The sequence below is a fragment of the Lelliottia jeotgali genome (genome assembly GCF_977070485.1).
Genome location: NZ_CDRVFO010000006.1, coordinates 112,070 through 167,508, shown reverse-complemented (window position 1 = coordinate 167,508; position 55,439 = coordinate 112,070). Strand labels below are relative to the sequence as shown.

Below are 55,439 nucleotides of genomic sequence, written 5' to 3'. Positions count from 1 at the left end.
TTGAACATCAGGAACAACAAGGTCATGACCAGCAGCAAGGCGACTGGAACAACGATCTGCAGGCGTTTGGCAGCCGACTGCAGCTGCTCGAACTGGCCCCCCCAAGTCGTCCAGTAGCCCGCAGGAATTTGCACCTTCTTGTCCAGCGATGCGGTCGCCTCCTCAACGAAGGACCCCAGATCGCGGCCTCGAACGTTGGCGCTGACGATAACCAGACGTTTGCCGTTCTCGCGGCTGATTTGGTTCGGGCCCAGTTGCAGGTCCAGATTGGCGACCTGGGACAGCGGGATGAAGCCGATCTGATTGGCACCCTGTGCCGCATTGGCAGGTACCGGGATCAGCAAGCTGGACATACCCGCTACGTCGGTGCGAACGGTCTCTGGTAGGCGTACTACCATGTCGAACCGACGGTCGCCCTCATACAGCGTGCCGGCCTGACGGCCACCCACGGCGATAGCGATCGAGTTCTGAACATCCGCGATGTTCAGGCCGTAGCGTGCTGCTTTTTCGCGGTCAATGTTGATGGTCAGCACCGGCAGGCCGGATGTCTGCTCAACTTTCACTTCCGATGAGCCCGGGACCGCTTTGAGCGCTGCCGCGATCTTGTTGGCGGTGTTGTTGAGCACGTCCATGTCATCGCCGAAGACTTTCACAGCGACGTCACTACGCACGCCCGAAATCAGCTCGTTGAAACGCAGTTGGATTGGCTGCGACAACTCGTAGTTGCTTCCTGGAACACCCGCTGCGGCCTTCTGCACTTCAGCAATCAGCTCATCACGAGGCTTCTTCGGGTTAGGCCACTGATCCTGAGGCTTGAGCATGATGTAGGCGTCAGAGGCGTTCGGCGGCATCGGGTCAGATGCAATTTCTGCGGTACCCGAGCGTGCGAACATCCGCTCAACTTCAGGCACCTGCGCAATCACCGCTTTCTCCAGACGCTGCTGCATCTCGACAGATTGAGTGAGGCTCGTTCCAGGCACACGCATGGCCTGCATCGCAAAGTCACCCTCACTGAGGCTTGGGATGAACTCGCTACCCATACGACTTGCCAGCAAACCACTGAGCACGACCAAGGCTACTGCGGCCGAGAAAGCGATGTTCCGATGTCCCAGCACCCATTGCAGAACCGGTTCATAGCGCAGTCGAGCTGTGCGCATGACCACGCCTTCCTCTTCCTTCACCTTGCCAGTGACGAACATGGCAATAGCTGCAGGAACAAAGGTAACGGACAGGACCATTGCACCCAGCAGCGCCATCACAACGGTGAAGGCCATCGGGTGGAACATTTTGCCTTCGACGCCGGTGAGGGCGAAGATCGGCAGGTACACCACCATGATGATCAGCTGACCGAAGATCAGCGGCCGGCGAGCTTCTCGCGCCGCGGCAAAGACCTCGTGGAAGCGTTCGGTTTTGGTGAGCATGCGGCCATGCTTATGTTGCGCATGAGCCAGTCGACGGATCGCGTTTTCTACAATAACCACGGCACCGTCGACGATGATGCCGAAGTCGAGTGCCCCCAAACTCATTAAGTTGGCACTGACCTTGTTGTTGAACATGCCTGTGAAGGTGAACAGCATGGACAGCGGAATCACCATCGCGGTGATCAGAGCCGCACGGATGTTGCCGAGGAACAGGAACAGAATGGCGATAACCAGGATCGCGCCTTCCACCAGGTTCTTCTTCACCGTCGCGATGGCTTTTTCAACCAGGTTGGTACGGTCGTAAACAGTCACAGCCACCACGCCCTTTGGCAGGGTGCGGTTGATGTCCGCCAATTTGGCGGCGACAGCTTGAGATACGGTGCGGCTGTTTTCACCAATCAGCATGAACACGGTACCGAGCACGACTTCGCGGCCGTTCTCAGTAGCAGCACCTGTACGGAGCTCTTTACCGATGCTGACGTCAGCAACGCTGCTGATGCGAATCGGTGCACCATCCACACTGGTGATCACGATGTTGGCGATGTCTTCGATATTGCCTACCTGACCCGGTGCACGGATGAGCAACTGTTCACCATTACGCTCGATGTAGCCGGCACCGACGTTGGCGTTGTTACTTTCCAACGCTGCGACCAGGTCATTGAGTGTCAGCTTGTAGGTAGCCAGGCGCTTTGGATCCGGCGCAACCAGGAACTGCTTGGCATAACCGCCGATGGTATTGATCTCGGCCACACCCGGGACGTTACGCAGCTGAGGCTTGATGATCCAGTCCTGGATCACGCGCAGGTCGGTCGGGGTGTACGGCGTACCGTCCTCTTTGACCGCGCCATCTTCGGCTTCAACAGTCCACAGGAAGATCTCGCCGAGGCCGGTAGATACCGGACCCATGACGGCCTCTACACCTTCTGGCAGCTGTTCCTTCGCAACCTGCAGCCGCTCGTTGATCAACTGGCGGGCAAAGAAGATGTCAGTGCCATCCTTGAAGATCACGGTGACCTGAGACAGGCCAGAGCGAGACAGGGAACGGGTCTGCTGAAGGCCCGGGAGACCGGCCATGGCCGTTTCAACTGGAAACGTGATCCGTTGTTCGGTTTCCAAGGGCGAGTAACCAGGCGCTGCAGTGTTGATCTGCACCTGGACGTTGGTGATATCGGGTACCGCATCGATGGGCAGCTTTTGATAGCTGTAGATACCGATACCCGCCATGATCAGAACGGCGATCATTACTACGATGCGCTGCTCGATGGCGAATCTGATGATACGTTCAAACATGAGAAATCATCCTGTCAGTTCGCATCAGTGACCGTGTTCGGCAGAAGCTTTGCCGAGCTCGGACTTGAGTGTGAAGCTGCCACTGGTTGCTACCTGGGCGCCGGCTTCAATACCGTCGATGATTTCCACGTACCCATTGTCGCGGCGACCCAGTTTTACCGGGCGGGTGTCAAAGCCATCTGGGGTGCGTACGAATACCGAAGGTTTGTCTTCAACGGTCTGCACAGCGTGCTCAGGGACCGCTACGGCAACTCGATCGGTCTGGGAGGTGACCGCAATGTTTACGAACAGGCCTGGACGCCAGGCGCCGTTGGGGTTGGTCAAGGTGACGCGGACAGTAGCTGCACGGTTTTGCTCGCCCAGCAGGCTGCCGACATAACCCACCTTCCCTTCGACCTCGACGTTCATGTCAGGCGAAGAGACTTTCACTGCACGGCCAGTCGTGACCTTGCCCAGATCTGTCGGCGGAACTGCGAAGGTCGCCCAGACCTGATTCAGGTCGGAAAGGATGAAGGCGTTGGTCGCCTCGCTGACGACTTCGCCGACGGTCAGGTGTTTCTCCACTACCACGGCGTCGAAGGGAGCGCGGAGCTCGTAACGATTACCGCCAACAGAGTTAACCGAGGCACCGATTGCGCCGACCTTCTGCTTGGCGTTGGCCAAGGAGATATCCGCCTCTTGCAGCGCTTGGCGTGCTTGGAGGTAGTCTTGCTCTGCGGAGATCTTGTCCTGCCACAGTTGCTTCTCACGCTCGAAGGTGACACGCGCCAGTTCGACGCGACGCTGTGCGGCCTGTTGTTCGCTGCGCAGGTCAGAGATCTGCTGGCTGGCGATTACCGCCAGGACTTGCCCTTTCTTGACCGTCTCGCCCAAGTTGGCCTGGACAGCCTCAACAACGCCAGGAACACGAGGAACCACGTGGGCAGTACGATCTTCGTCGAAGCGAATTTCGCCCGGGAAGCTCACGACGGTACCGAGGTCACGAGGCGCTGCAGCTTCCAAGGCAACACCGGCGGCCTTGATCTGTTCAGCGCTGAGCGTCAGCTTGCCCTCTTCTTCACCGCCCTCTTCGCTATGACCTTCTTCACCATGGCCCTCATCACCTTCCTCTTTGGCGGCAGATGCGGCTTTCTTTTCGTCGCCATGGCCATCGTTAGCGCCATGCTCAGCGGTACTGGCGGCTTGCTGTCCGGAACTATTGTTCCAGGCAAGGCTGCCAAATCCGAGGGCTGCCACAGCGGCTACCGCGAGGGCGATCTTGCGTTTGTTATCCATTGCTACTCCTGCTGATCGTAGGCACCGGCTTGTTCAAGGCTGTGTGCCGAAGAAAATGTTTGGCCCGTTCAGCGAGCGCCGGCAGTTGAGCCGACTTCGCCATAAACCCTTTCCACCTGCGCACGCGCATTGGTCGCCGCTGCCAACGATTCGAGGTATTGGCCACGAGCGACGATCAAGGTGCGCTGGGCATCCAGCACTTCGATGAAGCCAAATTTGCCCATCTCGAAGCCGCGGGTTGCGGTCTCTACGGCTTGTTGGGCTGATGGCAGAATGGTCTTGTCGTAGGACTCGACCTCCTGCATGGCGGTGGACCACTGGTTCAACGCGGTTTGGGTTTCGGTGCGCAGACGCAGCTCCACAGCATTGCGCTGGTCTCGGGCCTGATCTGCACGACGAGAAGCGGAAAGAATGTTGCCTTGGTTACGATCGAACAGCGGCAACGGCATAGACAGGCCCACAGTGTTGACCCGCTCGCGCACAGAGCGGTCGTACTGGCTACCTACGCTGACAGTAAGGTTCGGGATACGCTGAGCTTTCTCTGATCCGAGCGAGGCGTCGCTCTTGTCGATCTGAACCACGGCCTGACGCATTTCTGCTGTTTGGTCGAGCTTAGCCAGCAGATCTTCAGTGCGAGGTGGCAAGCCCGGGGAGAGGGTTGGCGATTCGAGTCGATCAAACACGGTGACTGAGCTCCCGGTAATTTGAGCGAGCTGTTGGTAAGCGGTCGCTTTTTCCGTTTCTGCACGTCGAACTTGCAGCTGGGCTTCGGCCAGTTGCACTTGAGCGCGGGTCGCCTCCACTGGGGACGACTTACCTGCGCGAACACGGCCATCGACGATGCGAAGACCGCGCTCAGTCAGTTCGAGAGATTGCTTGGCCAGGTCGAGACCTGTCTGGGCCCGCAACGCGGCGTAAAAGGCTTGGACGACATCTGCACGCAGGCCGTTAACGCGACGGTCTAACTCAAGCTGTGCGGCGGTCTGCCCGTATGTGGCGACGTCAACACGAGCCCCCCGCTTACCGCCCAGCTCAAGGGTCTGGCTGAGAGAGACAGTCGTCTGGCTGGTGTTACGACGGGTGTCTTCCACGTCATACGAGATTGTGGGGTTGGGGATAAGCCCGGCCTGCTTGCGAGCACCATCAGCGATCCCAATTTCTTGCCTGGCCGCGGCCAGGTCTGGGTTGGCATCCATGGCCGTCGAAAGCGCCTGGGGCAAGCTGATGCTTTGGGCAAGGGCTGCAGGCGCCATCAACCCAGAGATGACTGCACAGAGTGCAGCGATCTTCCAGGGCGAGACGGGGGTCTTGGGTAAGACATTGCGGTTATACCGGGGCACTTTGATGGTCCTCGTGCACAAACTTCGATAAAGCTTGGCGAGAACGCCGAAACAGCTGCCAAGCCCCACTTGATTAGGTGATGGCACTCTAATGAGCGGTAGCTATCAGAGGGGTGGCTAGAAAATTACAATTTCGTAAGAAAGCTTTGTAATGCCCGTAAATACTGGGAAACCCAACCCGACACGATGATTTCGATACAAGCAACAGAGATGGCAAACACGCGGTGCGAAGGTGCCGAATAACAGGTAGATGACGAAATTGTAATTGTCCTATCACCTTCCCGTTATCTTCGGCCTGCAAATATGAGCTCGCGCTACGCTAGGCGCGCCGCCGGGTCAGAACAACTAACGACACCCGCGCCGGTAAACATAATAAAAACTGCCGTGAATCAAAGGAGCATCGGATGAAAATCAAAGTACCACTGTATTTGGCGGCAGTTTCTGCGCTGTCTGGAAGCTATGCTATTTCGGCACAAGCTGAAGACAAGCCAGAAGGCTTCATTGAAGGCAGCAGCCTTACAGTGTTGAACCGTAACTTCTACTTCAACCGTGATAACCGCGACAGCACCGCCCCCACTTACAACAGTGGCAAGGGCAATACGAACGGCTACTCCGAAGCCTGGGCGCACGCGATCATCAGCAAATTCAACTCCGGGTTTACCCAAGGTACCGTTGGCTTTGGCGTTGATGCCTTTGCCATGATCGGCCTCAAGCTCGACACCGGTGATGGGCGCAACGGCGGCCGTAGCTCCTTCGACGTGCTGCCCGTTGATAACAAGGGTGAAGCTCGCGACGAATACACCAAGGTCGGCGGCGCAGCCAAAGTCCGCTTGTTCGATACCATCGTGAAAGTGGGTGATGTCTTCCCATCGACCCCGGTCGTCGCATCGGGTGACTCTCGCCTGCTGCCAGAGAGTTTCCGCGGTGTGACCGTTGAGAACACCAGCATCCAGGGCCTTACCCTCCAGGGTGGTCGTCTGCATGCGATGAGCCAGCCGGTCTCAAGCAACCTGAACGACAACTTCGTGACGTTCTACGGCGGCCCGGTCAACTCGCCATGGATCGGTTACGGTGGCGGTGACTACTCGATCAACGACAACTGGACTGTGAGCGTCTACGCCAGCCAGCTGAAAGACGTCTGGAATCAGTACTACGCCGGCACAAGCGTGGTTTACCCGCTGAGCGACGATCTGGCGCTGATCGGTGGCTTCAACTACTACAAAGCCGTAGATGAAGGTAAGAAGCGCCTGGGTGAATTCGACAACAACATCTGGAGTGCCAAGGTCGGTGTGCGTTACGGTGCCCACACCCTGGCCCTGTCGCATCAGCGCAACAACGGCGACGACGATTTCGACTACCTGCGTCAGTCGGACTCGATTTTCGTCGACAACTCCATCCAGTACAGCGACTTCAACTCGCCGAAAGAGCGTTCCTGGATGCTGCGCTATGACCTGAACTTCACCAGCTACGGCATTCCAGGCCTGACGTTCATGACGCGCTACGCCAGAGGCTCGGGTGCGGATTACTCGAACGCTAACCAGTTCTACATGCGCACTGATGACAACGGCAACCCGCTCGACAATCAGAAGCGTTGGGAGCGTGACGTCGAAGTCAAATACGTTGTCCAAACCGGTCCAGCAAAAGATCTGTCCTTCCGGTTGCGCCAGGCAACCACACGTGCCACTGCATTCGAATCGGATCTGGATGAAACCCGTGTGATCATTGAGTACCCGCTTTCGATTCTGTAATTCGCTAACTGGACCAGTTATTCATTAACTGGTCCTATTAGTAAAACGAGCATTACGAATTCACCTTGAGTGGCTTAAGTGCTCCTTTGGTAAAAGGTGGATATTTGGCGCCCATTGGGCGCCTTTTTTTTACCTAAAATTCAAGCAAGCGTTCGATTGTACGCATTGCATGCCGGTGAAGTTCATGACTACACCAATGACCAGCTTCCTCGATGTGAGCGACCTCGCCGTCATCTGAGCGGAACGAAGCCAGCACAAAAAAGAAAATAACCCAATACTTCATAAGGTCAAATCACCTGCTGGAGAGAGGGCCCGCAACTGTCAAACCCAAACCGCGACAAGATATACCGCCAGACTATCAACTGTATTACCTAGAAATTACAAATCCGTCATTTGAGCCCCGGCACGCTCATTTTGATTTACCATCCCTTTCAATAATGCCGGCGCGCGTGCGCGGTTAACTGCTCAGTGATATCGAGACAAAATCCCATGCGAATTCTGGTAATTGAGGATGAAGTAAAAACTGCGGAGTATGTGCGTCAAGGTCTGACGGAATGTGGCTATGTCGTAGATTGCGTCCACACCGGGTCAGATGGATTATTCTTGGCTAAGCAGCACGAATATGAGCTGATTATCCTGGATATAAATCTGCCAGAGATGGACGGTTGGCAGGTCCTTGAGTTGTTGCGTCGTAAAAACTGCCCTTCCCGTATCATGATGCTGACGGCGAGAAGCCGGCTGGCGGATAAGGTCCGGGGGCTGGAGAACGGAGCAGATGACTACCTGATCAAGCCATTTGAGTTCCCTGAGCTGCTGGCCCGGGTTCGCGCCTTGATGCGCAGGTCAGATCACCCTGCATCCGTAGAGGTCATTCGCGTCGCTGACCTGGAGCTTGATCAGAGCCGGCACAGGGCATTCAGGGACGGTCAGCGCATTGACCTGACCACGAAAGAATTCGCGTTACTGCATTACCTGATGCGTAATACCGGTGTGGTGCTGAGCCGCACCCAAATTATTTCGCAGGTTTGGGATATGAATTTTGACTGCGACACAAACGTTGTAGAGGTGTCGATTCGAAGACTCAGAGCCAAGATAGATGACCCTTTCGAGACCAAACTGATACATACGCTTCGGGGCGTAGGGTATGTGCTTGAAAAACGATAGTTGCCAAGCTCTCTAGTACCGAAAATCCGCTACATGCTCCCGTCGCTTGCGAACTTGAGGTTTCTGTTTACGATCCGCGGCGCTGATTCCTCACTCAACAAATGAGGTAGGCTGTACATGAGGTATAGCATTGATTATCAGCAGGTTTCGCAAGGACAATCCGATGCCAGCATTGATGCCTGTCCAGCTGACATTGTCTTCAACAGCGACCATGGCCTAGCTCTTATCCCGTGCGTTGGCGATGTTATCAACCTCCCCTCTACGGCGGTCAAAGAAGGGGTTTGCGGCATCGTTAGATCAAGGATTTTCAATTATCTCAGAGGTCCTGAAGAGCTGTACTGTCACGTCAATATTCTCGTTGAGGAGGCGGACATCAATTTCGAAAGTCTCATCTCGGAATACATGCGCAATCAGTCACGTGCTCGCTCGCCTTCTTCATAAAGTCGAAGGCGGGCCAGTCCATTAATGGTTGTGTATGGGTGAGGGTTCAGCAGAGCGAGCGCCTACTGAGCACCAGAGATGAATAGTCACAGCCTAGTGGTTTAACGCGGTACTGCTGGTGTACGCAGGGCCGGACTCATTGTTTTTTGAATGGCGCATTGCAGCACATAGAAATATAAAACCCCGGAAGCAAATACGATTGCGGACAGATAAGCAAACTCAGAGTCTAAAACCCCGGAAACCATATACAATTTAATCGTGATAGAACCCATAATAATTCCGGTACAGTACATGACGCCTGTGAACTGATTGCCCAAAAAACTCAGTATGCCGCTGAAGGCATTGTTCGCACTCAACAGCATTGCTTTCAGTATCGTCCAGCCGAGAACTGGCAGAAAAGCCTTGATCATGAAGGCGAATAACATCGACGATGCAAACAGTTTTATCGGGGTTTCTGCCCACGGCTTGATGGTGCCGTCTACTTCAACGCCGGTATACAAGATGATATTCAGAATAATCGCCATAAGGGTGCATATGCCGAGGCGTATCATTTCCCGCTTAAGCGGGGCCATCATTATCACTGCGTGAATCTTGTTTCCAAAGTATCGTTTTAGTCCTTGGATCGACATTTTTCTTCCTATGCTCTCGGGTATGACGCTGTTGTAGCGTTGTATGACGGTCATGCTTTTACCCGAAGAGAGGTGACGCTTCAACGGTCCTGAATTGCGCAGGGGATCTCATGTCCTTCCCCTGGCTGGGTAGCTTGCTGAGAAATTCTCATCTACCTGCGTGGCAACGATGCGGCCACCCCGCCGCCGTCAGAGCTCTGGAGGACTGGCTGCTGTCAGCAACTCATCGAGTGACGGAACCTTAGCGTTTGCACTGAGGACGAGTGTTCTGGATCGGAGTATGGATACATCAAAGAAAGATTCGCACTCGACTCTTCCGTTTACTTCTCTCCAGTGGGTGACTTCTGGTATCAACTCATTAGGCACCGGGTATAGTGCCATAGGGTTATGGAATACCTCCACTTCAGCAGACCACGGCTCGTAGCCATATTGCGGCCAGAGCTGACCGTAGTCGCTGGACGCTACATCCAACAGAAATGGGATACCTCGTGATGCTCCCGGAGAACGGTCGAAAAACTCACCAAACCGCAAGTATCGGTACCCGTCTAGATGAGCTCCACCTGAGATCGGCACTCGGCTGAGCTTTGGCACTGTGCAGGCATTGGTGAAAATGACCGCTGAAAGATGGGCATTTTCCATTAGCGTAAATAGGCCGTTGGGGCGCCCTGATAGCAGAGATGTCTCTTCCTCCACAGTTATCAGGTGCGTACCACGATGCGCAGATGAGTGAACTGCAAAGCCATAGAGATAGCTGATGAGCGACTCCCTGCTCCACAGCATTGAACTGGGCGCATGGAAATCGGCTAAGGCCAGAATGAGCGGCTTACCCTCCACGTGCGGTAGGGATTCGTAACGCTTGTCCAATTTGTTTTGGATGGTCCTCGCAAACCTTTCTGCAGCCGCTCCTAAGAAACGCTCATGTCGGTCAGCGGGTGGGGGGACCGGCGAGGCGCCAAAATGCTCATACCGCTCTTCCGGGTTGGCTGTCACTGCTTCAACCCAGGCCTCATCTCCCAGCCTATTCTCGATGTGAAAATCGGGTGATTCTTTAGGCTGGGTGACCAAGAGTCCCTGTTCACGAAAAATCGCTAATAGGTGGGCTTCCCAGAGGCGGGTGTGAAAATTCTCAGTCTGGCAATCGGGAACCCAATTTCTGTCTGGGGATGGCAGTGCGAGATACAGTTGATTCAGCGCCCACGCCCCAATACGGCGGCTTGGATCAAATAGTGATTTGAACACCACGCTTGGTGTGCGCTTACCCATTCTGCTTAGAGGAGCACGTCGTCGTTCACCTGAAGGGAGTGGAAGCGGATGGGCTTGGGTATAGAGAAAATGGCTGATTGAGGCGCGGGCTTCGGACTCGCCAGTGGTGCACTCACCATGGCTGAGGAGCACCCACACGCTATCGACACGACGCCGCAAGGTGACAATTCCGAAGCTGCCGGAATTGATATTTCGGGTTAGAGCGGCACAAGAAATTCCGTCCTCACTAAGCCATGCCCCTACTGGCGGGCTGTCCCCAAACCCCAACCCTCGTGGAAGCGACAAAGCGATTAGATCGAACATCGGCGCAGCAATTTCTTTCATTCGCTGATCTCGGCAGTCGTCAAAATGCATTCCATCAATGCCTCGGAGCGTGCCCGCCGGCGATGGCATCGGTGGAGGTACCTATTGAAGAAGGGGGCTTTGCTCCACCAGGACGTCTCGGTTGGTGAAGATGGTCTCAATGGTTGCAGCCTCGGCAGCCACATGAGTCTTTCGCGTGATCTCTTCAAGGGCCAGTTCGAGCCGGTTGTCTTGGAAATACTCGTACAGCTTTTCAGAGCTCTCGGATATCTCCTCCCCACCATTTTTTGCGAACAAGATGTGGATGATCGCTGCGAGTGGGAGGGAGATGTCGAGATCCTTCTCTTCTGCATCTGACTCCGAGTTCAAACCGTCGAAATACCTCTCCAGATGATTCTGGAGCTCCTCAAGCCAGAACTGAGATAGGTTGCTAGGTAGGGAGCTTTCAGGCCCGGTCAGAAGGACTTCATCTCTGAATAGAGCCAGCAGATTGGGGTTTGCCATGGAGGACCTCACGATTAGATTTGAGAGCAACTGGTCAGCATAGTCCACCTCAAGATGACCACCTCCTTGACGCCCATCCTGGTGCTCCTGAGCATCAGACGAGTGAATCGCCCCGAAACCTGTAGATACAAAATGACCGCTTCTCGCCGTTAGCTGCCTTTCTTGAAGGACAGCTTTGGGTCGATAGCGGCCTTCGTGGAGGTTGGTGTCTACGGGGTCGGTTTAGTCATTCTGAATCTCCGGTTTCACCTCCGTGAGGCCGGCCATCGTCATGCATCAGATCTTGATTGACACGCGTGCCGCTTTGGATAGCCTTGCAATTGAGGGCTGCAACTGCGCATTTGTCGGGCCTGGGTACCAGCATGAGCCCCCGCAATTTTGGCAGCAGAGGAAGCTGGTTCCTCTGAAGTAGTGACGGCGGGCATTGCCAGTCGGATTCTGAACCCAAGGTCGCCAGACTAGGAGCTAAAGGATCGCTGCGACTACTCCTCATCCCTTACCGAAAAGTCACGCGTCGGTCGTAAACGGCCCTTTCCAGGCCAATCAACTTTTGTGATTGGTGAGTAGGGATTTCTCGGCTTTTCTGTGAAAAGCACCCCTTCATTTCACAAAAAAAATGGCGAAGATTCCAATTTCACGGGGTCTGGCCTATCACCTATTTTGTGAACCTACACAGGTTGTTCTTACCAAAAAGCCCGCGCAAGCGGGCTTTTTGTTGGCGGCTGGTTTTATACGGCTTTAGTAACCGCTGAGGATGTTTACGATCACCCCGGAAGCAATGGTCACCAGCACGTAGTCGCCGTTGACGTACAACCAACGGTGGTCGCGGGGCGGCGGCGAGAGGTGCCGGGCGCGCCAGTCGGTCACCCAGTAACGGTCATTGCGATAGTGCGGGTCTACCACGTGGCCACGCTTCCATTGCTGGTGAGGTACCGGCATCCCCGGTTGTGGACGGAAGTTTGGATTACGGTAGGACTGAGCCTGGCCGTTGCCGGGTTTGCCATGTTGTTGCGGGTGGCCTGGCTGCTTGCTCTGCTGCGGATGACCTTGGCCCTGATGCGAGCGGTCGCCATCGTGCCCTTGGGGCGGGCCGGGTTGGGCGAAGCTGGCCAGTGGTACGCTAAGCATCAACGTAGCGCAGAGCACGGAGAGGGTTTTTTTCATCGTATGTCGATCCTTTGCATGTACACGTCCGGCGGGTTTCAATGAGACGCCGATTACGGTTAATGCTTCAGACCGTGATTCGAGATGAGTAATCCCTGGCAAGAGGTAAAGGTCCGGTAAAGAATCACCAAGCCCTAAGCCGGATTCAGCCCTAGCGCTTTCAAGCGCCGATATAGCGTACGTTCACTCATGCCTAAGTGGCGCGCCAGTTCGCTACGCGGGCCCTGAAACTGTTGCAGCGCTTGTGCCAGATCACTCAGGTCGCTGCGAGCGCGCGCCTTGTTCGTACCGGTTGCGATTTGCGGGCCTACATCTTCCGGCAGATGCTCAGGCCGTATCAGCCCATCATCGGCAAACAGCCGCGCCCTTTCGAGGATGTTCCGCAGCTCGCGGATATTGCCCGGGAACGTATGCAGGGCCAATTGTTGAAGCGCAGCGTCAGTAAGGCTCGCGGCAGGTTTGCCTGCCATGCGCTGCAGAAGGCTCTGCGCCAGCAGCGGCAGATCCTCTACGCGTTCGCGTAAGGCGGGCAGGCGGATAGGAAAGCCACTGATGCGGTAATACAGGTCTTCCCGGAACGTGCCCTCTGCAACCATCTGCTTGAGCGGTTTGTGTGTTGCAGACACCAGGCGGAAGTCCGCATGCACGGTGCGCAGGCTGCCAACCGGGCGGAAGCTGCCGGATTCGATCAGGCGCAGCAATTTGACCTGCATCGCCAGTGGCACCTCACCAATCTCGTCGAGGAAGAGCGTGCCGCCGTGGGCCGCTTCTGCCAGGCCGATCTTGCGCTGGTTGGCGCCGGTAAAGGCTCCTTTCTCATAGCCGAACAATTCACTCTCGAACAGTGACTCGGTCAAGCCGGTGCAGTCGACCACCACCAAAGGGCCATTCGCCCGCGGGCTACCCATATGGATCGCCCGGGCGAAAAGCTCCTTGCCTGTACCGGATTCACCCTGGAGCAATACCGGGATCTGTGCGGGTGCCGCACGTTGCAGGCTGGCCAATGCCGTTTTGAATGCTGGCGCCCGGCCGACCAGGCCCTGTTGCTGAGGTTGGGCCGAGGCTAGTGTGACCGTTGTCAGGCGTTCTACGAAGGCGACCACCCTGCCCTGCTCATCGAGGATCGGCCGTAGTTCCACATCCACATGCTCAGGCCCGCGCGGGGTGTGATGAATGTGCAGTACCCGTTCCGGCAGTTTGCTGCCCCAGGCCTTGCGCATGGGGCAGTGCTCCCCGGCCTGGTCGCAAGGCACGGCGTAGTGATGGGAAACCCGGTGGCACTTCTCACCCAGCGGCGCACGGTCATCACGGCCAAACTGCCGACGATAGGCGGCATTGGCTGCGAGGATGTTGTAGTCGGTGTCCAGCACGATGGTGGGCAACGCATCGTGTTCGAGGTAGGAAACCAGAGCTAGGATGAGGGGATGGGATTCAGGCATGACGGCACCGATTGGATAAGCCGTTGAGGGTAACAAGGACTGCCAAACACTGCCATTGGCTGACAGTCGACTGCCAGGGCAGCTGACAAACCGGCCTGCCTTGCGCCATCAGGGGTCGATTTTACTGGCTTTGGCACGGGTTAAACCTCTGGCATGCATCTTGATAAACCACCCGTCACTGCCTACGCCTCTAAAAGGCGGGGTGGATTATTTGGAGAATGTGATGATCATCGGCAACAACCTTCAGGTGGAAGCCTTTTTCGACGACGCAACCTCGACTATCAGCTACCTGGTGCTGGACCGTGAGACCAACCAGTGTGCGTTGATCGACAGCGTACTCGACTATGACCCCAAGTCAGGCCGCACCTGCACCGAGTCTGCAGACCGTCTGATTGATCGGGTACAGAGCCTGGGCGCCAAGGTGCAGTGGATTCTGGAAACCCACGTACACGCCGACCACCTTTCAGCCGCAGCGTATCTCAAGGAAAAGCTCGGTGGCCACACCGCCATTGGCGCCGAGATAACCAAGGTACAGAAAGTCTTCGGCGACTTGTTCAACGTCGAGCCGGGCTTCGCCCGTGACGGCAGCCAGTTCGATGTGTTGCTCATGGACGAAGAAGGTTTCCGCATAGGTAACCTGCATGCCCGCTCGCTGCACACGCCGGGGCATACCCCTGCTTGCATGAGTTACCTGGTAGAGGATGCAGGGGAAAAAGCGCTGTTCGTGGGCGACACCCTGTTCATGCCTGACTACGGTACCGCGCGCTGTGACTTCCCAGGCGCTGATGCTCGCACCTTGTACCAATCGATCCGCCGCCTGCTGGCCTTCCCTGACCAGACTCAGCTGTTCATGTGCCATGACTACCTGCCGGGCGGGCGTGACATGCGTTACGTCACCACCGTGGCCGAGCAGCGCGCCAGCAACATTCATGTCCACCAGGGCATCGATGAGGACAGCTTTGTCGCCATGCGTGAGGCTCGTGACAAGACCCTCGAGATGCCCGTCCTGATCCTGCCTTCGGTGCAGGTCAACATGCGCAGTGGCCATTTTCCGCAGCCGGAATCCAACGGCGTGAGCTACCTGAAGATCCCGTTGAACAAGCTCTGACCGCCCTACCTCATCATTAGAATTCCCAGGATTTACGCCATGCCTGCCTTGTTGTCCCCTGCTAATTCCGACCACCACAAGGTGGTCATCGTCGGTGCCGGCGCTGCCGGCATCGCCACTGCTGCCAGCCTCATCAGCCGCGACCCGTCACTGGATATCGCGGTGGTCGACCCTGCCGACGTTCATTACTACCAGCCCGGCTGGACCATGGTCGGTGCGGGTGTGTTCAACGCACCGAGCACAGCGCGCACCATGGCCTCGACCATTCCTCGTGGCGTGCGCTGGATCAAGGCACGCGTGCAAGGGTTCGACCCGCTGGGCCAGCTGGTCATGCTCGAAGATGGTCGCACCATCAGCTATGAACAGCTGGTGGTCTGCCCCGGCCTCAAGCTCGATTGGGCTGCCATTGACGGGCTCAGTGATACCCTGGGGCGCAACGGCGTTACATCCAACTACCGCTATGACCTGGCACCTTACACTTGGGAGCTTGTGCAGAACCTCAAGCAAGGCCGCGCCCTGTTCACTCAGCCACCCATGCCGATAAAGTGCGCCGGTGCGCCGCAGAAGGCGCTGTACCTGTCCTGCGACCATTGGCTGCGTCAGGGGCGGCTGGGCGACATCAAAGCCTGCTTCTTCAATGCCGGCGCTGTGCTGTTCGGTGTGCCCGATTACGTACCGGCCCTGATGGCCTACATCGACAAGTACGGTGTGGACCTCAATTACAACCATCGTCTGGCTGCAGTAGATGGCCCCAACAAGCGCGCCACTTTTCTCCGCACCTTTGCCGATGGCAGCACTGAAACACATACTGAAGCCTTCGACATGCTGCACGTGGTGCCGCCACAGGTTGCCCCCGACTTCATTCGTCAAAGCCCATTGGCCGATGCTGCTGGCTGGGTCGATGTCGACCCGCATACGCTGCGTCATCGTCAGTTTGCCAACGTCCATGCCCTGGGCGATGTCGCCAGCACCAGCAACGCCAAGACCGCAGCCGCCGCGCGCAAGCAGGCGCCGGTGGTTGCCAACAACGTGCTGGTGGCGCTGGGCAGGCTGGCTAACCTTGCCCAGTACGATGGTTACGGCTCCTGCCCGCTGACGGTCGAGCGCGGCAAGATCGTGCTTGCCGAGTTCACCTATGGCGGCAAGGTCGCGCCGAGCTTCCCGCGCTGGTTGCTGGATGGCCGCCAGCCGACGCGCCTCGCTTGGCTGCTCAAGGCGCGAGTGCTGCCGCCGCTTTACTGGCAAGGCATGCTAAAGGGGCGGGAGTGGCTGGCACGGCCGCAACCGCTGGCGGCCGAGGCATCACGGTGATCGAACATCAACTGCTCGGTGCCGGCCTGGGCGCGATCATTGGCGCAGTGCTGGCGCTGACTGGCGCGGGGGGCGGCATCCTGGCGGTGCCGCTGCTGGTGTTTGGTCTTGGTCTGTCGATGGTCGAAGCTGCGCCGATTGGCCTTCTTGCTGTAGGTCTTGCCGCTGCCGTGGGGGCGGTCCTCGGCTTGCGGCAAGGGCTGGTGCGTTATCGCGCCGCGCTGTTCATCGCCCTGATCGGCATCGCTGCAGCACCGTTCGGGCTGATGCTCGCCCATCGTCTGCCCGACACGCCCCTGGCCCTGGTGTTCGCCGGCGTGCTGGTTTACGCCTGCCTGCGCATGTGGCGCAAGGCTGCCAGTGAGCTGCGTGGCGAGACCAACGAAGCCCACCGTTTCATCGAGCCTTGTGTGCTCAACCCGTTGCAGGGCCGTTTGCGCTGGACACTGCCCTGCGCGCGGGCGCTGGCCATGACCGGAGCACTCTCCGGATTGTTGTCCGGCTTGTTGGGCGTGGGGGGTGGCTTCGTGATCATCCCTGCCTTGAACCGCTACACCAACCTGCGTATGAAGAGCATCGTTTCGACCTCGTTGGCGGTGATCGCTCTGGTGTCTACAGGTAGCGTGGTCAGTGCCAGCCTGGCCGGTGTGATGCACTGGCAGGTGGGCGCACCTTTTGCCGTTGGTGCTGTGCTTGGCCTGCTGCTGGCGCGGCCGCTGGCGGCCCGGCTGGCCGGGCCTCGCCTGCAGCAGCTGTTCTCGGTGGCCGGCTTCGGGGCTGCCCTGCTGCTGGCCGGCAAGGCGCTACTCGGCTAGCAGCTCGGCCTGTTCCTGCGCGCACAGCGCCAGCAGGTAGTCCCAGACCACCCGCAGGCGTACCGACTTGTGCAATTCACGACGGGTGCATATCCAGTAGCTGCGCTGGATGGTTTCGCTGGGCAGTACGCGCACCAGTGTCGGGTCGTGGCGAGCCATGTAGTTGGGCAGCACGGCGATACCCAGGCCGGCGCGCGCAGCGGTTTGCTGGGCGATCACGCTGGTGCTGCGAAAGGCCACATTGGGCGCCCGGCAGAAGCTGTTTAGAAACAGCAGCTCCTGGCTGAACAACAGGTCGTCGACGTAGCCGATCCAGCTGTGCCGGGCCAGATCTTCACGGTTGCGTAAAGGTGGCGCGCGGTCCAGGTAAGCCTGGCTGGCATACAGGGCCAGGCGGTAGTCAGTGAGTTTGCGGGTTATCAGCAGGTCGGCACTGGGACGCTCCAGGTGAATGCTGATTTCCGCCTCGCGGTTGAGGATGCTGACAAAGCGAGGCACGGCCACCAGCTCCACTTCCAGGCCCGGATACCGTTCGAACAGCGCGTTCATGCGTGGGGTGAAGAACATGATGCCGATGCCTTCGGTGACCCCAAGGCGAATCTTGCCCAGCGGTGTGATGGCCTGGGTGATTTCTTCCTGCGCCAGCAACGCGACGTTCTCCATGGCTTCGGCGTGCTTGAGCAGCGCCTGGCCGGAGGGCGTCAATTCGTAGCCCTGCGCGTGTTGCACGAACAGTGGGGTGCCCAGGCTTTTCTCGATGCTCTCGATATGCCGGGCAACCGTGCTATGGGTCGTGTTGAGACGCTTGGCAGCACTGAGCAGGCGGCCACTGCGCTGCAACTCGAGGAAAAACCGCAGATCATTCCAGTCGAACATGCATCCTTTCCCTGTTTTTCGCTGTGCTAAAACGCACAACGGCTGCGCGAAATCTCGTGTTTCCTCAGCGAAATTAATCAATAAGATGTACGACGACAAGAATAAAAATCAGGCGCGAGGTTGCACATGCCATCAGCCGATTCTGTCTTCGACTACGTTATCGTGGGTGCCGGTCCTGCCGGTTGCCTGCTGGCCAATCGGTTGTCCGCCGACCCGTCCTGCCGCGTATTGCTGCTGGAAGCCGGGGGCCGCGACAATTACCCCTGGATTCACATCCCCGTCGGTTACCTTTACTGCATCGGCAACCCCCGCACTGACTGGTGCTTCAAGACCGCGGCGCAAATCGGCCTGGGTGGTCGCAGCCTGGGTTACCCCCGGGGCAAGGTGCTGGGGGGCTGCTCATCGATCAACGGCATGATCTATATGCGTGGCCAGGCTGCGGACTATGACCATTGGGCCGAACAGGGCAATGACGGTTGGGCCTGGAAGGACGTGCTGCCGCTGTTCAAGGCCAGCGAAAATCACTTTGCAGGTGGCAGTGATCACCATGGCGCCACTGGCGAATGGCGGGTGGAACGCCAGCGCTACAGTTGGCCGATCCTCGATGCATTCCGAGATGCCGCCGAGCAGAGCGGTATCGCCAAGGTCGATGACTTCAATACCGGCGACAACCAAGGCTGTGGATATTTTCAGGTCAACCAGCGCAGCGGTGTGCGCTGGAATGCATCCAAGGCTTTTTTACGACCTGTGCATAACCGTTCCAACCTCACCGTGCTGACCGGCGTGCAGGTTGATCAAGTGCTGCTGAACAACACCCGCGCCCGCGCAGTGAGAGCATTTTGGCAAGGCGCCTGGCACGAGTTCGCTGCGCGCCGCGAGATCATCCTATGTGCAGGGGCGGTGGGTTCGCCCGGCATCCTGCAGCGCTCCGGCATTGGCCCGCGCACGCTGCTGGAAACGCTCGGCATCGGCGTACGGCACGATATGCCCGGTGTCGGTGGCAATCTGCAAGACCACCTGCAATTGCGCCTGATCTACCAGATCCGCAACACCAGAACGCTCAACCAGATGGCCAACAGCCTGTGGGGCAAGATGGGTATGGGCCTGCGTTATCTCTACGACCGCAGCGGCCCGCTGGCCATGGCGCCGAGCCAACTTGGGGCGTTCGTGCGGTCCAGCCCGGAGCAGCTCACCGCCAACCTGCAATACCACGTACAACCCCTGTCGCTGGAACGCTTCGGCGAGCCGCTGCACCGCTTCCCCGCCTTCACCGCTTCGGTGTGCAACCTGCGCCCTGCTAGCCGTGGGCGCATCGATATCCGTAGCTCGGACATGAACAGCGCGCCACTGATTGACCCCAACTACCTCAGCGACCCTCAAGACCTGCGCGTTGCCGCCGACGCCATCCGTATCACACGTCGCATCGTCCAGGCCCCTGCCCTCGCCGCTTTCGATCCTCAGGAATACCTGCCAGGCCCTGCCCTGCAAACCGAGGAGGACTTGTTCGAAGCGGCAGGCAAGATCGGCACCACCATCTTCCATCCGGTCGGGACCTGCCGTATGGGCAGCGGCCCGCTGGACGTTGTGGATAACCAGCTGCGTGTACGCGGCATCCCCGGCCTGCGCGTGGCGGATGCTTCAATCATGCCGCAGATCACCTCCGGCAATACCTGTTCACCCACCCTGATGATCGCCGAGAAGGCGGCCCAACTCATTCTCAAGGGAGCTGCTACCCAGACCTACCTGAACGAAGACGCGTTACCGACGCCCTGACCCGGGTGCGTGCAGTACCGGCGGCTTGCGGTCAGAAGCTGCCGACAGTGGAACAACAAGAATAATCACTGTGGCCTGCGGGCCGAGGACAGCAACGATGTCGGATTACATCCAAGAGCAGGGGGCGACGGCGAGCAGCCCAAGCCGTCGTGAAGAACGCAAGATCATTTTCGCGTCATCCCTCGGGACGGTTTTCGAGTGGTATGACTTTTTTCTCTACGGTGCGCTGGCGGCAGTGATCAGCAAGCAGTTCTTTGCTGGCGTCAACGACACCACCGCTTTCATCTTCGCCCTGATGGCATTCGCCGCCGGCTTCCTGGTACGGCCCTTCGGCGCGTTGGTGTTCGGCCGGCTGGGTGACATGATCGGGCGAAAATACACCTTCCTGATCACCATCGTGCTGATGGGCTTGTCCACCTTCGCCGTTGGTTTACTGCCTACCTATGCAAGCATCGGTATTGCCGCGCCTATCATCCTGGTGGTACTGCGCATGCTGCAGGGGCTGGCGCTGGGGGGCGAGTATGGTGGCGCGGCGACGTATGTGGCCGAACACGCACCGCCCGGCAAGCGCGGCTTCCACACGGGCTTCATCCAGTCCACCGCTACCCTGGGGCTGCTGTTGTCGTTGCTGGTGGTGCTGGGCAGCCGCTACATCACCGGCGATCAGTTCGAAACCTGGGGCTGGCGCTTGCCGTTCCTGCTGTCGATCGTGCTGCTGGGCATTTCCACCTGGATCCGCATGAGCATGCACGAGTCGCCGGCCTTCGTGAAAATGAAGGCCCAGGGCAAGGTCAGCAAGTCGCCTATCCGCGAGTCGTTCACCTCTTGGCCAAACCTCAAGGTGGTGCTCACCGCACTATTCAGCATCAACGCCGGCCAGGCCGTGACGTTCTACACGGCGCAGTTCTACGTGCTGTTCTTCATGACCCAGATGCTCAAGATGGATCCGGCCCAGGCCAATACCTTGCTGATCATCAGCGTGGTGATCGGCGCGCCGTTCTTCGTATTCTTCGGCTGGCTGTCCGACCGCATCGGCCGCAAGCCTATCCTGATGCTCGGCCTGCTGCTGGCCACGGTGTTGTACTTCCCGCTGTTCAAGGCCCTCAGCCACTACGCCAACCCGCAGATCGACGCAGCGAGCCGTCAGGCGCCGATCGTGGTCACCGCTGACCCGCAAGGTTGTACCTTCCAGTTCGACCCGGTCGGCAAGGCGCGTTTCGACAGCCCGTGCGACAAGGTCAAGACCTTCCTGGTCAAACAGGGCCTGCCGTACAGCTCGGTGAATGTGGCGGGCAGCCAAGTGGTGGTGAACATTGGCGACAAGACCATCAACGGATTTGACGAAACAGCCATGCGCACAGCCATCGAGCAGGCAGGCTACCCGGCCAAGGCGGATCCGTCGCAGGTCAACCAGGTGATGGTGGTGGTGTTGATCGTTGCAATGATCCTGATCGCAACCATGACCTATGGGCCGCTGGCGGCGGTAATGGTGGAGCTGTTCCCGACGCGTATCCGCTATACGTCTATGTCGCTGCCCTATCACATTGGCAATGGCTGGTTTGGCGGTTTCCTGCCCACGGTTTCGTTCGCGCTGGTGGTGTACACCGGGGATATCTTCTACGGCTTGTGGTACCCGGTGTTGGTAACCGGGATCAGCCTGGTGGTGGGAATCTTCTGCCTGAAAGAAACCAGGGATGTGGATATCGACAAGGTCTGATGATGTCTTGATGCCATAAAAAAACCGGCTGTAAAAGCCGGTTTTCTTATGCCTCAAAAAACTTATGCACGTTTTTCAGAAAAATGTCATACACAAAAATAAATAGCAAATTCATATACTTAGCTATCACTTGTGGCATTTCGTCCAAAAATTGCTAACAAGTTATCCACAGATCGTCAGGCAATCCGCTCGTGTGGTTTTTCATCTACCGGTGGCAACGAGCCCATGCGCCGCTGAGTCGTTTCGTTCCAGGCCGCGGCACGGTCATTCAGCTCTGCAATGGCACGCGGGCCGGTGCCATTGGCATACATTGGCTCCCCGATTACCACCTCGATGGTGCCAGAGCGCTTGCCCCACCCCGATTTGGGCCAGTACTTGCCGGCGTTATGCGCAATCGGCAGCACTGGCAGCCCGGCGTTTACCGCCAGCGCGGTACCGCCACGGGAAAACTTGCCCACGGTGCCAAAGGGTACCCGAGTACCTTCCGGGAAGATCAGCACCCAGACCTTCTGCTTGAGCAATTCGTCACCCTTGCTCGCCACCTGGCGCAAGGCTTCCTTGGGGTTATCGCGGTTGATCGCGATCGGCCGCAACATGGCCATGGCCCAGCCAAAGAACGGCACGTACAGCAGTTCACGCTTGAGCACCTGGCTCAATGGCGAGAAATAGGCAGACAGGAAGAACGTCTCCCAGGTGCTCTGATGGTTGGACAGGATCACACAGGGCTCTTTCGGCACGTTCTCGGCACCGGTGACCTTGTAGTGGATACCCAGAATCACCCGCGCCAGCAGCACGGCAAAACGGCACCAGTAGACGTTGATGAAGCGGTAGCGCTTATGAAACGGCAAAAATGGCGCGATAAAAAAGCTCAGCGAGCACCACAGCAGCGAACTGGTGCCCAGCAGCAGGTAAAAAAGAAAGATTCTGATCGCCTGCAGGATCGACATAGTGGCATGTACCGTTGCGGGCTTGCCCGCCTGATAAAAATGCGCCCCTGGGCGCATTGTTTAAATTAGTTCTCTGGCGATAGCTGCCAGATCGTCGAAAATCAGTGTGGTTTGCGCAACACCCTTTTCAAGCGTCCGCTCGCCTTTGCCGGTTTTCACCAGCACCGGTTGTGCACCGACGGCCAGGGCGGCCTCCAGGTCACCTTTACTGTCGCCGACAAACCATACGCCGCGCAGGTCGGCCTGATAATGGTCGGCGATTGCCCGCAGCATGCCGGGCTTGGGCTTACGGCAGTCACAACCCTCGTCCGGCCCATGCGGGCAATACACGATGTAGCCGACTTCGCCGCCTTGCTCTGCCACCAGCGTGCGCAGACGCGCATGCATGGCTTCGAGGGTTGCCAGCGAATAATAGCCACGGGCAATGCCGGACTGGTTGGTGGCCACAGCCACCGTCCAGCCCGCTTTGCTCAACTGCGCGATGGCCTCGATCGAACCGGGGATCGGGATCCACTCCTCCAGCGACTTGATGTAGGCGTCGGAGTCCTGGTTGATTACCCCGTCACGATCGAGAATCAGCAGTTTCAAGGCTTACCCCAGCAGCGAAATGTCGGCAACGCCCAGGAACAGGCCGCGCAGGCGGCTGAGCAGGGCATAACGGTTGGCGCGAACCTTGGCGTCCTCGGCGTTGACCATCACTGCCTCGAAGAAGGCGTCGACCGGGTCACGCAGGGCCGCCAGGCGGGCCAGCGATTCGCTGTACTGACGTGCGGCTGCCATCGGTTGCACAGCCTGGTCGGCCTGCTGGATGGCCGAATACAGCGAGAACTCGTTGGCGTTGTCGAAGTACTTCGGCTCGACCTGTTCGGCAATGGCGCCTTCGGCTTTGCTCAGCAGGTTCGACACACGCTTGTTCACCGCGGCCAGCGCCTCGGCTTCCGGCAGCTTGCGGAAGGCCTGCACGGCCTGCACGCGCTGGTCGAAGTCCAAGGCAGAACCCGGCTTCAGGGCACGTACCGACAGGTAGGTGGCAACGTCGATGCCTTCGTCTTCATAGCGCGCACGCAGGCGGTCGAAGATGAACTCCAGCACCTGCTCGGCCAGGCCGGCGGCCTTGACCTTGGCACCGAACTGCTTGACTGCGAACTCGACCGCAGGGGTCAGGTCCAGGTCCAGTTGCTTCTCGATCAGGATACGCAGCACGCCCAGGGCCGCGCGGCGCAAGGCGTACGGGTCTTTGCTGCCGGTCGGCAGCATGCCGATGCCGAAGATACCGACCAGGGTGTCGAGCTTGTCGGCGATGGCTACCGCAGCACCGGTCAGGGTCTGCGGCAGCTCGGCGCCAGCACCGCGCGGCATGTACTGCTCGTTCAGCGCCAAGGCGACGTCTTGCGGTTCGCCGTCGTTGAGCGCGTAGTAGTAACCGGCAACGCCCTGCATCTCTGGGAATTCGCCGACCATTTCGGTGGCCAGGTCGCACTTGGACAGCAGCCCGGCACGGCCAGCGCGCTGGGCGTCACCGCCGATCAGCGGAGCAATGTACGCGGCAAGCCGGGATACGCGCTCGGCCTTGTCGTAGACGGTGCCCAACTGCGCCTGGAAGACTACGTTCTTCAGGCGTTCGTTGAAGGTTTCGAGCGGCTGCTTCTTGTCCTGCTTGAAGAAGAACTCGGCGTCGGTCAGGCGCGGGCGCACAACCTTCTCGTTACCCGAGACGATCTGCTTGGGGTCACGGCTTTCGACGTTGGCCACGGTGATGAAGCGCGGCAGCAGCTTGCCTTCGCTGTCCAGCAGGCAGAAGTACTTCTGGTTGTCCTGCATGGTGGTGATCAAGGCTTCCTGCGGCACCTCGAGGAAACGCTCCTCGAACGAGCACACCAGCGGTACCGGCCACTCGACCAGTGCAGTCACCTCATCCAGCAGCGCCGGCGGCACGATGGCAGTGCCTTCCTGCTGCATGGCCAGTTCGGTGGTGCGCTTGGCAATCAGCTCGCGGCGTTCGGCGAAGTCGGCCAGCACGTAGGCTTTGCGCAGGTCTTCGACGTAGTTGGCCGGGGTGGTGATGACCACGTTCTGCGGATGGTGGAAGCGGTGCCCACGGGATTCACGGCCGGCCTGCTGCGACAGGATGGTGCAGTCGACGACCTGATCGCCCAGCAGCATCACCAGCCACTGGGTCGGGCGCACGAACTCTTCACGGCTGGCGGCCCAGCGCATGCGCTTGGGGATCGGCAGGTCGTTGAGCGAATCTTCGACGATGGTCGGCAGCAGGCTGGCGGTGGCCTTGCCCGGGATATGCTGGGAGAAGCGCAGCTTGGCGCCGCTCTGGTCGATTTCCGACAGCTCTACCCCGCATTTCTTGGCAAAGCCCAAGGCAGCCTGGGTCGGCTCGCCGTCCTTGAAGGCAGCCTGCAGGGGCGGGCCGTCGATATTGATGCTGCGGTCAGGCTGCTGTACATCCAGCTGGCGAATCAGCACGGCCAGACGACGCGGCGCGGCGTACACCTGTTTACCGGTGTAGTTCAGGCCTGCGGCCTGCAGGCCTTTTTCGATGCCGGCCAGGAAGGCGTCACCAAGGGTGGCCAGGGCTTTGGGTGGCAGCTCTTCGGTGCCCAGTTCTACCAGGAAATCTTGAGCACTCATTGTGCAGCCTCCAGCTTCGCCAACACTTCGTCACGCAGTTCAGGGGTAGCCATCGGGAAGCCCAGGCGTGCACGGGCTTGCAGATAGCTTTGCGCCACGTCCCGGGCCAGGGTACGTACGCGCAGGATGTAACGCTGGCGCTCGGTCACCGAGATGGCGCGACGGGCGTCGAGCAGGTTGAAGGTGTGCGAGGCCTTGAGCACCATTTCATAGGTCGGCAGCGGCAGGTCCAGCTTGATCAGGCGGTTGGCTTCGCTTTCGTAGAAGTCGAACAGCTCGAACAGTTTCTCGACGTTGGCGTGCTCGAAGTTGTAGGTCGACTGCTCCACCTCGTTCTGGTGGAACACGTCGCCGTAGGTGACCTTGCCGAACGGGCCGTCGGCCCAGACCAGGTCGTACACCGAGTCGACACCCTGGATGTACATGGCCAGGCGCTCCAGGCCGTAGGTGATTTCACCGGTGACCGGGTAGCACTCGATGCCGCCTACTTGCTGGAAGTAGGTGAACTGGGTCACTTCCATGCCGTTGAGCCAGATTTCCCAACCAAGGCCCCAGGCGCCCAGGGTCGGCGATTCCCAGTTGTCTTCGACGAAGCGGATATCGTGGACCAGCGGATCCAGGCCGATGGCTTTCAGCGAGCCGAGGTACAGCTCCTGGAAGTTGGCCGGGTTGGGCTTGAGCACCACCTGGAACTGGTAGTAGTGCTGCAGGCGGTTGGGGTTTTCGCCATACCGCCCGTCGGCAGGGCGACGGCTGGGCTGCACGTAGGCGGCGTTCCAGGTTTCTGGGCCGACGGCGCGCAGGAATGTAGCGGTATGGAAAGTGCCGGCGCCTACTTCCATATCGTAGGGCTGAAGCACCACACAACCTTGAGCTGCCCAGTAGTTCTGCAGGGCGAGGATCAGGTCTTGGAAGGTACGCACGGCTGGCGTAGGCTGGCTCACGAAATTCACCTGTATCTGGGGATGCGGATGTAAAGAGCGGGAGTATAACCTGATTCGCCTCGCCCTCTACTCATTGGAGCCTTATGCCACGCTGCTTTTGGTGTACCGACGATCCGTTGTACCAGGCCTACCACGACCAGGAATGGGGAACACCGCAGCGTGATCCGGCGTTGCTGTTCGAGATGCTTTTGCTCGAAGGGTTCCAGGCGGGGCTTTCATGGATCACCGTCTTGCGTAAACGCGAGCGCTATCGCGAGGTGCTGCATCGCTTCGACCCGGTGAAGCTTTCGCAGATGAGCGATGAGCGCATCGAAGAGCTGATGCTCGATGCCGGCATCATCCGCAACCGCCTCAAGCTCAAGGCTGTCCGGCGCAATGCGCAGGCGTGGCTGGCTGTGGATAACCCGGCCGAGTGGCTCTGGTCGTTCGTCGGCGGCGAGCCGAAGATCAATCATTTCAGTGCCCGAAGCGAAGTGCCGGCGGTCACCGACGAGGCCAAGGCGATGAGCAAGGCGTTGCAAAAAGCCGGCTTTACATTCGTCGGCCCGACCATCTGCTACGCCTTCATGCAGGCTACCGGCATGGTCATGGACCACACCACCGATTGTGATCGTTACGCCGCCTTGCTGCGCTGAGGGGTTACAATGCGCGCCTTGCTGAAATAAGGAATTGGCCTGTGGAAAAGTTCAAGGGCGCCCTGATGGTCGGGGTGCTGCGTCTGTTTGCCAAGCTGCCCTGGGGCGCGGTACAGCGCGTCGGTGCCGGGATCGGCTGGCTGATGTGGAAAGTACCCAACGGTTCGCGCAATGTCGTGCGCATCAATCTCGCCAAGTGCTTCCCTGAGATGGACCCGGTCGAGCGCGAGCAACTGGTCGGCCGGGCGCTGAGAGATATCGGCAAATCCTTTGTCGAAAGTGCCTGTGCCTGGATCTGGCCGCCACAGCGTTCGCTTGAGCTGGTCAAGGAAGTGCACGGCCTGGAAGTGCTGGAGCAGGCCCTGGCCTCAGGCAAGGGTGTGGTCGGTATCACAAGCCACCTGGGTAATTGGGAAGTGCTCAACCACTTCTACTGCAACCAGTGCAAACCGATCATCTTCTACCGCCCGCCGAAGCTCAAGGCCGTGGATGACCTGCTACGTGAACAGCGTGTGCAGATGGGCAACCGCGTGGCGCCTTCGACCAAGGAAGGCATCCTCAGCGTGATCAAGGAAGTGCGCCGCGGTGGGCAGGTGGGGATTCCCGCCGACCCGGAGCCGGCGGAATCGGCTGGTGTGTTCGTGCCGTTCCTGGGCACCCAGGCGCTGACCAGCAAGTTCGTGCCGAACATGCTGGCCGGTGGCAAGGCGGTGGGGGTGTTCCTGCATGCCCTGCGCTTGCCGGATGGCTCGGGCTTCAAGGTGTTTCTGGAGGCTGCGCCAGAAGAGATGTACAGCACGGATGTGAACGTGTCGGCGGCGGCCATGAGCAAGGTGGTCGAGCGTTATGTGCGCGAATACCCGAGCCAGTACATGTGGAGCATGAAGCGCTTCAAGAAGCGCCCGGCTGGCGAGGCGCGCTGGTACTGAGAGTTTGGGGGCGCCCTGCGCCCCTTTCCCCACAGCTACCCCGCTGCTCTCAAACTCAGCGCAAACCCAGTGGGAGATTCTATGGTTATCAGCAAGCCATTTTCGCGCCTTTGGTGACCTATTCGTCCTGATTTTTCATCAGGGCGAATGCCGCTCGTGCGAACTTTCTAGCCAGGATTACCTTTGCGGGGCTTTCCTTTGAGTCTTGCATCGGATTTACCGGCCCTATCGCCGGCAAGCCGGCTCCCACAGGGAACGCGCAGTTCTTGAGGTCTGCACTGTACTTGTGGGAGCCGGCTTGCCGGCGATGGGCTGCAAAGCAGCCCCGGCATTTCAGGCTTTATTCAGCTTCTTGAGAAACACCGCCATCTCTTTCTCGGCCTGCTTGTCCCCATGGGCCTGCGCCGCCACGATCCCGTCTTCCCAGGCCTTGCGCGCCGCCGTCAGGTCGCCCTGCAGTTGATACGCCTTGCCGAGCAGCTTCCACGCTGCCGAATACTTGGGGTCCTGTTCCACGCAACGGCCCAGGTGCACTGCCGCTTCGGCGCCGTTGCCCTCGTCCAGCCAGGCCTTGCCCAGGCCGAACCGTAGCAGCGGGTTATCCACACCCTTGGCGAGCATCTTCTCCAGCGATTCGCGCATGCCCGCCTCCCTTAGAAGAAACTCAAGCCGACGTGGAACAGCTTCTCCACGTCGCGAATGTGCTTTTTATCCACAACGAACAGAATTACATGGTCACCCGATTCGATCACTGTGTCGTCGTGGGCGATCAGCACCTGCTCGTCGCGGATGATCGCGCCAATGGTGGTGCCCGGCGGCAGGGCGATATCTTCGATGGCCTTGCCGATCACCTTGCTCGACTTTGAGTCGCCATGTGCCACAGCCTCGATGGCCTCTGCCGCACCGCGGCGCAGGGAGTGCACGCTGACAATATCGCCACGGCGCACATGCGCCAGCAAGGTACCGATGGTAGCCAGCTGGGGGCTGATGGCGATATCGATTTCACCGCCTTGCACGAGGTCTACGTAGGCCGGGTTGTTGATGATCGTCATCACCTTGCCCGCACCGAGCCGCTTGGCCAGCAGTGACGACATGATGTTCGCCTCGTCATCATTGGTCAGGGCGAGGAATATGTCGGCATCGGCGATGTTCTCTTCGAGCATCAGGTCCTTGTCCGAGGCGCTGCCCTGCAGCACCACGGTGCTTTCCAGAGTGTCGGAGAGGTGCCGGCAACGGGCCGCGCTCATCTCGATGATCTTCACCTGGTAGCGGCTTTCGATGGCCTCGGCCAGGCGTTCGCCGATCTGCCCGCCCCCGGCGATGACCACACGCTTGTTGGTCTCGTCGATGCGCCGTAGCTCGCCCATCACGGCGCGGATGTCTTTCTTCGCGGCGATGAAGAACACTTCGTCATCGGCTTCGATCACGGTGTCGCCCCGAGGGGTGATTGGCCGGTCACGACGGAAGATCGCGGCCACGCGGGTATCGACGTTGGGCATGTGCGCGCGGATCTGGCGCAACTGCTGGCCCACCAATGGGCCGCCGTAATAGGCCTTGACCGCCACCAGCTGCGCCTTGCCCTCGGCAAAGTCGATCACCTGCAGCGAACCTGGGTGTTCTATGAGCCGCTTGATGTAGTTGGTCACGACCTGCTCGGGGCTGATCAGCACGTCCACCGGGATGTGGTCGTTGTCGAACAGCTCTTCGCGGGTGAGGTAGGCCGATTCACGCACCCGGGCGATCTTGGTGGGCGTGTGGAACAGCGAATAGGCGACCTGGCAGGCGACCATGTTGGTTTCGTCGCTGTTGGTCACCGCCACCAGCATGTCAGCGTCATCGGCACCGGCCTGGCGCAGGACCGTCGGGAGCGAGCCGCGGCCTTGCACGGTACGGATATCCAGGCGGTCGCCCAGGTCACGCAGGCGGTCGCCGTCGGTATCGACCACAGTGATGTCGTTGGCTTCGCTGGCCAGATGCTCTGCCAGCGTACCGCCTACCTGGCCTGCGCCAAGGATGATGATCTTCATCCGCTACTCCCTAACTTTTTTCTTAACCGCGCGAGGCGGCGATCTTGATCAGCTTGGCATAGTAGAAACCGTCATGGCCGCCTTCCTGGGCCAGCAGCTGGCGACCATGGGGCTGGCGGATACCAGCTTCGGTGGCCAGGTCCAGCTCACGGGCGCCCGGTGTGCGGGCAAGGAAGGCCCCGATCACTTCGGTGTTCTCGGTCGGCAGGCTGGAGCAGGTGGCGTACAGCAGCATGCCGCCCACCTCCAGGGTCGGCCACAGGGCATCGAGCAACTCGCCCTGCAGCGCGGCCAGCGCCGGAATGTCGTCAGCCTGGCGGGTCAGCTTGATGTCCGGGTGGCGGCGAATGACGCCGGTAGCCGAGCAGGGCGCGTCGAGCAGGATGCGCTGGAACGGCTTGCCGTCCCACCAGCTGGCGGTGTCACGGGCGTCGCAGGCGATCAGTTCGGCATCCAGCTGCAGGCGTTCGAGGTTCTCGCGCACCCGGGTCAGGCGCTTGGCTTCCAGGTCGATGGCCACCAGGTGTCCCAGGCCCGCTTCTGCCTCGAGCAGGTGGCACGTCTTGCCGCCTGGAGCGCAGCAGGCATCGAGCACGCGCTGGCCGGGGGCCAGTTCAAGCAGGTCGGCCGACAGCTGCGCGGCTTCGTCCTGAACGCTCACCCAGCCCTCGGCAAAGCCCGGCAGGCTGCGCACGTCGCAGGCCTCAGTCAGCACAATGCCGTCGCGGCTGAACTGGCAGGCGCTGGCGCCAACGCCGGTTTCGGTCAGCAGGGCAAGGTAGGCATCGCGGCTGTGGTGGCGGCGGTTGACCCGCAGGATCATCGGCGGGTGAGCGTTGTTGGCCGCGCAAATGGCTTCCCACTGCTCGGGCCAGAACGCCTTGAGGGCTTTCTGCAGCCAGCGTGGGTGGGCGGTGCGTACAACCGGGTCGCGTTCCATGCCGGCGAGCAGTGCCTCGCCTTCACGTTGGGCGCGGCGCAGCACGGCGTTGAGCAGGCCCTTGGCCCACGGTTTTTTCAGCTTGTCGGCGCAACCGACTGTCTCGCCGATGGCGGCGTGGGCCGGGATGCGCGTGTAGAACAACTGGTACAGGCCTACCAGCAGCAGTGCCTGTACATCGGCATCAGCGGCCTTGAATGGCTTCTGCAGCAGCTGGGCTGCGAGCAGGTCCAGGCGTGGCTGCCAGCGGGCGGTACCGAACGCCAGGTCCTGGGTCAGGCCGCGGTCGCGTTCATCGACCTTGTCCAGTTGCGCAGGCAGCGAGCTGTTCAGCGAGGCCTTGCCACTGAGCACAGCGGCCAAGGCACGGGCGGCGGCGAGGCGTGGGTTCATTGGCCAAGCACCTTGCCGGTGGCGAATTTCTCGCGGCGGCTATTGAACAGGTCGGTGAAGGCCAGGGCTTTGCCGCCTGGTAATTGCAGGCGGGTAAGGCTCAAGGCCTGGTCACCGCAAGCGACCACTAGGCCGTCTTTGCTGGCTGACAGGATCTCGCCAGGGGCGCCTTCACCTGTGGACAATTTGGCGGCCAGCACCTTCACGCTTTCGCCATCCAGGGTACTGTGGCACACCGGCCAAGGGTTGAAGGCACGGATCAGGCGCTCAAGCTCCACGGCCGGGCGGCTCCAGTCGATACGTGCCTCGTCTTTGTTCAACTTGTGCGCATACGTGGCCAGGGCGTCGTCCTGCACCTCGCCTTGCAGGCTGCCGTCGGCCAGGCCGGCGATGGCTTGCACCACGGCTGCCGGGCCCATTGCAGCGAGGCGGTCGTGCAGGCTGCCACCGGTGTCGTCGGCGCTGATCGGGGTCACCACCTTGAGCAGCATCGGCCCGGTGTCCAGGCCTGCTTCCATGCGCATCACGGTGACGCCGCTCTCGGCGTCGCCGGCTTCCACGGCGCGCTGGATCGGCGCCGCGCCGCGCCAGCGTGGCAGCAGGGAGGCGTGGCTGTTGATGCAGCCCAGGCGCGGGATGTCCAGCACCACCTGGGGCAGGATCAGGCCATAGGCGACCACTACCATCAGGTCCGGCTTGAGCGCGGCGAGTTCCGCCTGGGCATCTTCATTGCGCAGGGTTGGCGGCTGGAACACCGGGATGTCATGAGCCACCGCCAACGCTTTGACCGCGCTTGGCATCAGCTTCTGGCCTCGGCCGGCCGGGCGGTCGGGCTGGGTGTAGACGGCCACGATTTCGTAGGGGCTGTCGAGCAGGGCCTTGAGGTGTTCGGCGGCAAACTCTGGAGTGCCTGCAAAGACGATGCGCATGGAGTTCTCGCTTCAAAAAAGAAAAAGGCTTGCCGGAGCAAGCCTTCTGGAAGGTGGGATCAGGCTTGCTGGCGGTGCTGCTTTTCCAGCTTCTTCTTGATCCGGTCGCGCTTGAGCTGCGACAGGTAGTCGACGAACAGCTTGCCGTTGAGGTGGTCGAACTCGTGCTGCACGCATACCGCCAGCAGCCCTTCGGCTTCAAGCTCGAAAGGCTTGCCGTCACGGTCCTGCGCCTTGACGCGAACCCGCAGCGGGCGGTCGACGTTCTCGTAGAAGCCCGGCACCGACAGGCAGCCTTCCTGGTACTGGCCCATGTCGTGGGTCAACTCTTCGACCGACGGGTTGATGAAGACCCGCGGCTCGCTGCGGTCTTCGCTCAGGTCCATGACCACAATCTGTTTGTGGACGTTGACCTGGGTGGCAGCCAGGCCGATGCCAGGCGCTTCGTACATGGTTTCAAACATGTCGTCGATCAGCTGGCGCAGGGCGTCGTCGAACTCCGTCACCGGTTTGGCGATGGTGCGCAGGCGCGGGTCTGGGAATTCGAGAATGTTCAAAATGGCCATAGGGTCAGGCAATCACTGTGCGTTCGGTTGAAAACTGAGCATACATAATAAAGGGAATCGACGATTTCGGCACCTGGCAAGCTCGTCTAGGGTGTTTATGGGCTTGATAGCGTGCATTTAATGGACAGCTTTTCAAAGTGTTACCCACAAACTTATCCACAGGTTGTGCCACGTAAATGGCCCTGTTTCGATCAAGGATGATCTCTATGCCGTTCCACCATTCGTCGCTTTGCCCGCCTGCCGAACTGGAAGCGCGGTTACGTCTGCACCGCCTTCCCGAGACGGGATTGCGTCGTTTTCACACCTTGCTGCAAGCCTTTGGCAGTGCTTCTTCAGCGCTCAGTGCACCGGCGGGCGCCTGGCGTGCGCTGGGCATTGCGCAGGCCACCATCGACGCCCGGCGCAGTGCCGAAGTACGCGACGGGGCGCTGGCTGCAATGGCCTGGATAGAGCATCCGGGCCAGCATTTGCTGATGTGGGACAGCCCCGGCTACCCCGCGCTACTGGGCGAAATCGATGATGCCCCGCCGCTGCTTTTCGTCGCAGGCGACCCGGCTTTGCTCGAACGGCCACAGCTGGCAATAGTGGGCAGCAGGCGTGCTTCACCCCCGGCGCTCGATACCGCCAAGGCATTTTCCCGTTACCTCTCGCAGGCCGGCTTCACCATCACCAGTGGGCTTGCTTTGGGAATCGACGGTGCCGCTCATCGGGCCGCATTGCAGGCCGGGGGAGGCACGATCGGTGTGTTAGGCACTGGGCTGCAAAAACTTTATCCACAGCGCCACCGTGACCTGGCCAAAGCGATGATCGACAGCGGTAGCGCGCTGGTCTCCGAGTACCCGCTCGATGCCGGGCCGCTGCCGGGTAACTTTCCGCGACGCAATCGCATCATCAGTGGCCTGTCACTCGGTGTGCTGGTGGTTGAGGCGAGCCTGGCCAGCGGTTCTTTGATCACAGCCCGTCTGGCCGCCGAGCAAGGCCGCGAGGTTTACGCCGTTCCCGGCTCGATCCACCACCCCGGCGCCAAAGGCTGCCACCAGTTGATTCGCGACGGCGCACTGCTGGTGGAAAGCGTGGGGCAGATCCTGGAAAGCTTGCAGGGTTGGCAGAACCTGCCGCCGGCAGTTGTGGATAAACCGTCCCATCCATTGCTTGCCTTGTTGCATGCTGCACCGCAGACCAGCGAGGCACTGGCTGCTTGTAGTGAGCTGCCCTTGGCGCAAGTATTGGCGCAATTGACCGAGCTGGAGCTCGAGGGCCGGGTGACCAATGAAGCCGGGCGTTGGTTTGCCCGCGCTGGCTAAGTAAACTGCGCGCATGGCTTAAATGCGGAGAGACACAAATGGTGAGCAGTTGGCGTGTGCAACAAGCCGCGCGTGAGATTCGGGCCGGTGCGGTGATCGCCTACCCGACTGAAGCGGTCTGGGGCCTGGGCTGCGACCCATGGAACGAGGACGCGGTGTATCGCTTGCTGGCGCTCAAGTCGCGGCCTGTGGATAAAGGGCTGATCCTGGTCGCCGACAACATCCGCCAGTTCGACTTTCTGTTCGAGGATTTCCCCGAGGACTGGATCGACCGCATGGGCAGCACCTGGCCTGGGCCCAATACCTGGCTGGTGCCGCACCAGGACCTGTTGCCGGAGTGGGTGACGGGGCAGCATGACACCGTGGCACTGCGGGTCAGTGATCACCCGCAGGTGCGCGAGTTGTGCGCGCTGGTCGGGCCGTTGATTTCCACTTCTTGCAACCCGGGCGGGCGCCCGGCGGCGAAGAGCCGGTTGCGAGTGGAGCAGTATTTTCATGGTGACCTGGACATGGTGCTGGGTGGGGCCCTGGGTGGGCGGAAGAATCCGAGTGTGATTCGTAACCTGGCCACGGGCGAGATCGTCCGCCCGGGTTGACGCTGGCGAGGGCTGCGCCCTCGAATCGCCGGCAAGCCGGCTCCCACTGGAATTGTGTGGGAGCCGGCTTGCCGGCGAATGGGCCGCAAAGCGGCCCTGAATGCTGCCAGCACATCAGTTTGGGAAAACTCCTACAACCCGCATCGAATACCATCACCTTCTCAGTGGGAAGTCCTGTCTCTAGGCTTCAGACCGTCGCCGAACAACTTGGCGATCGGGTGTGGTAGCCCGGATGCATCATTTCCATGACAGTCTATGGCGGCTGTGCGCGGGAGGCTTTCGAGCCTGCCTGGATTGGAAAATGCCCGGGTCTACCACCTCGCGGACAGTCGCCACCCAATTCACGTGGTAGTGATTGGTAGCGGCATTGAGGAGCATTTTCCATGATCAAGAAACTCGTCCCAGATCCACCACTTCCCTGCACTTCCACCCGCCCCTTCGGCCGCTGCGACGCCGGCCATTCAGCGCTGTTCACCGTAAACCCCGACATTTCCGCCGCAGACGCCTTGGTCCACGTAGCCCTCTACCTGCGCTGTGCCTACGAGACTGGCTACAAGACCCTCGATTACCTGCGCGAAGAAGGCCGCGGCATGTACTGGTCGAACCTGCATGCGATCGAGATGGCGGAGGGGTTGGTAGAGGCGATGCTTGATGGCATCGAGTCAGCGCCTGCGCAGCAGAGGTAGTTGTGAGGCTTGCAGGTGCTCGCCTTGGTTTTTGCATTCTTGCGTAGAACGAGCGCCGTCCACACGGCGCTCTATCTCAAAGGCTCTAAAAGCTCCAAGCCAGGCACTCAAGGCAACAAAACAGTCGACCCCACCGTCCGCCGCGCCGACAGCTCGCTCTGCGCCTTGGCCGCCTCACTCAACGGATACCGCTGCTGGATATCCACAACCACCTTGCCACTGGCGATCACCGCAAACAGGTCATCCGCCATGGCCTGGGTGTTCTCGGCATTGTTGGCATAACTGGCCAAGGTCGGCCGTGTGACATACAGCGACCCTTTCTGCGCCAGGATCCCCAGGTTCACCCCGCTCACGGCGCCCGACGCATTGCCAAAGCTCACCATCAAGCCGCGCGGTTGCAGGCAGTCCAGCGAGGTCAGCCAAGTGTCGGCACCCACGCCGTCATACACCACCGGGCATTTCTTGCCATCGGTCAGCTCCAGCACGCGCTTGGCCACATCCTCGCGGCTGTAGTCAATGGTCTCCCAGGCGCCCAGTGCCTTGGCCCGCTCTGCTTTCTCGGCCGAACTGACGGTACCGATCAGCTTGGCCCCCAGCGCCTTGGCCCATTGGCATGCCAGCGAGCCCACCCCCCCGGCGGCGGCGTGGAACAGGATCACATCGCCCGGCTGCACGGCGTAGGTCTGCTTGAGCAGGTACTGCACGGTCAGGCCCTTGAGCATCACCGCCGCCGCCTGCTCGAAGCTGATGTTGTCGGGCAGCTTGACCAGGTTGGCCTCCGGCAAGGTGTGCACCTCGCTGTAGGCACCCAGCGGGCCGCCGCCATAGGCCACGCGGTCGCCCACTTTCAGGCGGGTGACGCCCTCACCTACCGCCTCGACTACCCCGGCACCCTCGGTGCCCAGGCCTGAAGGCAGCGCAGGCGGGGCATACAGCCCGCTGCGGAAATAGGTGTCGATGAAGTTCAAACCGATCGCATGGTTACGCACTCGGACCTGCTGCGCCCCGGGCGGTGCCGGGTCGAACTCCACCAGCTGCAATACTTCCGGGCCGCCATGCTGGCTGAACTGGATACGCTTGGCCATCTCGCACTCCTGTTGTCGGGATCGGGGAAGGCCTTCTATCGGACGCCTTTGCTTGATCGCCGTCAACTGCGGCGCGCCAGCTGCCGGTGGTATGCTACGCGGCGAATTCTTCCCTGCCCGTTCCTGGTGACCCGATGACTAGCCGCACCGAGGCCGTGAAAGCCTACCTGCTCGACCTGCAAGACCGCATCTGTTCTGCCCTCGAAACTGAGGACGGCGGCGCCCGCTTCGTCGAGGATGCCTGGGTGCGCGAAGCCGGTGGCGGGGGCCGCACGCGGGTGATCGGCGACGGCAAGCTGATCGAGAAAGGCGGCGTCAACTTCTCCCACGTGTTCGGTAGCGGCCTGCCTCCGTCGGCCAGCGCCCACCGCCCCGAGCTGGCAGGCCGTGGCTTCGAGGCCTTGGGCGTGTCGCTGGTGATCCACCCGCATAACCCGCACGTGCCGACTTCCCACGCCAACGTGCGCTTCTTCATCGCCGAAAAAGAAGGTGAAGAAGCTGTGTGGTGGTTTGGCGGCGGCTTCGACCTGACCCCCTACTACGGCAACGAGGAAGACTGCATCCACTGGCACCGCGTGGCCGAGCAGGCCTGCGCGCCGTTCGGCGCCGACGTGTACCCGCGCTACAAGGCCTGGTGCGACCGTTACTTTCACATCAAGCACCGTGGTGAGCCGCGCGGCATCGGCGGGCTGTTCTTCGATGACTTGAACGAGTGGGGCTTCGATACCTGCTTCGCCTTCATCCGCGCCATCGGCGATGCCTACGTCGATGCCTACCTGCCGATCGTCCAGCGCCGCAAGGACACGCCCTATACCGCCGAGCAGCGCGAGTTCCAAGAGTACCGCCGCGGGCGCTATGTGGAGTTCAACCTGGTGTATGACCGTGGCACACTCTTCGGCCTGCAGTCCGGCGGCCGTACCGAATCGATCCTGATGTCGCTGCCACCGCAAGTACGCTGGGGCTACGACTGGAAGGCGGCACCTGGCAGCGAAGAAGCGCGCCTGACCGAGTACTTCCTGCAAGACCGCGATTGGCTTGCCCAGTAAGCTTGTGGATAACCGAGGAGCCCTCATGGACCAGTACGTCGTATTTGGTAACCCGATCGGCCACAGCAAGTCGCCGTTGATTCACCGCCTGTTCGCCGAACAGACCGGCCAGGACTTGGAGTACGCCACCCTGCTGGCGCCGCTAGACGAGTTCAGTGACTGCGCCCGGGGCTTTTTCAAGCAAGGCCGTGGCGCCAACGTGACCGTGCCATTCAAGGAAGAGGCCTACCGCCTGTGTGACAGCCTCACTCCGCGCGCCCAACGGGCCGGGGCGGTGAACACCTTGAGCAAGCTGGCCGATGGCTCGCTGCGGGGCGATAACACTGATGGCGCCGGCCTGGTGCGCGACCTTACAGTGAATGCCGGGGTTGAACTGACTGGCAAACGTATTCTGATCCTTGGCGCCGGGGGCGCAGTGCGCGGCGTGCTGGAGCCGATCCTGGCGCATGACCCTCAGTCCTTGGTAATTGCCAACCGCACACTGGAAAAGGCCGAGCAGCTGGCACGCGAGTTCGATGAGATGGGGCCGGTGATGGCTAGCGGTTTCGCCTGGCTGCAGGAGCCGGTGGACGTGATCATCAACGCCACGTCGGCGAGCCTGTCCGGCGAGCTGCCGCCGATTGCCGACAGCCTGGTCGAGGCCGGGCGCACCGTGTGTTACGACATGATGTATGGCAAGGAACCGACGCCATTCTGCCAGTGGGCCAGCAAGCTGGGGGCGGCCAAGGTGCTGGATGGGCTGGGCATGTTGGCAGAGCAGGCGGCGGAGGCGTTCTTCATCTGGCGTGGGGTACGTCCGGAAACGGCGCCGGTGCTGGCTGAGTTGCGCCGGCAGCTCGCTCGGGGCTGAGATTTCTGGGGCCGCTTTGCGGCCCATCGCCGGCAAGCCAGCTCCTACAGGTACAGCGCCGGCCTCAGGCCTTGGCAAGCAGCCCCGAAGATCACTCCGCAAATTGAATGGGGCAAAGCTCCACCCCTTCCAGCTTCTGCAATTCCTCGACCACCTGCGGCCTTGCCCGAAGCAAGGTCAGGCTCCCTCCGGCCCGGCGCAACCGCCGTGCCTCGCGGTGCAACATGTCCACACCCGAGTAATCGATGAAATTCACCTGGCGTGCATCGATCACCACATGCGGGCCCTGGCAACGCTGCAGGCGCACCTGCAGGTAGTGCGCCGCACCGAAGAAGATCGACCCGCCCACCCGCAGCACGTCGGCCTGCCCTTCGCGGCTCTGCTGCACGCGTGGCCGTGAAGTGCGCTTGAGGTAGAAGAACAGCGAAGCCAGCACACCGGCATAAATCGCTGTCTGCAGCTCCAGCAGCAAGGTTGCTGCAGCAGTCAGGGCCATAACCAGGAACTCCGACCGGCTGACCCTGAACAGCGCACGGATGCCCCGGTGGTCCACCAGGCCCCAGCAGATCAGCAGGATACTGCCGGCCATGGCCGGTATCGGCAGGTGTGCGATCAACCCTGCACCGGTGACGGCGAACAGCGCCACCCAAAGCGCCGAGAACACCCCGGCCATGGGCGAGCGGGCGCCAGCGTCGTAGCTGAGCCCAGAGCGGGTGAAGGAGCCAGAAGACAGGTAGCCGGAAAAAAATGAACCGACGATGTTCGACATCCCCTGGGCGCGGATTTCCTGGTCGGCGTCGATAAGCTGTTCGGAGCGTGCCGACAGCGAACGGGCAATCGACAGGCTGGTTACCAGGCCCAGCATGCCCACCGCCACGGCACTGGGCAGCAGGCGCAGCATCAGCTCCACATCCAGTAACGGCAGTGGGCTGACTGGGGGGAGCTGGCCGGTGAACGCTGGCACCCGCGGTACATGGCCGAAGAAACCAGGCAGCAGCCACGCCACCAGGCTGATAACGATGAGGCTTATCAACAGGCTCGGCCAGCGTGGCCGCCAAAGTTTGAAGGCCACACCTACAAGGACGGTGCCCAAGCCCAGTATCAAGGACGGCAAGTCGACCTCACCAGCATGGCTTGCCAAGTCTTGTACTGTTTTAAACGCCGTGGCCTGGCTCGGCAAGTCCATACCCAGCAGGTTGGGTAACTGGCCGAGGGCAATGACGATGGCGGCGCCCAGGGTGAAGCCAAGCACCACCGAATGGGAAACGAAATTGACCAGTGCGCCGAAGCGTAGCAGCCCGAGCAGCAGTTGGAAGATGCCAGCGAGAAAGGTCAGCAGCAGCACAAGGGTCACGTAATCGGCACTACCGGCCACCGCCAAGGGGCTGATGCTGGCGTAAAGGACGATGGAGATGGCGGCGGTCGGTCCGCAAATCAGGTACCAGGACGAGCCCCACAGGCAGGCGACCAATACCGGCACGATGGCCGCATAAAGACCATATTCGGCAGGCAGGCCGGCGATCAGGGCATAGGCGATGGATTGCGGCAGGGCAAGGATGGCACCGCTCAGGCCGACCAGCAGGTCCTCGCGCAGGCTGCGGCCCGATTGACGGGGCAGCCAGGTCAAGAAGGGCAGCAGGTGGTTTAAGCGGGGCATGGGCAGTTCCTGATTCAAGAGCGCAGGCGAGGGCTTTGCCCTCGTTTCGCGACACAAGGCCGCTCCTACGCCAAATCGTACCCTGCGTGTAGGAGCGGCCTTGCGTCGCGAATGGGCCGCAACGCGGCCCCAGCAACCTAACAGATAAACCAATCAGAGTTTGGCGTTGACAGCCTCTTTGGCATCGCCGCCAGAACTGGTGGTCACTCCATCAAGCCACTTTTGAAGCAGATCTGGATGCGCCTTGACCCACGCCTTGGCCGCTTCATCGAAACTGATCTTCTTATCTACAACCTCAGCCATGATGCTGTTTTCCATGTCCAGGGTGAATGTCAGGTTACCCAACAATTTTGCGGGGTTAGGGCAGGCTTGTGGATAACCTTTGCGCGTCAGGGTATAGACCTCACCCTTGCTGCCGAACCACTTCTCCCCGCCCGTCAGGTAATGCATCTTCAGTTTTACGTTCATCGGGTGCGGGGTCCAGCCCAGGAAGGTGATGTACTGGTTTTTCTTCACGGCGCGGTCGACCTGCGCCAGCATTGCCTGTTCGCTTGATTCGACCAGCTTCCATTGGCCGAGATCGAATTCATTCTTGTCGATGATCTCCTTCAGCGACAGGTTGGCGGGCGCGCCCGAGCCGATTCCGTACAGCTTCTTGTCGAACTGATCGGCATGCTGTTGCAGGTCGGCGAAGCTTTTCACGCCGGCATCCCACACGTAATCGGGTACCGCCAGGGTGAACTCGGTGCCTTCAAGGTTGCGCGACAGCTGGTGCACATCGCCATTGGCAACGAACTTGTCATGAAAACCCTGATGCGCCGGCATCCAGTTACCCAGGAAGGCATCGACCTTACCGTCCTTTAGGCCGCCGTAGATGATCGGCACCGCCAGGCTGTCGATCTTCACCTGATAGCCCAGGCTCTCCAGAAGCAAGCGGGCGATGGCGTTGGTAGTGGCGATGTCGCTCCAGCCGGGGTCGGCCATCCTTACGGTGCTGCATTGCGCGTTTTCGGCGTGGGCCGTGGCGGTGCCCAGGCTCAGGGCCAGGGCGAACACGATGGTGGAGAACTTCTGCATGGCGGCTTCTCTTCTCAATCCAGGGGTGCGGGCTGTGGATAACGTGCCTTGCGCTCGAGGTCGTCGAGATCGATGTGGTTGCGCATGTACTGTTGGCTGGCATCCACCAGCGGTTGGTGGTCCCAGCTTTTCAGTTTGCCGATGGCCAGCGCTTCGGCAACCAGGCGGCGGCGCCGCTGGCTGGCCAGTACCTGCTGGCGCAGGCCGGGGATATCCCAGCGCTGGCGTGCTTCGTCGACAAATGCCTGCAGCAGCGCCTGATGGTCCGGGCTGCCGGTGAGGTTCTCCCGCTCGTGCGGGTCGCGGCTCAGGTCATAGAGTAAACATGGGTCGTCTTCGCTGTACACGAACTTGTACGAGCCACGGCGGATCATCATCAATGGTCCGACGGTACCCTCGGCCATGTACTCGCCGATCACTTGGTCATGGCCACCCTGCCCTTGCAGGTGGCCGAGCAGCGATTGGCCGTCCAGATGCAAGCTTTTATCCACAGTACCGCCGGCAAGCTCGACCAGCGTCGGCAGCAGGTCGCAGGTCGATACCGAAGCACTGACCCGCGTCGGGGCGAAGCGCTTGGGCGCGTGGACCAGCAGCGGCACCCGCGCCGACATCTCGAACCAGTGCATCTTGTACCAGAGCCCGCGCTCGCCAAGCATGTCGCCGTGATCGCCAGAGAAAACCACCAGGGTGTCGTCGGCCAGGTTGCACTCCTCCAGGGTCTGCAACAGCTGGCCGATGTTGTCGTCGATGTAGCTGCAGGCACCGAAGTAGGCACGGCGTGCATCGCGGATCTTGTCCACAGGCAGGGGCTTGTTCCACAGCTCGTACACCTTGAGCAGGCGCTGTGAGTGCGGGTCGAGTTCGTGCTGGCCGAATTCGGTACGGGGCATGGGGATATCCACACCCTCGTAGCGATCCCAGTAGCGCTTGGGGATGGTGTACGGGTCGTGGGGGTGGGTCATGGACACGGTGAGGCAGAACGGCCGACCATCGTTCTCGCGGACATGGTCGTAAAGGTACTGACGGGCCTTGAATACCACTTCTTCGTCGAAATCCAGCTGGTTAGTACGCACGCAAGGGCCGGCCTGCAATACCGATGACATGTTGTGATACCAGCTTGCGCGCTTGTCCGGGGCATCCCAGTTAACTGCCCAGCCGTAGTCGGCGGGGTAGATGTCGCTGGTCAAGCGTTCTTCGTAGCCGTGCAACTGGTCCGGGCCGCAGAAATGCATCTTGCCCGACAGCGCGGTGCGGTAGCCGAGCCGGCGCAGGTAGTGGGCGTAGGTCGGGATATCGGCCGGGAAGTCGGCGGCGTTGTCGTAGGCGCCAATACGACTGGGCAACTGGCCGCTTACCAGGGTAAAGCGCGAGGGTGCGCACAGCGGGCTGTTGCAGTAGGCAGAATCGAACACCACCGCCTGATCGGCCAGGCGGCTCAGATGGGGCATCTGAATCGGTGAAGGGCCATATATCGGCAAGATCGGCGCGGCCATCTGGTCGGCCATGATGAACAGGATATTCGGTTGCGTCATGGTTCGATTCCATCGTTGAAGGTTATGCGAACTGCTTGCCTATCAAGATGCGGCTGTGAATAACTTGGGTAAAGCCCATCGCGGGCAATGTCTGGGATTAGCTGAGCTTATGTTTGATCACCTTGCCGACTTGTCGCTCGACGCATTGCGCGTTTTCGAGGCCGCTGCCCGCTTGCGTGGTTTCACGGCTGCGGCGCTGGAGTTGGGCACTACCCAGCCGGCGGTAAGCCAGCAGGTCAAACGGCTGGAGGCTCGGTTGGGCACGCGTCTGTTTGACCGTATCTACCGCGGCATCGCGCTGACCGATGCCGGGCAGCTATTGTTCGAGCAGGTTCATCAAGGCCTGCAGGCCATGGATGACGGCATTGCCCAAGCCAGCGGGCGGGGCCAGCGCGAAGTACTGCAGGTGGCCACCGATTTCGCCTTCGCAGCGTTCTGGCTGATGCCGCGGTTGCAGCGGTTCCACGACGCTTATCCACAGGTGGACGTTAGCCTGGTGACCGGTGAGCGCAGCCAGGGGATGCTGCGGCCGGATATCGATGTGGCGGTGTTGTTTGGGGATGGGCGGTTCCATCAAGGCGAGAGCCGCTGGCTGTTCGATGAAGAAGTATTCCCGGTCTGCAGCCCTCGGCTGACTCATGGCAAACCCTTGTCAGCCGCGGCTTTGCAACGCTTGCCACTGCTTCATCTGCGTGGCGAACAGGCCAGCCGCTGGTTCGACTGGGCGGGGGTGTTTCGTGGCTTTGGCGTGCAAAGCCCGCCGCCGCCCGGGCAGCTTCGGTTCGATAACTACACGCTGTTGGTCCAGGCGGCAATTGCCGGGCAAGGGGTAGCGATCGGCTGGCGGCATCTGGTCGATGGGCTGGTCGAGCAAGGGTTGCTGTGCCGGCCGCTGGAGGGGAGCCTGCGCTCGACGCGGGGGTATTACGTGGTGTTGCCGCCGCGCAAGCGGCGTGGGGCGCTGATCGAGCGGTTTGTGGATTGGCTGGAAGATGAGCGGAGTCAGTGATTGGGGCTGCTGCGCAGCCCATCGCCGGCAAGCCAGCTCCCACGGGTCCATGGCAGGACTTGAGCTCGCGCAGTACCTGTAGGCCCCGGCGCTCTACGTCACGAAGTTCAGATGCTCGCCCCGATGCAGATCCAGCTCGAGCATATCGGCCATCCCCGCCGCCATTCGCTCCAGGTCCATCAGTGCCTGTGGCGCATTGATCAATGTCCAGTGCAAAGGGCTGCGTTGCAGTGCATCCACAACCTGGTCCACGCACTCACGCTCTGCTTCGGTGTACTTGCCCGGCGCATCCAGCACATCAAAATCGCCCACCAGCAGCACCCGGCGTATAGTCGTGCGAGAAAGCCCGGCCACCAACGCTTCGCTCATCCGACCTTGCGCTGCAAGGTCACCCGACGCCAGCGCCGACAACAGGGCAATCACCGCCGAGCCCCCTGCTGCGCCCTGCTCCGCCTGGTCGGCATCACCCAGCCCGCCTATCTTAAAATGCAGGCCCGGGCGCGGAGCATGGCGGTTGAGGTCATCGACCACGGCAGTGACCTCGTGCTGACGTGACAGCAACTCGACCATCAGGGCACTGCCCAGGCTGCTTTCAGCCCCGAACAGCACCAGCTTGAATACTGGGGTTTCGGCATTTTTCACTGCATCACTCCCTTTGCAGGTGGGTGATGGTTTGACCGCAATCAGGAGACATCGTGCAGAGGATCAAGGGCTATCACGCCCACGTATATTACGACGCATCGACTATCGAGCAGGCGCGTGAGCTGTGCGAGGAGGCGGCGCGGCTGTTCCCCGTGACCATGGGGCGCATGCACCAGAAGCCAGTCGGGCCGCACCCGGACTGGAGCTGCCAGCTGGCGTTCGGGCCGGAGGTGTTGGGCGTGGTGTTGCCGTGGTTGGCGTTGTATCGCAAGGGGTTGGTGGTGTTTCTGCACCCGCTGACCGGGGATGAGCTGGCGGATCACCGCGATCATGCGATCTGGATGGGGGCTTTGCGGCCTTTGAAGTTGTCGGTTTTTGGCGGTTAGCGATGTGGTGGCCTCTTCGCGGACAAACCCGCGAAGAGGCCAAGCGGATCAGCGTCGAGCGCCGCGCACACCTTCAGCCAGCGCAGAGCACAGGCTCAATACATCGGCAACAGCCTGATCGGCGTCCTTGGCCTGGGCGATCTTGTCGACCAGCGCCGACCCCACCACCACGCCATCAGCCAGGCGCGCAATCGCTGCGGCCTGCTCTGGTGTACGAATGCCGAAGCCAACGCTGATCGGCAGATCGGTATGCCGACGCAGGCGGGCGATGGCTTCGGTCACGTGCTCGGTGGTTGCCGAGCCGGCGCCGGTCACGCCTGCCACCGACACGTAATAGACGAACCCGGAGCTGCGCTCCAGCACCCGTGGCAGGCGCGCATCGTCGGTGGTTGGGGTGGTCAGGCGAATGAAGTCGATGCCAGCGGCCTGGGCCGGGGTGGCGAGCTCAGCATCGTGCTCCGGCGGCAGGTCGACGATGATCAGGCCATCGACACCCGCTTCTTTGGCTTCTGCGACGAATTTCTCTACACCAAAGCGGTGGATCGGGTTGTAGTAACCCATCAGCACGATCGGTGTGGCCTGGTTGTCGACGCGGAATTCACGCACCATCTGCAGGGTCTTTGCCAGGTTCTGGCCTGCTTCCAGCGCACGCAGCGTGGCCAGCTGGATGGCTACGCCATCGGCCATCGGGTCGGTGAACGGCATGCCCAGTTCGATCACATCGGCACCGGCCGCCGGCAGGCCCTTGAGGATCTGCAGTGAGGCATCGTAGCCAGGGTCGCCGGCGGTGACGAAGGTGACCAGTGCGGAGCGGCCTTCGGCTTTCAGCTCGGCAAAGCGTTGTTCAAGACGGCTCATGCCTGTTTCTCCTGGGCGGCCATGTGGTTCATCACGGTTTGCATGTCTTTGTCGCCACGGCCTGACAGGCAGATGACCATCAGGTGGTCCTTGGGCAGGTTCGGCGCGCGCTTGATCGCTTCTGCCAGGGCGTGCGAGGTTTCCAGGGCAGGGATGATGCCTTCCAGGCGGCAGGTGGCGTGGAACGCGTCGAGGGCCTCATCGTCAGTGATGCTGACGTACTCCACACGCTTCACTTCATGCAGGTAGGCATGCTCGGGGCCGATGCCCGGGTAGTCGAGGCCGGCCGAAATCGAGTGGGCGTCAGTGATCTGGCCGTCATCGTCCTGTAGCAGGTATGTACGGTTGCCGTGCAGCACGCCGGGTACGCCGCCGTTGAGGCTGGCCGCATGCTTGCCGGTGTTCACGCCATGGCCACCGGCTTCCACACCAATGATCTTGACGCTCTCGTCTTCGAGGAATTCGTGGAACAGGCCCATGGCATTGGAGCCACCGCCAACACAGGCAATCAGGCTGTCGGGCAGGCGACCTTCCTTTTCTTGCAACTGGGCGCGGGTCTCTTTGCCGATGATCGACTGGAAATCGCGGACCATTGCAGGGTACGGGTGCGGGCCGGCCACGGTACCGATCAGGTAGAAGGTGTCGTCGACGTTGGTGACCCAGTCGCGCAGGGCTTCGTTCATTGCGTCTTTCAGTGTGCCGGTGCCGGCAGTAACCGGGACGATCTCGGCGCCCAGCAGCTTCATGCGGAACACGTTGGCCTGCTGGCGCTCGATGTCGGTTGCACCCATGTAGATCACGCAGGGTAGCCCGAAGCGTGCGGCGACGGTGGCAGTGGCCACGCCGTGCATGCCGGCGCCGGTTTCGGCGATCAGGCGTTTTTTGCCCATGCGCTTGGCCAGCAGCACTTGGCCGATGCAGTTGTTCACCTTGTGCGCGCCGGTGTGGTTGAGCTCTTCACGTTTGAAGAAAATCTTGGCGCCGCCGCAATGCTCGGTCAGGCGCTCGGCGAAATACAGCGGGTTGGGGCGGCCGATGTAGTCGCGCTGGAAGTAGGCCAGTTCTTCGAGGAACTTGGGGTCGGCCTTGGCGGCTTCGTATTCGCGGGCCAGATCCAGCACCAGCGGCATCAGGGTTTCGGCCACATAGCGGCCACCGAACGAGCCGAACAGGCCGTTGGCGTCGGGGCCGGGGCGGTATTGGGACTGGGTCATGGGGCGCTCCAGGGCGTAATGAATGAGTGATGGGCTTTACTCTAACCACGGCAAGCCCGGCTGAAAACCGATAAGATTGCGCAAACCTGTCAGGAAAACTCACACGTCAAATGGCCCACGACCTCCCTCCCCTGAACGCCCTGCGGGCCTTCGAATCCACCGCCAGGCTCAATAGCGTCAGCCGGGCTGCCGAAGCGCTACATGTGACTCATGGCGCCGTGAGCCGGCAGATCAAGGTGCTGGAGGAACACCTGGGCGTGGCCTTGTTCGTCAAGGACGGGCGTGGCATCAAACTCACAGATGCCGGCGTCAGGCTGCGTGATGCTAGTGGTGAAGCGTTCGACAGGCTGCGCAGTGTCTGCGCCGAACTCAGCCGGGATGTCAGCGAGGCGCCATTCGTGCTGGGGTGCTCGGGTAGCCTGCTGGCGCGATGGTTCATTCCCCGGCTTGGGCGCCTGAAAGCAGACCTACCAGAGTTGCGGCTGCATCTGTCAGCAGGGGAAGGCGACCTTGATCCGCGTCGGCCGGGGCTCGATGCGCTGCTGGTGTATGCCGAACCCCCTTGGCCTGCGGACATGCAGGTACATGTATTGGCCGAAGAGCGTATCGGGCCAGTGTTGAGCCCACACTTTACCGGTTTCGAGCGGTTGCGCAGTGCGCCCACCGTGGCGCTGCTGGACGAAGCCTTGCTGCATACCACCTCACGCCCGCAGGCGTGGCCGACCTGGGCCGGACAACAGGGGTTGGACCCGGCTGCACTGCAGTATGGGCAGGCCTTCGAGCATTTGTATTACCTGCTGGAGGCGGCTGTGGCAGGGCTGGGGGTGGCTATCGCACCGCAGCCGCTGGTGGCGGATGACTTGCGTGCCGGGCGACTCAGCGCACCGTGGGGCTTTTCCCCTACTGCAGCGGCGCTGGCACTTTGGGTGCCACGGCGCGCCGCAGACGGGCGCGCCGAGCAGCTGGCGCAGTGGCTGCGCCGCGAACTGGAGCGGCAGGCAGGTTAGTTGCGGCGGTACAACAGGTACGCCGCGAGCAGGCCGAGCGCGCCGATGGCTACGCCAGCAGTGGTCACCGGGTGCTCCTGAGCATAATCACGGGTTGCGATACCGGTCTGGCGGGTGCGGGTCTTCACTTCCTCATAAGCATCGCTAAGCAGGCTGCGCGAGTGTTTCAACGCGCTTTCGGCGTTGCTGCGGATTGCCTTCACGGACTTCTGCGACTCCTCCGACGCATCATGCTTGAGGCTCTCCAGGCTCTTAAGGAGGCTTTCGATCTCCGCTTCCATGCTTTCCAGGGATGTTTTACGCAGCGAATTGCGGTGCATGGTGACTCTCCTTTGCAGTATGGACTGTATGGATTGCGACTGCGGCCCGGGGCGAAAGTGCGATCGAACTTTCGCCCAGCCTGACGGCTCGCAGGTAAACCAGGCCGGCACTGCTAGGCTCAATTTCACTGTCACCCAAGGAGAGCGCTCATGACCGATCATCACACCTACAAGAAGATCGAGCTGGTAGGTTCCTCGACCACCAGCATCGAAGACGCAATAAACAATGCCTTGGCCGAAGCGGCCAAGAGCATCAAGCATCTGGAATGGTTCGAAGTGGTCGACACCCGTGGCCACATCGAAGGCAACAAGGTGGCGCACTTTCAGGTCACGCTCAAAGTGGGCTTCCGCATCGCCAATAGCTGAAACAGGGTCTGGCTGGCAAAGGCCGGCGTGATGGCGTAATACAGACAGGGGCGCCTTTGCCGGCGCCCCTTCCCATTTTCATCTGCACAAGGAAAGCGAGTGATGAAGAAACTGATTCTGGCGGTGGGCCTGATGACGCTGGCGGGTGGCGCGCTGGCGGCGGGCAAGCCTTGCGAGGAGCTCAAGGCCGAGATTGCCGCGAAGCTGGATGCCAAAGGTGTGAAGGGCTACACACTTGAGATCGTCAGTAAGGGAGACCCCGCTGGCAAGGTTGTGGGGAGCTGTGAAGGTGGCAGCAAGGAAATTGTCTACCGGCGTGGTTGAGCGCTGGCCCAACCGCCAGCAAGCCTGCCCCACTGCGTTTCCAATATCTCGCGGCCTTGGAGTTCCCAGTGGGAGCCGGCTTGCCGGCGATTGGGGCCTACTCAGATTTCAAGGCTTGCGCCAACAACTCATACGACCTGATCCGGTCCTCATGCTCATACAGGTCGCAGGTAAAGATCAGCTCGTCCGCCCCGGTCTGCTCCAGTAGCACCTCGACCTTGGCCTTCACCTTCTGCGGGTTGCCGATCATCGCCAGGCCCAGGAAGCTACCCACCGCATCGCGCTCATGTGGCAGCCACAGCCCATCCATGCTCGGTACCGGCTTGCGTTGCATAAGGCTCTGCCCGCGTATCAGGGCAAGAATACGCTGGTACACCGAAGTGGCCAGGAACTCGGCTTTGTCGTCGGTTTCGGCCACCACCATCGGAATGCCCAGCATCACGTAAGGCTTGTCGAGCGTGGTAGACGGCTTGAAATGGTCGCGGTAGATACGGATCGCCTCATGCATGTAGCGCGGCGCGAAGTGCGAGGCGAAGGCGTAGGGCATGCCGCGCATGCCGGCCAGCTGTGCGCTGAACAGGCTGGAGCCGAGCAGCCACATCGGCACCTCGGTGTCGTGGCCAGGTACGGCGATCACTTTTTGATCATCTGTGCGCGGGCCAAGGTAGCGCGACAATTCTTCGACATCGTCCGGGAAATCATCGGCGCTGCCCGAACGCTCCCGGCGCAGGGCGCGTGCGGTCATTTGGTCGGAGCCCGGCGCACGGCCCAGGCCCAGATCGATACGCCCTGGATAAAGGCTGGCTAACGTGCCGAACTGCTCGGCGATCACCAAGGGGGCATGGTTGGGCAGCATGACGCCACCCGAGCCGACACGGATGGTTGAAGTACCCCCCGCCAGGTAACCGATCAGCACCGAGGTCGCGGAGCTCGCGATGCCGTCCATGTTGTGGTGTTCGGCAACCCAGAAGCGGTTGTAGCCAAAGCGCTCGACATGCTGGGCCAGGTCCAGCGAATTGCGCAACGCTTGCGCCGGGCCAGAGTCGGCCCGTACCGGCACCAGGTCGAGGGTGGAAATTTTCAGGTCACGCAGCTGCGTCATTGGAGCCTCCGCAAAAGTGATTGGCCGAAGGCCTTTTAAACTCTGTATGGGCACATTCGGAAGATTCAATGCTTGCGGTGCGATTGATCTGAACTTGGCGAAGGTGGGTAGCCTCTGAACCCATAGATACGTAACCGAGTGACCAGGAGGCATCATGAAAAAGACTGCATCGGCTATCTGGCAAGGTGGCCTGAAGGACGGCAAAGGCGTTATTTCGACTGAAAGCGGCGCGCTAAAGCAGAACCCCTATGGTTTCAACACCCGCTTCGAAGGCTCGCCCGGCACCAATCCAGAGGAGTTGATCGGCGCGGCCCATGCTGGCTGCTTCTCGATGGCGCTGTCGATGATGCTCGGCGAGGCGGGGCTGACGCCCGACCGTATCGATACGATCGCTGAAGTGACTCTGGAAAAACAGCCCGATGGCTTCGCCATCACTGCTGTGCACCTGGTGCTGAAGGCCAAGGTGCCTGGCGCGAGTGAAGCCCAGTTTCTGGACATTGCCAACAAGGCCAAAGCTGGCTGCCCGGTGTCCAAGGTGTTGAACGCGAAGATCAGCCTGGACGCCACCTTGGTGGGCTAGGCGGCGCAACAGCTTCGGTTTGCTGTAGTCTAAACAGCATCGGCAGCGCAGCTGCCCATCCAGGAGCCGTGCCATGATACGCGTCGCAATCGCTGTGTTGGCGTCTCTGCTGGCCACTTCTGCCTTGGCGGCGGTCAAACCGTGCGAGGAACTGAAGGCCGAGATCGAAGCCAAGATCCAGGCTCAGGGTGTGCCGTCGTACACGCTGGAGATCGTGCCCAACAGTGAGGTCAAGGACCAGAACATGATCGTTGGCAGCTGTGATGGCGGGACCAAAAAGATCATTTATCAGAAGAACGGATGATCGCCAATGGGAACCGGGGCTGGGAAGCAGCCCCCGGTTTCAGGGAATACAGAACACATTGCTGGGTTCGTTGACCACCACTGTGCGGCTGGCGTCATACAAAAGCACTTGCGGTTCCATTACAGGTGCCCGCGCTTCCAGGCGATAACGCTCGCCTGCCTTGAAATCGTCAAAGCGCACGGTCAGGTAACAGGTCCGATCCCTGGGCTGACTCATCATGCCGCCCCCGTAAATTTCATAGTCGAACCGGACCACCAGCTCGTGCTTGCCAGGCGTGACCTGAAAGTAACGGCCGTCTTCGAGGCGCTTGCCATCAAGCTTGTCCGCCATGATGACTCGGCCGGGGGTGATGGTGTAGAGGTCGACCCAGGCTTGCTTGGGATCTACGGGGGGCAAGGGGCTGGCGCATGCCCCCAATGCACTGAGGGCCATCAGCATCATGGGCTGGCGCATGGTGAAACTCCCACTTGCGATTCACAAGTTACAAGCATAGCGCCGTTTGCGGGCTTCAGGTGCGTTGGCAGCCCGCCGGCAGGCCTTGGCTGACCAGTTTCTGTTGGTGGTCGTAGAGCTTGATCCAGGGCCGGAAGCCGATGCTGCCTGCTTGCAGTTGATAGCGCTGGCCGGCGTTGAAGTCCTTGAAGGTCAAGTTGAGCTGGCAGTCGCGCCACAACGGTTCCCCGACCGGGCCGATATTGCTGGGTGTGACCGGGAACTGATAGCGGACGGTCAGCTCGTGGCTACCGGGCTGGACCTCGAAATAGCGGGTGTCTGCCCAATCGCGCTCGTCCACCTGCACCGCGTGCAGCGAGGTTTCGTCGTGCGGGGTGAGGTCGATCCATGCCTGGTTCGGGTCCGGATCGGGCAGGGTCGAACAGGCAGACATCAGCAACATTGAGCCGGCGACGAACAGTGCACGCATGGCGAAACTCCCCCTTGGCGAGATAGTCTTGGAGCGCATCGACCGTGAGCGAATGGATAGCCCAAGATGGTCTGGTTTTTTCTTTTGAGGCGCTCAGGCCCTGGGCCACTCGACCGTGTTTTCAGCACTTTGGTTCCCGTGCTGGGCGCCTTTCTGCTGAGTGGTTGCAGCAGTCTTTCTTATTACGGCCAGTTGGCCGATGGCCAGTGGCAACTGTTGCGTGCACGTCAGCCGGTGGAGCGGGTACTCGCTGACCCGGCCAGCAGCCCGCAGTTGCGGGCCCGTCTGCAACACGCCGAGCAGGCGCGGCTGTTCGCCAGCAAGCGCCTGGGCCTGCCGGACAACGGTAGCTATCGGGTGTATGCCGACCTTGGGCGGCCCTATGTGGTGTGGAATGTGTTTGCTACGCCTGAGCTCTCGCTGCAACCGGTGACGCACTGTTTCCCTATTGCCGGTTGCGTCGCCTACCGCGGCTATTACCAACAGGGCGCGGCCCGCGGCGCGGCGGCGGTGATGCGTCAGGCAGGCATGGATGTCTATGTGAGCGGTGTCGAGGCTTATTCGACGCTTGGCTGGTTCGACGATCCGATCCTGTCGTCGATGGTCGGCTGGGGTGATGAGCGCCTGGCCGCGTTGATCTTCCACGAACTGGCGCATCAGCGCCTCTATGTGCAGGACGACACGGAGTTCAACGAGTCCTTCGCCACATTCGTCGAGCAGGAAGGAACGCGGCAATGGCGCGCCGCCCGTGGGCTTGAAGCGACTCAGGGTGAGCAGAGCCTGCAGCGTGACCAGTTCATACGGCTGATTCTGGCCAGCCGCGAGCGGCTGCAGGCGCTCTATGCAGGGCCGCTGGATGACGCACACAAACGTGCGGCCAAGCAGGCAGAATTCGAGCGGTTGAGGCGCGATTATCGACAGGTTCGAGATAGCCAGTGGGCTGGGGACAAGCGTTATGACGCCTGGATGTATGGGCCGATGAGCAATGCCAAGCTATTGCCGTTTGGGCTGTATGACCAATGGGTGCCGGCGTTTGCGGTGGTGTTTCGCGAGGCTGGGGGGGATTGGGTACGCTTCTATCAGAAGGTAGAAGCGCTAGGACGGTTGCCGGCCGAACAGCGCAAGGCGGTGTTGGCTCGATTGGTGGCCAGTCAGTGAGCGCTGGGGGCCGCTTTGCGGCCCATCGCCGGCAAGCCGGCTCCTACATGCGCGCTTAGGCCTTGATGAACGCCTGATGCATCTCAGCCAAGGTGGCGTAGTGGAATTCCGGCGTGTGGGCCTTCAGTTCTTCTTCGCTGCCGAACCCATACCCCACTGCCACTGCCTGCAACCCATTGCTGCGTGCCCCGATCAGGTCGTGCTTGCGGTCGCCGATCATCAGGGTCTGCGCCGGGTCCAGCCCTTCCTCGTCCAGCAGGTGGCGAATCAGCTCGACCTTGTTGGTACGAGTGCCGTCCAGTTCGCTGCCGTAAATCACCTTGAAGTGATGATCGAAGGCGAAGTGCCTGGCGATCTCACGGGCGAACTCCCAGGGCTTGGACGTCGCGATGTAAAGCGTGCGGCCCTGACCGTTCAGGGCCTGGAGCAGTTCCGGTACACCTTCGAAGACCAGGTTTTCGTAAAGGCCGGTGACACGGAAGCGTTCCCGGTAAAAGTTCACCGCCTCCCACGCCTTGGCTTCATCGAAGCGGTAGAACTGCATGAAGGCCTGTAGCAGGGGTGGGCCGATGAAGTGCTCGAGCCGCGCCAGGTCCGGCTCGTCGATGCCCAGTTTGGCCAGGGCGTACTGGATCGAACGGGTAATGCCCAGGCGCGGGTCGGTCAGGGTGCCGTCAAGGTCGAATAGGATATTCTGCTGGTGCATGGTGGTCTCGGTAGTCAGGTTCATTCCGGGCGGTCGTAGCCTTCGGCCAGGTGCTGGTCCTTGAGCTTCACGTAGTTACCGGCGCTATAAGGGAAAAAGGCGCGTTCCTTGTCGGTCAGTGGCCGTGCCTGTTTTACCGGGCTGCCCACGTACAGGTAGCCGCTCTCCAGGCGCTTGCCCGGCGGTACCAGGCTACCGGCACCGATGATCACCTCGTCTTCGACAATGGCGCCATCCATGATCGTGCTGCCCATGCCGACCAGAATGCGGTTGCCCAGGGTACAGCCATGCAGCATGACTTTGTGACCGATGGTCACGTCGTCGCCGATGATCAGCGGGAAGCCGTCCGGGTTGAACGGGCCGGCGTGGGTAATGTGCAGCACACTGGCGTCCTGCACGCTAGTCCTTGCACCGATGCTGATGCGGTGCATGTCGCCGCGAATCACCGTCAAAGGCCATACAGAGCTGTCTTCACCGATTTCCACGTCACCCAGAACTACTGCCGAACGGTCGACGAAGGCCCGTGGCCCAACTTTCGGAGTGTGTTGCTGGAAGCTACGAATGGCCATGATAGGGTCTCTCATCTGTGCCGATAGGCAGGCTGCCTGCTGCGGTCGGCGTCGATTGTAATTAAGATGGGGCAGTGTTTCTTCTGCCAAGGTAGCCAAACCGTGAGTGCGAACAACCCGCTTCTGCAGTCTTATGATCTGCCGCCCTTCTCGGCGATCCGTGCCGAACACGTGCTGCCGGCGATCGAAGAGATCCTGGCCGATAACCGTAAAGCCATTGCCCAGATCCTCGAAAAGCAAGGCAAGAACCCCACCTGGGCCGGCCTGGTGCTGGCCATGGACGAGCTCAATGACCGCCTGGGCGCTGCCTGGAGCCCGGTCAGCCACCTCAATGCGGTGTGCAACAGCAAAGAGCTGCGTGAGGCTTACGAGTCCTGCCTGCCGGCGCTCAGTGCCTACTCTACCGAACTGGGCCAGAACCGTGCGCTGTTCGAGGCCTATGAGGCACTGGCCAACAGCCCTGAGGCCGCAGGTTTCGATGTGGCGCAAAAGACCATCCTCGAGCATGCACTGCGTGATTTCCGCTTGTCGGGTATCGACCTGCCACCCGCCCAGCAGCAGCGTTACGCTCAAGTACAGAGCAAGCTCAGCGAGTTGGGCAGCCGTTTCTCCAACCAACTGCTCGACGCCACCCAGGCCTGGACCAAGCACGTTACCGACGAAGCCGCGCTTGCCGGCCTGACTGATTCGGCCAAGGCGCAGATGGCTGCTGCCGCCCAGGCCAAAGGCCTCGATGGCTGGCTGATCACCCTGGAATTCCCCAGTTACTATGCGGTTATGACCTACGCCAGTGACCGCGCCCTGCGTGAAGAGCTGTACGCGGCCTACTGCACCCGCGCCTCCGACCAGGGCCCGAATGCCGGCCAGTTCGACAACGGCCCGGTGATGCGCGAGATCCTCGATCTGCGCCAGGAGCTGGCCGGGCTGCTGGGCTACAAGAACTACGCCGAGCTGAGCCTGGCCACCAAGATGGCTGAGTCCAGCGACCAGGTGCTGAGCTTCCTGCGCGACCTGGCCAAGCGTTCCAAGCCGTTTGCCGCCCAGGATCTGGAGCAGCTCAAGGCCTATGCCGCCGAGCAAGGTTGCCCCGAGCTGGCCAGTTGGGACGCCGGTTACTTTGGTGAGAAGCTGCGCGAGCAGCGCTATAGCGTGTCGCAGGAAACCCTGCGCGCCTACTTCCCGATCGACAAGGTGCTGTCCGGCCTGTTCAGCATTGTCCAGCGCCTGTACGGCATCGAAATCGCCGAGCTCAAGGGTTTCGACAGCTGGCACCCGGACGTACGCCTGTTCGAAATCAAGGAAAACGGCCAGCACGTCGGCCGCTTCTTCTTCGACCTCTATGCCCGCGCCAACAAACGTGGCGGTGCCTGGATGGATGGTGCCCGCGACCGCCGCCGTACCGCTGGTGGTGAGCTGCAAAGCCCGGTGGCCAACCTGGTGTGCAACTTCACTCCCGCTGCGCCTGGCAAGCCTGCGTTGTTGACCCACGATGAAGTCACGACCCTGTTCCACGAATTCGGGCACGGCCTGCACCACCTGCTGACTCGTATCGAGCATGCTGGCGTGTCCGGCATCAATGGCGTGGCTTGGGATGCGGTCGAGTTG

At 60.6% G+C, this 55,439-nt stretch carries 55 protein-coding genes (2 of these 55 running past the window's edge); 24 read left to right on the top strand and 31 right to left on the bottom strand.

Annotation, left to right across the window (positions count from 1 at the left end; translation table 11 throughout):
- From ACW4TB_RS11185 to ACW4TB_RS11175, 3 genes are all read right to left on the bottom strand, one after another.
- On the bottom strand, positions 1-2,711 hold the 5' portion of the coding sequence (locus ACW4TB_RS11185) for a CusA/CzcA family heavy metal efflux RND transporter (protein ID WP_010951454.1). Its footprint begins 451 nt before the window's first position; 2,711 of the gene's 3,162 nt are visible here — the first part of the coding sequence; the start codon lies at positions 2,709-2,711; its stop codon lies off the left edge, out of view.
- A gap of 24 nt (positions 2,712-2,735) precedes the next feature.
- Positions 2,736-3,986 carry an efflux RND transporter periplasmic adaptor subunit gene (locus tag ACW4TB_RS11180; RefSeq protein ID WP_020302560.1) on the bottom strand — a complete coding sequence of 417 codons (1,251 nt, stop codon included), beginning with the start codon at positions 3,984-3,986 and terminating at the stop codon, positions 2,736-2,738.
- Positions 3,987-4,054: 68 nt separating this feature from the next.
- Entirely contained in the window at positions 4,055-5,326 is a 1,272-nt protein-coding gene (locus ACW4TB_RS11175) for a TolC family protein (RefSeq protein WP_133164861.1), read from the bottom strand.
- 404 nt (positions 5,327-5,730) lie between these two features.
- On the opposite strand from ACW4TB_RS11175, the gene ACW4TB_RS11170 reads away from it, so the two are divergent.
- The 3 genes from ACW4TB_RS11170 to ACW4TB_RS11160 all read left to right on the top strand — a co-directional run bounded on the left by ACW4TB_RS11170 (position 5,731) and on the right by ACW4TB_RS11160 (position 8,679).
- Positions 5,731-7,074 (top strand): OprD family porin, encoded by a 1,344-nt coding sequence (locus ACW4TB_RS11170; RefSeq protein ID WP_003253422.1) that lies wholly within the window; start codon positions 5,731-5,733, stop codon positions 7,072-7,074.
- A gap of 489 nt (positions 7,075-7,563) precedes the next feature.
- Positions 7,564-8,238 carry a heavy metal response regulator transcription factor gene (locus ACW4TB_RS11165; RefSeq protein ID WP_003253420.1) on the top strand — a complete coding sequence of 225 codons (675 nt, stop codon included), beginning with the start codon at positions 7,564-7,566 and terminating at the stop codon, positions 8,236-8,238.
- 117 nt (positions 8,239-8,355) lie between these two features.
- Positions 8,356-8,679 (top strand): hypothetical protein, encoded by a 324-nt coding sequence (locus ACW4TB_RS11160; protein ID WP_010951457.1) that lies wholly within the window; start codon positions 8,356-8,358, stop codon positions 8,677-8,679.
- A 101-nt stretch (positions 8,680-8,780) separates the two neighbouring features.
- Here the strand turns inward: ACW4TB_RS11160 and ACW4TB_RS11155 are convergent, their stop codons facing one another.
- The 5 genes from ACW4TB_RS11155 to ACW4TB_RS11135 all read right to left on the bottom strand — a co-directional run bounded on the left by ACW4TB_RS11155 (position 8,781) and on the right by ACW4TB_RS11135 (position 13,981).
- Positions 8,781-9,362 (bottom strand): hypothetical protein, encoded by a 582-nt coding sequence (locus ACW4TB_RS11155; protein WP_019438065.1) that lies wholly within the window; start codon positions 9,360-9,362, stop codon positions 8,781-8,783.
- 135 nt (positions 9,363-9,497) lie between these two features.
- Entirely contained in the window at positions 9,498-10,925 is a 1,428-nt protein-coding gene (locus ACW4TB_RS11150; protein ID WP_196997244.1) for a hypothetical protein, read from the bottom strand.
- 51 nt (positions 10,926-10,976) lie between these two features.
- Positions 10,977-11,378 carry a hypothetical protein gene (locus ACW4TB_RS11145; RefSeq protein ID WP_455828333.1) on the bottom strand — a complete coding sequence of 134 codons (402 nt, stop codon included), beginning with the start codon at positions 11,376-11,378 and terminating at the stop codon, positions 10,977-10,979.
- A 738-nt stretch (positions 11,379-12,116) separates the two neighbouring features.
- On the bottom strand, positions 12,117-12,542 hold the full coding sequence (locus ACW4TB_RS11140; protein ID WP_012312021.1) for an RcnB family protein: 426 nt from the start codon (positions 12,540-12,542) through the stop codon (positions 12,117-12,119).
- A gap of 134 nt (positions 12,543-12,676) precedes the next feature.
- Positions 12,677-13,981 (bottom strand): sigma-54 interaction domain-containing protein, encoded by a 1,305-nt coding sequence (locus tag ACW4TB_RS11135; RefSeq protein WP_279930266.1) that lies wholly within the window; start codon positions 13,979-13,981, stop codon positions 12,677-12,679.
- A 223-nt stretch (positions 13,982-14,204) separates the two neighbouring features.
- Between ACW4TB_RS11135 and ACW4TB_RS11130 the strand changes: the two genes are divergently transcribed.
- Genes ACW4TB_RS11130 through ACW4TB_RS11120 form a run of 3 tightly spaced genes read left to right on the top strand, consistent with a single transcriptional unit; the run spans position 14,205 to position 17,215 of the window.
- On the top strand, positions 14,205-15,089 hold the full coding sequence (locus ACW4TB_RS11130; protein WP_254466898.1) for an MBL fold metallo-hydrolase: 885 nt from the start codon (positions 14,205-14,207) through the stop codon (positions 15,087-15,089).
- A 39-nt stretch (positions 15,090-15,128) separates the two neighbouring features.
- Positions 15,129-16,400, top strand: coding sequence for an NAD(P)/FAD-dependent oxidoreductase (locus tag ACW4TB_RS11125; RefSeq protein ID WP_254466899.1), 1,272 nt, complete (start codon positions 15,129-15,131; stop codon positions 16,398-16,400).
- Positions 16,397-17,215: a sulfite exporter TauE/SafE family protein gene (locus ACW4TB_RS11120; RefSeq protein ID WP_254466900.1), complete on the top strand. Its 819-nt coding sequence runs from the start codon at positions 16,397-16,399 to the stop codon at positions 17,213-17,215. Before ACW4TB_RS11125 ends, ACW4TB_RS11120 begins: the two co-directional genes overlap by 4 nt.
- On the opposite strand, the gene ACW4TB_RS11115 is transcribed toward ACW4TB_RS11120, so the two are convergent.
- A complete protein-coding gene (locus tag ACW4TB_RS11115; protein WP_196997257.1) occupies positions 17,204-18,091 on the bottom strand; it encodes a LysR family transcriptional regulator in 888 nt (295 codons plus the stop codon). The two genes, ACW4TB_RS11120 and ACW4TB_RS11115, sit on opposite strands and share 12 nt — an antisense overlap.
- A 126-nt stretch (positions 18,092-18,217) precedes the next feature.
- Here ACW4TB_RS11115 and ACW4TB_RS11110 point away from each other — a divergent pair, with 126 nt between their 5' ends.
- The gene (locus tag ACW4TB_RS11110) at positions 18,218-19,864 is read left to right on the top strand and encodes a GMC family oxidoreductase (protein WP_012312027.1); all 1,647 of its coding nucleotides are present in this window, start codon (positions 18,218-18,220) and stop codon (positions 19,862-19,864) included.
- Positions 19,865-19,961: 97 nt separating this feature from the next.
- Positions 19,962-21,581, top strand: coding sequence for an MFS transporter (locus ACW4TB_RS11105; RefSeq protein WP_012312028.1), 1,620 nt, complete (start codon positions 19,962-19,964; stop codon positions 21,579-21,581).
- A gap of 176 nt (positions 21,582-21,757) precedes the next feature.
- Here the strand turns inward: ACW4TB_RS11105 and ACW4TB_RS11100 are convergent, their stop codons facing one another.
- Genes ACW4TB_RS11100 through glyQ form a run of 4 tightly spaced genes read right to left on the bottom strand, consistent with a single transcriptional unit; the run spans position 21,758 to position 26,094 of the window.
- Entirely contained in the window at positions 21,758-22,528 is a 771-nt protein-coding gene (locus ACW4TB_RS11100) for a lysophospholipid acyltransferase family protein (RefSeq protein WP_012312029.1), read from the bottom strand.
- A gap of 60 nt (positions 22,529-22,588) precedes the next feature.
- Positions 22,589-23,116, bottom strand: a complete 528-nt coding sequence (gene gmhB, locus ACW4TB_RS11095; RefSeq protein WP_012312030.1) for a D-glycero-beta-D-manno-heptose 1,7-bisphosphate 7-phosphatase — start codon at positions 23,114-23,116, stop codon at positions 22,589-22,591.
- Positions 23,117-23,119: 3 nt separating this feature from the next.
- A complete protein-coding gene (gene glyS / locus ACW4TB_RS11090; RefSeq protein WP_012312031.1) occupies positions 23,120-25,171 on the bottom strand; it encodes a glycine--tRNA ligase subunit beta in 2,052 nt (683 codons plus the stop codon).
- Entirely contained in the window at positions 25,168-26,094 is a 927-nt protein-coding gene (gene glyQ / locus ACW4TB_RS11085; protein ID WP_196998185.1) for a glycine--tRNA ligase subunit alpha, read from the bottom strand. Before glyQ ends, glyS begins: the two co-directional genes overlap by 4 nt.
- Before the next feature lie 104 nt (positions 26,095-26,198).
- Here glyQ and ACW4TB_RS11080 point away from each other — a divergent pair, with 104 nt between their 5' ends.
- Together ACW4TB_RS11080 and ACW4TB_RS11075 are read left to right on the top strand one after the other, a co-directional pair.
- A complete protein-coding gene (locus ACW4TB_RS11080) occupies positions 26,199-26,750 on the top strand; it encodes a DNA-3-methyladenine glycosylase I (RefSeq protein WP_279930255.1) in 552 nt (183 codons plus the stop codon).
- Positions 26,751-26,791: 41 nt separating this feature from the next.
- Positions 26,792-27,679: a lysophospholipid acyltransferase gene (locus tag ACW4TB_RS11075; RefSeq protein ID WP_279930253.1), complete on the top strand. Its 888-nt coding sequence runs from the start codon at positions 26,792-26,794 to the stop codon at positions 27,677-27,679.
- 333 nt (positions 27,680-28,012) lie between these two features.
- On the opposite strand, the gene ACW4TB_RS11070 is transcribed toward ACW4TB_RS11075, so the two are convergent.
- From ACW4TB_RS11070 to def, 5 genes are read right to left on the bottom strand one after another with little or no spacing between them, the layout of a single operon-like run.
- On the bottom strand, positions 28,013-28,321 hold the full coding sequence (locus ACW4TB_RS11070) for a tetratricopeptide repeat protein (protein WP_279930250.1): 309 nt from the start codon (positions 28,319-28,321) through the stop codon (positions 28,013-28,015).
- Between the two features lie 11 nt (positions 28,322-28,332).
- Entirely contained in the window at positions 28,333-29,706 is a 1,374-nt protein-coding gene (gene trkA, locus ACW4TB_RS11065; protein ID WP_012312036.1) for a Trk system potassium transporter TrkA, read from the bottom strand.
- 22 nt (positions 29,707-29,728) lie between these two features.
- The gene (gene rsmB, locus ACW4TB_RS11060; protein ID WP_254466904.1) at positions 29,729-31,039 is read right to left on the bottom strand and encodes a 16S rRNA (cytosine(967)-C(5))-methyltransferase RsmB; all 1,311 of its coding nucleotides are present in this window, start codon (positions 31,037-31,039) and stop codon (positions 29,729-29,731) included.
- Positions 31,036-31,968: a methionyl-tRNA formyltransferase gene (fmt, locus tag ACW4TB_RS11055; protein ID WP_012312038.1), complete on the bottom strand. Its 933-nt coding sequence runs from the start codon at positions 31,966-31,968 to the stop codon at positions 31,036-31,038. The genes rsmB and fmt overlap by 4 nt, the downstream gene beginning before the upstream one ends.
- A gap of 59 nt (positions 31,969-32,027) precedes the next feature.
- Positions 32,028-32,534: a peptide deformylase gene (def, locus tag ACW4TB_RS11050; protein ID WP_012312039.1), complete on the bottom strand. Its 507-nt coding sequence runs from the start codon at positions 32,532-32,534 to the stop codon at positions 32,028-32,030.
- Between the two features lie 206 nt (positions 32,535-32,740).
- Here def and dprA point away from each other — a divergent pair, with 206 nt between their 5' ends.
- The 3 genes from dprA to ACW4TB_RS11035 all read left to right on the top strand — a co-directional run bounded on the left by dprA (position 32,741) and on the right by ACW4TB_RS11035 (position 35,120).
- Positions 32,741-33,838 carry a DNA-processing protein DprA gene (gene dprA / locus ACW4TB_RS11045; RefSeq protein WP_012312040.1) on the top strand — a complete coding sequence of 366 codons (1,098 nt, stop codon included), beginning with the start codon at positions 32,741-32,743 and terminating at the stop codon, positions 33,836-33,838.
- A gap of 38 nt (positions 33,839-33,876) precedes the next feature.
- A complete protein-coding gene (locus ACW4TB_RS11040) occupies positions 33,877-34,434 on the top strand; it encodes an L-threonylcarbamoyladenylate synthase (RefSeq protein ID WP_012312041.1) in 558 nt (185 codons plus the stop codon).
- A 383-nt stretch (positions 34,435-34,817) separates the two neighbouring features.
- Positions 34,818-35,120: a hypothetical protein gene (locus tag ACW4TB_RS11035; protein WP_012312042.1), complete on the top strand. Its 303-nt coding sequence runs from the start codon at positions 34,818-34,820 to the stop codon at positions 35,118-35,120.
- A gap of 107 nt (positions 35,121-35,227) precedes the next feature.
- On the opposite strand, the gene ACW4TB_RS11030 is transcribed toward ACW4TB_RS11035, so the two are convergent.
- Positions 35,228-36,205: an NADPH:quinone reductase gene (locus ACW4TB_RS11030; protein ID WP_174141094.1), complete on the bottom strand. Its 978-nt coding sequence runs from the start codon at positions 36,203-36,205 to the stop codon at positions 35,228-35,230.
- Between the two features lie 134 nt (positions 36,206-36,339).
- Between ACW4TB_RS11030 and hemF the strand changes: the two genes are divergently transcribed.
- Together hemF and aroE are read left to right on the top strand one after the other, a co-directional pair.
- Complete coding sequence (gene hemF, locus ACW4TB_RS11025) at positions 36,340-37,251, top strand: oxygen-dependent coproporphyrinogen oxidase (protein ID WP_254466907.1); 912 nt, start codon at positions 36,340-36,342, stop codon at positions 37,249-37,251.
- Between the two features lie 25 nt (positions 37,252-37,276).
- On the top strand, positions 37,277-38,101 hold the full coding sequence (aroE, locus tag ACW4TB_RS11020; RefSeq protein WP_012312045.1) for a shikimate dehydrogenase: 825 nt from the start codon (positions 37,277-37,279) through the stop codon (positions 38,099-38,101).
- A gap of 91 nt (positions 38,102-38,192) precedes the next feature.
- Here aroE and ACW4TB_RS11015 read toward each other — a convergent pair whose 3' ends face one another.
- The 3 genes from ACW4TB_RS11015 to betC form a co-directional block, all read right to left on the bottom strand.
- Positions 38,193-39,758 (bottom strand): SulP family inorganic anion transporter, encoded by a 1,566-nt coding sequence (locus ACW4TB_RS11015; RefSeq protein ID WP_279930240.1) that lies wholly within the window; start codon positions 39,756-39,758, stop codon positions 38,193-38,195.
- Between the two features lie 153 nt (positions 39,759-39,911).
- On the bottom strand, positions 39,912-40,835 hold the full coding sequence (gene choX, locus ACW4TB_RS11010; RefSeq protein WP_012312047.1) for a choline ABC transporter substrate-binding protein: 924 nt from the start codon (positions 40,833-40,835) through the stop codon (positions 39,912-39,914).
- Between the two features lie 14 nt (positions 40,836-40,849).
- Positions 40,850-42,367: a choline-sulfatase gene (betC, locus tag ACW4TB_RS11005; protein WP_279930237.1), complete on the bottom strand. Its 1,518-nt coding sequence runs from the start codon at positions 42,365-42,367 to the stop codon at positions 40,850-40,852.
- Positions 42,368-42,476: 109 nt separating this feature from the next.
- Here betC and ACW4TB_RS11000 point away from each other — a divergent pair, with 109 nt between their 5' ends.
- Positions 42,477-43,376 (top strand): choline sulfate utilization transcriptional regulator, encoded by a 900-nt coding sequence (locus ACW4TB_RS11000; protein WP_254466911.1) that lies wholly within the window; start codon positions 42,477-42,479, stop codon positions 43,374-43,376.
- A gap of 93 nt (positions 43,377-43,469) precedes the next feature.
- Here the strand turns inward: ACW4TB_RS11000 and ACW4TB_RS10995 are convergent, their stop codons facing one another.
- A complete protein-coding gene (locus ACW4TB_RS10995) occupies positions 43,470-44,018 on the bottom strand; it encodes an NAD(P)H-binding protein (protein ID WP_012312050.1) in 549 nt (182 codons plus the stop codon).
- 53 nt (positions 44,019-44,071) lie between these two features.
- On the opposite strand from ACW4TB_RS10995, the gene ACW4TB_RS10990 reads away from it, so the two are divergent.
- A complete protein-coding gene (locus ACW4TB_RS10990; RefSeq protein ID WP_254466912.1) occupies positions 44,072-44,404 on the top strand; it encodes a DOPA 4,5-dioxygenase family protein in 333 nt (110 codons plus the stop codon).
- 48 nt (positions 44,405-44,452) lie between these two features.
- Here the strand turns inward: ACW4TB_RS10990 and trpA are convergent, their stop codons facing one another.
- Together trpA and trpB are read right to left on the bottom strand one after the other, a co-directional pair.
- Entirely contained in the window at positions 44,453-45,262 is an 810-nt protein-coding gene (trpA, locus tag ACW4TB_RS10985; RefSeq protein WP_012312052.1) for a tryptophan synthase subunit alpha, read from the bottom strand.
- Entirely contained in the window at positions 45,259-46,476 is a 1,218-nt protein-coding gene (gene trpB / locus ACW4TB_RS10980) for a tryptophan synthase subunit beta (RefSeq protein WP_012312053.1), read from the bottom strand. Before trpB ends, trpA begins: the two co-directional genes overlap by 4 nt.
- A gap of 110 nt (positions 46,477-46,586) precedes the next feature.
- Here trpB and ACW4TB_RS10975 point away from each other — a divergent pair, with 110 nt between their 5' ends.
- Positions 46,587-47,483, top strand: a complete 897-nt coding sequence (locus ACW4TB_RS10975) for a LysR family transcriptional regulator (protein WP_279930231.1) — start codon at positions 46,587-46,589, stop codon at positions 47,481-47,483.
- On the opposite strand, the gene ACW4TB_RS10970 is transcribed toward ACW4TB_RS10975, so the two are convergent.
- A complete protein-coding gene (locus tag ACW4TB_RS10970; RefSeq protein ID WP_012312055.1) occupies positions 47,480-47,803 on the bottom strand; it encodes a DUF883 family protein in 324 nt (107 codons plus the stop codon). The two genes, ACW4TB_RS10975 and ACW4TB_RS10970, sit on opposite strands and share 4 nt — an antisense overlap.
- A 150-nt stretch (positions 47,804-47,953) precedes the next feature.
- On the opposite strand from ACW4TB_RS10970, the gene ACW4TB_RS10965 reads away from it, so the two are divergent.
- Together ACW4TB_RS10965 and ACW4TB_RS10960 are read left to right on the top strand one after the other, a co-directional pair.
- Entirely contained in the window at positions 47,954-48,169 is a 216-nt protein-coding gene (locus ACW4TB_RS10965) for a dodecin (RefSeq protein WP_012312056.1), read from the top strand.
- A 102-nt stretch (positions 48,170-48,271) separates the two neighbouring features.
- Positions 48,272-48,493 (top strand): DUF1161 domain-containing protein, encoded by a 222-nt coding sequence (locus tag ACW4TB_RS10960; protein WP_012312057.1) that lies wholly within the window; start codon positions 48,272-48,274, stop codon positions 48,491-48,493.
- Positions 48,494-48,590: 97 nt separating this feature from the next.
- On the opposite strand, the gene ACW4TB_RS10955 is transcribed toward ACW4TB_RS10960, so the two are convergent.
- Positions 48,591-49,595, bottom strand: coding sequence for an LLM class flavin-dependent oxidoreductase (locus ACW4TB_RS10955; RefSeq protein WP_012312058.1), 1,005 nt, complete (start codon positions 49,593-49,595; stop codon positions 48,591-48,593).
- A gap of 154 nt (positions 49,596-49,749) precedes the next feature.
- Here ACW4TB_RS10955 and ACW4TB_RS10950 point away from each other — a divergent pair, with 154 nt between their 5' ends.
- Both ACW4TB_RS10950 and ACW4TB_RS10945 read left to right on the top strand, forming a co-directional pair.
- Positions 49,750-50,175 (top strand): OsmC family protein, encoded by a 426-nt coding sequence (locus ACW4TB_RS10950; protein WP_012312059.1) that lies wholly within the window; start codon positions 49,750-49,752, stop codon positions 50,173-50,175.
- A 73-nt stretch (positions 50,176-50,248) separates the two neighbouring features.
- On the top strand, positions 50,249-50,479 hold the full coding sequence (locus ACW4TB_RS10945; protein WP_012312060.1) for a DUF1161 domain-containing protein: 231 nt from the start codon (positions 50,249-50,251) through the stop codon (positions 50,477-50,479).
- Positions 50,480-50,518: 39 nt separating this feature from the next.
- Here ACW4TB_RS10945 and ACW4TB_RS10940 read toward each other — a convergent pair whose 3' ends face one another.
- Positions 50,519-50,932 carry a PA0061/PA0062 family lipoprotein gene (locus ACW4TB_RS10940; protein ID WP_012312061.1) on the bottom strand — a complete coding sequence of 138 codons (414 nt, stop codon included), beginning with the start codon at positions 50,930-50,932 and terminating at the stop codon, positions 50,519-50,521.
- Positions 50,933-50,987: 55 nt separating this feature from the next.
- Positions 50,988-51,401: a PA0061/PA0062 family lipoprotein gene (locus ACW4TB_RS10935; RefSeq protein ID WP_012312062.1), complete on the bottom strand. Its 414-nt coding sequence runs from the start codon at positions 51,399-51,401 to the stop codon at positions 50,988-50,990.
- Between the two features lie 138 nt (positions 51,402-51,539).
- Here ACW4TB_RS10935 and ACW4TB_RS10930 point away from each other — a divergent pair, with 138 nt between their 5' ends.
- Complete coding sequence (locus tag ACW4TB_RS10930; RefSeq protein ID WP_455842971.1) at positions 51,540-52,559, top strand: aminopeptidase; 1,020 nt, start codon at positions 51,540-51,542, stop codon at positions 52,557-52,559.
- A gap of 55 nt (positions 52,560-52,614) precedes the next feature.
- Here the strand turns inward: ACW4TB_RS10930 and ACW4TB_RS10925 are convergent, their stop codons facing one another.
- Both ACW4TB_RS10925 and ACW4TB_RS10920 read right to left on the bottom strand, forming a co-directional pair.
- The gene (locus tag ACW4TB_RS10925; protein ID WP_012312064.1) at positions 52,615-53,289 is read right to left on the bottom strand and encodes an HAD family hydrolase; all 675 of its coding nucleotides are present in this window, start codon (positions 53,287-53,289) and stop codon (positions 52,615-52,617) included.
- Positions 53,286-53,834, bottom strand: coding sequence for a gamma carbonic anhydrase family protein (locus ACW4TB_RS10920; protein WP_012312065.1), 549 nt, complete (start codon positions 53,832-53,834; stop codon positions 53,286-53,288). Before ACW4TB_RS10920 ends, ACW4TB_RS10925 begins: the two co-directional genes overlap by 4 nt.
- A gap of 102 nt (positions 53,835-53,936) precedes the next feature.
- On the opposite strand from ACW4TB_RS10920, the gene prlC reads away from it, so the two are divergent.
- Positions 53,937-55,439, top strand: the 5' portion of a protein-coding gene (gene prlC / locus ACW4TB_RS10915; RefSeq protein WP_279930223.1) for an oligopeptidase A. 549 nt of this gene lie beyond the right edge of the window; the window shows 1,503 of its 2,052 coding nt (coding positions 1-1,503); its start codon is at positions 53,937-53,939; its stop codon lies beyond the right edge, outside the window.

Coding starts and splice junctions, on each gene's coding strand:
- ACW4TB_RS11180 (WP_020302560.1), bottom strand. CDS start 3,986: ATGGATAACAAACGCAAGATCGCCCTCGCGGTAGCCGCTGTGGCAGCC.
- ACW4TB_RS11170 (WP_003253422.1), top strand. CDS start 5,731: ATGAAAATCAAAGTACCACTGTATTTGGCGGCAGTTTCTGCGCTGTCT.
- ACW4TB_RS11165 (WP_003253420.1), top strand. CDS start 7,564: ATGCGAATTCTGGTAATTGAGGATGAAGTAAAAACTGCGGAGTATGTG.
- ACW4TB_RS11160 (WP_010951457.1), top strand. CDS start 8,356: ATGAGGTATAGCATTGATTATCAGCAGGTTTCGCAAGGACAATCCGAT.
- ACW4TB_RS11155 (WP_019438065.1), bottom strand. CDS start 9,362: ATGACCGTCATACAACGCTACAACAGCGTCATACCCGAGAGCATAGGA.
- ACW4TB_RS11150 (WP_196997244.1), bottom strand. CDS start 10,925: ATGCATTTTGACGACTGCCGAGATCAGCGAATGAAAGAAATTGCTGCG.
- ACW4TB_RS11145 (WP_455828333.1), bottom strand. CDS start 11,378: ATGGCAAACCCCAATCTGCTGGCTCTATTCAGAGATGAAGTCCTTCTG.
- ACW4TB_RS11140 (WP_012312021.1), bottom strand. CDS start 12,542: ATGAAAAAAACCCTCTCCGTGCTCTGCGCTACGTTGATGCTTAGCGTA.
- ACW4TB_RS11135 (WP_279930266.1), bottom strand. CDS start 13,981: ATGCCTGAATCCCATCCCCTCATCCTAGCTCTGGTTTCCTACCTCGAA.
- ACW4TB_RS11130 (WP_254466898.1), top strand. CDS start 14,205: ATGATCATCGGCAACAACCTTCAGGTGGAAGCCTTTTTCGACGACGCA.
- ACW4TB_RS11125 (WP_254466899.1), top strand. CDS start 15,129: ATGCCTGCCTTGTTGTCCCCTGCTAATTCCGACCACCACAAGGTGGTC.
- ACW4TB_RS11115 (WP_196997257.1), bottom strand. CDS start 18,091: ATGTTCGACTGGAATGATCTGCGGTTTTTCCTCGAGTTGCAGCGCAGT.
- ACW4TB_RS11110 (WP_012312027.1), top strand. CDS start 18,218: ATGCCATCAGCCGATTCTGTCTTCGACTACGTTATCGTGGGTGCCGGT.
- ACW4TB_RS11105 (WP_012312028.1), top strand. CDS start 19,962: ATGTCGGATTACATCCAAGAGCAGGGGGCGACGGCGAGCAGCCCAAGC.
- ACW4TB_RS11100 (WP_012312029.1), bottom strand. CDS start 22,528: ATGTCGATCCTGCAGGCGATCAGAATCTTTCTTTTTTACCTGCTGCTG.
- glyS (WP_012312031.1), bottom strand. CDS start 25,171: ATGAGTGCTCAAGATTTCCTGGTAGAACTGGGCACCGAAGAGCTGCCA.
- ACW4TB_RS11080 (WP_279930255.1), top strand. CDS start 26,199: ATGCCACGCTGCTTTTGGTGTACCGACGATCCGTTGTACCAGGCCTAC.
- ACW4TB_RS11070 (WP_279930250.1), bottom strand. CDS start 28,321: ATGCGCGAATCGCTGGAGAAGATGCTCGCCAAGGGTGTGGATAACCCG.
- trkA (WP_012312036.1), bottom strand. CDS start 29,706: ATGAAGATCATCATCCTTGGCGCAGGCCAGGTAGGCGGTACGCTGGCA.
- rsmB (WP_254466904.1), bottom strand. CDS start 31,039: ATGAACCCACGCCTCGCCGCCGCCCGTGCCTTGGCCGCTGTGCTCAGT.
- fmt (WP_012312038.1), bottom strand. CDS start 31,968: ATGCGCATCGTCTTTGCAGGCACTCCAGAGTTTGCCGCCGAACACCTC.
- def (WP_012312039.1), bottom strand. CDS start 32,534: ATGGCCATTTTGAACATTCTCGAATTCCCAGACCCGCGCCTGCGCACC.
- dprA (WP_012312040.1), top strand. CDS start 32,741: ATGCCGTTCCACCATTCGTCGCTTTGCCCGCCTGCCGAACTGGAAGCG.
- ACW4TB_RS11040 (WP_012312041.1), top strand. CDS start 33,877: ATGGTGAGCAGTTGGCGTGTGCAACAAGCCGCGCGTGAGATTCGGGCC.
- ACW4TB_RS11035 (WP_012312042.1), top strand. CDS start 34,818: ATGATCAAGAAACTCGTCCCAGATCCACCACTTCCCTGCACTTCCACC.
- ACW4TB_RS11030 (WP_174141094.1), bottom strand. CDS start 36,205: ATGGCCAAGCGTATCCAGTTCAGCCAGCATGGCGGCCCGGAAGTATTG.
- hemF (WP_254466907.1), top strand. CDS start 36,340: ATGACTAGCCGCACCGAGGCCGTGAAAGCCTACCTGCTCGACCTGCAA.
- aroE (WP_012312045.1), top strand. CDS start 37,277: ATGGACCAGTACGTCGTATTTGGTAACCCGATCGGCCACAGCAAGTCG.
- ACW4TB_RS11015 (WP_279930240.1), bottom strand. CDS start 39,758: ATGCCCCGCTTAAACCACCTGCTGCCCTTCTTGACCTGGCTGCCCCGT.
- choX (WP_012312047.1), bottom strand. CDS start 40,835: ATGCAGAAGTTCTCCACCATCGTGTTCGCCCTGGCCCTGAGCCTGGGC.
- betC (WP_279930237.1), bottom strand. CDS start 42,367: ATGACGCAACCGAATATCCTGTTCATCATGGCCGACCAGATGGCCGCG.
- ACW4TB_RS11000 (WP_254466911.1), top strand. CDS start 42,477: ATGTTTGATCACCTTGCCGACTTGTCGCTCGACGCATTGCGCGTTTTC.
- trpA (WP_012312052.1), bottom strand. CDS start 45,262: ATGAGCCGTCTTGAACAACGCTTTGCCGAGCTGAAAGCCGAAGGCCGC.
- trpB (WP_012312053.1), bottom strand. CDS start 46,476: ATGACCCAGTCCCAATACCGCCCCGGCCCCGACGCCAACGGCCTGTTC.
- ACW4TB_RS10975 (WP_279930231.1), top strand. CDS start 46,587: ATGGCCCACGACCTCCCTCCCCTGAACGCCCTGCGGGCCTTCGAATCC.
- ACW4TB_RS10970 (WP_012312055.1), bottom strand. CDS start 47,803: ATGCACCGCAATTCGCTGCGTAAAACATCCCTGGAAAGCATGGAAGCG.
- ACW4TB_RS10965 (WP_012312056.1), top strand. CDS start 47,954: ATGACCGATCATCACACCTACAAGAAGATCGAGCTGGTAGGTTCCTCG.
- ACW4TB_RS10960 (WP_012312057.1), top strand. CDS start 48,272: ATGAAGAAACTGATTCTGGCGGTGGGCCTGATGACGCTGGCGGGTGGC.
- ACW4TB_RS10955 (WP_012312058.1), bottom strand. CDS start 49,595: ATGACGCAGCTGCGTGACCTGAAAATTTCCACCCTCGACCTGGTGCCG.
- ACW4TB_RS10950 (WP_012312059.1), top strand. CDS start 49,750: ATGAAAAAGACTGCATCGGCTATCTGGCAAGGTGGCCTGAAGGACGGC.
- ACW4TB_RS10945 (WP_012312060.1), top strand. CDS start 50,249: ATGATACGCGTCGCAATCGCTGTGTTGGCGTCTCTGCTGGCCACTTCT.
- ACW4TB_RS10940 (WP_012312061.1), bottom strand. CDS start 50,932: ATGCGCCAGCCCATGATGCTGATGGCCCTCAGTGCATTGGGGGCATGC.
- ACW4TB_RS10935 (WP_012312062.1), bottom strand. CDS start 51,401: ATGCGTGCACTGTTCGTCGCCGGCTCAATGTTGCTGATGTCTGCCTGT.
- ACW4TB_RS10925 (WP_012312064.1), bottom strand. CDS start 53,289: ATGAACCTGACTACCGAGACCACCATGCACCAGCAGAATATCCTATTC.
- ACW4TB_RS10920 (WP_012312065.1), bottom strand. CDS start 53,834: ATGGCCATTCGTAGCTTCCAGCAACACACTCCGAAAGTTGGGCCACGG.